The 55,069-nt window shown below is 60.8% G+C and carries 49 protein-coding genes, 4 tRNA genes and 1 riboswitch (1 of these 54 cut by a window edge); of the genes, 31 read left to right on the forward strand and 22 right to left on the reverse strand.

Going from position 1 to position 55,069, the window contains the following annotated elements; all coding sequences use genetic code 11:
* The 3 genes in view from astB to astE are tightly spaced (at most 56 nt apart) and all read left to right on the forward strand, a layout consistent with a single transcriptional unit that may run on beyond the window.
* A protein-coding gene (gene astB / locus AC1RL5_RS22190) for an N-succinylarginine dihydrolase (protein ID WP_011062767.1) crosses the window boundary here: on the forward strand, positions 1-914 show its 3' portion. 433 nt of this gene lie to the left of the window's left edge; 914 of the gene's 1,347 nt are visible here — the last part of the coding sequence; its start codon lies beyond the left edge, outside the window; its stop codon occupies positions 912-914.
* A 56-nt stretch (positions 915-970) separates the two neighbouring features.
* Positions 971-1,258, forward strand: coding sequence for a hypothetical protein (locus AC1RL5_RS22195; protein ID WP_011062766.1), 288 nt, complete (start codon positions 971-973; stop codon positions 1,256-1,258).
* Positions 1,259-1,271: 13 nt separating this feature from the next.
* Positions 1,272-2,282 carry a succinylglutamate desuccinylase gene (gene astE / locus AC1RL5_RS22200; protein WP_011062765.1) on the forward strand — a complete coding sequence of 337 codons (1,011 nt, stop codon included), beginning with the start codon at positions 1,272-1,274 and terminating at the stop codon, positions 2,280-2,282.
* A gap of 58 nt (positions 2,283-2,340) precedes the next feature.
* Here the strand turns inward: astE and AC1RL5_RS22205 are convergent, their stop codons facing one another.
* The gene (locus tag AC1RL5_RS22205; protein ID WP_011062764.1) at positions 2,341-2,850 is read right to left on the reverse strand and encodes a 6,7-dimethyl-8-ribityllumazine synthase; all 510 of its coding nucleotides are present in this window, start codon (positions 2,848-2,850) and stop codon (positions 2,341-2,343) included.
* A gap of 121 nt (positions 2,851-2,971) precedes the next feature.
* A riboswitch (FMN riboswitch) is annotated at positions 2,972-3,142 on the reverse strand.
* Between the two features lie 218 nt (positions 3,143-3,360).
* On the opposite strand from AC1RL5_RS22205, the gene ltaE reads away from it, so the two are divergent.
* The 8 genes from ltaE to mgtE all read left to right on the forward strand — a co-directional run bounded on the left by ltaE (position 3,361) and on the right by mgtE (position 11,203).
* Positions 3,361-4,365 (forward strand): low-specificity L-threonine aldolase, encoded by a 1,005-nt coding sequence (ltaE, locus tag AC1RL5_RS22210; RefSeq protein ID WP_072450986.1) that lies wholly within the window; start codon positions 3,361-3,363, stop codon positions 4,363-4,365.
* Between the two features lie 146 nt (positions 4,366-4,511).
* Entirely contained in the window at positions 4,512-7,136 is a 2,625-nt protein-coding gene (gene alaS / locus AC1RL5_RS22215) for an alanine--tRNA ligase (protein ID WP_072450713.1), read from the forward strand.
* Between the two features lie 97 nt (positions 7,137-7,233).
* Positions 7,234-8,475, forward strand: a complete 1,242-nt coding sequence (locus AC1RL5_RS22220) for an aspartate kinase (protein WP_011062761.1) — start codon at positions 7,234-7,236, stop codon at positions 8,473-8,475.
* Positions 8,476-8,662: 187 nt separating this feature from the next.
* The gene (gene csrA, locus AC1RL5_RS22225) at positions 8,663-8,851 is read left to right on the forward strand and encodes a carbon storage regulator CsrA (protein WP_002554426.1); all 189 of its coding nucleotides are present in this window, start codon (positions 8,663-8,665) and stop codon (positions 8,849-8,851) included.
* A gap of 62 nt (positions 8,852-8,913) precedes the next feature.
* Positions 8,914-9,004 (forward strand) — tRNA-Ser (locus AC1RL5_RS22230).
* 107 nt (positions 9,005-9,111) lie between these two features.
* Positions 9,112-9,188: transfer RNA gene (locus AC1RL5_RS22235), tRNA-Arg, on the forward strand.
* Positions 9,189-9,260: 72 nt separating this feature from the next.
* Positions 9,261-9,334: transfer RNA gene (locus AC1RL5_RS22240), tRNA-Arg, on the forward strand.
* Positions 9,335-9,760: 426 nt separating this feature from the next.
* Positions 9,761-11,203 (forward strand): magnesium transporter, encoded by a 1,443-nt coding sequence (gene mgtE / locus AC1RL5_RS22245; RefSeq protein WP_011062760.1) that lies wholly within the window; start codon positions 9,761-9,763, stop codon positions 11,201-11,203.
* A 109-nt stretch (positions 11,204-11,312) separates the two neighbouring features.
* Here mgtE and AC1RL5_RS22250 read toward each other — a convergent pair whose 3' ends face one another.
* Positions 11,313-11,639: an Arc family DNA-binding protein gene (locus AC1RL5_RS22250; protein ID WP_003204761.1), complete on the reverse strand. Its 327-nt coding sequence runs from the start codon at positions 11,637-11,639 to the stop codon at positions 11,313-11,315.
* 379 nt (positions 11,640-12,018) lie between these two features.
* On the opposite strand from AC1RL5_RS22250, the gene phnN reads away from it, so the two are divergent.
* Entirely contained in the window at positions 12,019-12,600 is a 582-nt protein-coding gene (gene phnN / locus AC1RL5_RS22255) for a phosphonate metabolism protein/1,5-bisphosphokinase (PRPP-forming) PhnN (RefSeq protein WP_072450711.1), read from the forward strand.
* On the opposite strand, the gene AC1RL5_RS22260 is transcribed toward phnN, so the two are convergent.
* Together AC1RL5_RS22260 and AC1RL5_RS22265 are read right to left on the reverse strand one after the other, a co-directional pair.
* The gene (locus AC1RL5_RS22260) at positions 12,575-12,754 is read right to left on the reverse strand and encodes a PA3371 family protein (RefSeq protein WP_041119533.1); all 180 of its coding nucleotides are present in this window, start codon (positions 12,752-12,754) and stop codon (positions 12,575-12,577) included. The two genes, phnN and AC1RL5_RS22260, sit on opposite strands and share 26 nt — an antisense overlap.
* 23 nt (positions 12,755-12,777) lie before the next feature.
* Positions 12,778-13,017, reverse strand: coding sequence for a hypothetical protein (locus AC1RL5_RS22265; RefSeq protein ID WP_065365406.1), 240 nt, complete (start codon positions 13,015-13,017; stop codon positions 12,778-12,780).
* A 293-nt stretch (positions 13,018-13,310) separates the two neighbouring features.
* Between AC1RL5_RS22265 and AC1RL5_RS22270 the strand changes: the two genes are divergently transcribed.
* Positions 13,311-13,387 (forward strand) — tRNA-Arg (locus tag AC1RL5_RS22270).
* A 216-nt stretch (positions 13,388-13,603) separates the two neighbouring features.
* Here AC1RL5_RS22270 and AC1RL5_RS22275 read toward each other — a convergent pair.
* Genes AC1RL5_RS22275 through AC1RL5_RS22285 form a run of 3 tightly spaced genes read right to left on the reverse strand, consistent with a single transcriptional unit; the run spans position 13,604 to position 17,830 of the window.
* Positions 13,604-14,263, reverse strand: a complete 660-nt coding sequence (locus AC1RL5_RS22275) for a DUF1266 domain-containing protein (RefSeq protein ID WP_093407601.1) — start codon at positions 14,261-14,263, stop codon at positions 13,604-13,606.
* Positions 14,264-14,270: 7 nt separating this feature from the next.
* The gene (locus AC1RL5_RS22280) at positions 14,271-15,512 is read right to left on the reverse strand and encodes a hypothetical protein (RefSeq protein WP_093407606.1); all 1,242 of its coding nucleotides are present in this window, start codon (positions 15,510-15,512) and stop codon (positions 14,271-14,273) included.
* On the reverse strand, positions 15,503-17,830 hold the full coding sequence (locus AC1RL5_RS22285; protein WP_093407611.1) for a hypothetical protein: 2,328 nt from the start codon (positions 17,828-17,830) through the stop codon (positions 15,503-15,505). The genes AC1RL5_RS22280 and AC1RL5_RS22285 overlap by 10 nt, the downstream gene beginning before the upstream one ends.
* Before the next feature lie 538 nt (positions 17,831-18,368).
* Here AC1RL5_RS22285 and AC1RL5_RS22290 point away from each other — a divergent pair.
* Together AC1RL5_RS22290 and AC1RL5_RS22295 are read left to right on the forward strand one after the other, a co-directional pair.
* Positions 18,369-19,973 carry a tetratricopeptide repeat-containing response regulator gene (locus AC1RL5_RS22290; protein ID WP_011062754.1) on the forward strand — a complete coding sequence of 535 codons (1,605 nt, stop codon included), beginning with the start codon at positions 18,369-18,371 and terminating at the stop codon, positions 19,971-19,973.
* Positions 19,970-20,659, forward strand: a complete 690-nt coding sequence (locus AC1RL5_RS22295; RefSeq protein WP_093407615.1) for a sensor histidine kinase — start codon at positions 19,970-19,972, stop codon at positions 20,657-20,659. Before AC1RL5_RS22290 ends, AC1RL5_RS22295 begins: the two co-directional genes overlap by 4 nt.
* On the opposite strand, the gene AC1RL5_RS22300 is transcribed toward AC1RL5_RS22295, so the two are convergent.
* The gene (locus AC1RL5_RS22300) at positions 20,647-21,591 is read right to left on the reverse strand and encodes a LysR family transcriptional regulator (RefSeq protein ID WP_072450707.1); all 945 of its coding nucleotides are present in this window, start codon (positions 21,589-21,591) and stop codon (positions 20,647-20,649) included. The two genes, AC1RL5_RS22295 and AC1RL5_RS22300, sit on opposite strands and share 13 nt — an antisense overlap.
* A 319-nt stretch (positions 21,592-21,910) precedes the next feature.
* Here AC1RL5_RS22300 and AC1RL5_RS22305 point away from each other — a divergent pair, with 319 nt between their 5' ends.
* Entirely contained in the window at positions 21,911-23,152 is a 1,242-nt protein-coding gene (locus AC1RL5_RS22305) for a glutamine synthetase family protein (RefSeq protein WP_169892267.1), read from the forward strand.
* Positions 23,153-23,224: 72 nt separating this feature from the next.
* A complete protein-coding gene (locus AC1RL5_RS22310) occupies positions 23,225-24,598 on the forward strand; it encodes an MFS transporter (RefSeq protein ID WP_093407625.1) in 1,374 nt (457 codons plus the stop codon).
* A gap of 59 nt (positions 24,599-24,657) precedes the next feature.
* On the opposite strand, the gene AC1RL5_RS22315 is transcribed toward AC1RL5_RS22310, so the two are convergent.
* The 4 genes from AC1RL5_RS22315 to flgA all read right to left on the reverse strand — a co-directional run bounded on the left by AC1RL5_RS22315 (position 24,658) and on the right by flgA (position 27,247).
* Positions 24,658-25,404, reverse strand: a complete 747-nt coding sequence (locus AC1RL5_RS22315; protein ID WP_492589424.1) for a flagellar brake protein — start codon at positions 25,402-25,404, stop codon at positions 24,658-24,660.
* Positions 25,405-25,500: 96 nt separating this feature from the next.
* Entirely contained in the window at positions 25,501-25,968 is a 468-nt protein-coding gene (locus AC1RL5_RS22320; protein WP_011062748.1) for a flagella synthesis protein FlgN, read from the reverse strand.
* A gap of 48 nt (positions 25,969-26,016) precedes the next feature.
* Complete coding sequence (gene flgM, locus AC1RL5_RS22325) at positions 26,017-26,334, reverse strand: flagellar biosynthesis anti-sigma factor FlgM (protein ID WP_011062747.1); 318 nt, start codon at positions 26,332-26,334, stop codon at positions 26,017-26,019.
* Positions 26,335-26,485: 151 nt separating this feature from the next.
* Positions 26,486-27,247, reverse strand: coding sequence for a flagellar basal body P-ring formation chaperone FlgA (gene flgA, locus AC1RL5_RS22330; protein WP_492589422.1), 762 nt, complete (start codon positions 27,245-27,247; stop codon positions 26,486-26,488).
* 75 nt (positions 27,248-27,322) lie between these two features.
* Between flgA and AC1RL5_RS22335 the strand changes: the two genes are divergently transcribed.
* From AC1RL5_RS22335 to flgE, 6 genes are all read left to right on the forward strand, one after another.
* A complete protein-coding gene (locus AC1RL5_RS22335; protein WP_492589420.1) occupies positions 27,323-28,255 on the forward strand; it encodes a chemotaxis protein CheV in 933 nt (310 codons plus the stop codon).
* A gap of 43 nt (positions 28,256-28,298) precedes the next feature.
* Complete coding sequence (gene cheR, locus AC1RL5_RS22340) at positions 28,299-29,126, forward strand: protein-glutamate O-methyltransferase CheR (protein WP_011062744.1); 828 nt, start codon at positions 28,299-28,301, stop codon at positions 29,124-29,126.
* A gap of 252 nt (positions 29,127-29,378) precedes the next feature.
* Positions 29,379-29,786, forward strand: coding sequence for a flagellar basal body rod protein FlgB (gene flgB / locus AC1RL5_RS22345; RefSeq protein ID WP_011062743.1), 408 nt, complete (start codon positions 29,379-29,381; stop codon positions 29,784-29,786).
* A 3-nt stretch (positions 29,787-29,789) separates the two neighbouring features.
* Entirely contained in the window at positions 29,790-30,233 is a 444-nt protein-coding gene (gene flgC, locus AC1RL5_RS22350) for a flagellar basal body rod protein FlgC (protein WP_011062742.1), read from the forward strand.
* Between the two features lie 15 nt (positions 30,234-30,248).
* Positions 30,249-30,977 (forward strand): flagellar hook assembly protein FlgD, encoded by a 729-nt coding sequence (gene flgD, locus AC1RL5_RS22355; RefSeq protein ID WP_011062741.1) that lies wholly within the window; start codon positions 30,249-30,251, stop codon positions 30,975-30,977.
* Positions 30,978-31,006: 29 nt separating this feature from the next.
* A complete protein-coding gene (gene flgE, locus AC1RL5_RS22360; protein ID WP_072450703.1) occupies positions 31,007-32,350 on the forward strand; it encodes a flagellar hook protein FlgE in 1,344 nt (447 codons plus the stop codon).
* Positions 32,351-32,614: 264 nt separating this feature from the next.
* Here flgE and AC1RL5_RS22365 read toward each other — a convergent pair whose 3' ends face one another.
* Positions 32,615-35,506, reverse strand: a complete 2,892-nt coding sequence (locus AC1RL5_RS22365; RefSeq protein ID WP_072450702.1) for a ribonucleoside-diphosphate reductase subunit alpha — start codon at positions 35,504-35,506, stop codon at positions 32,615-32,617.
* A gap of 786 nt (positions 35,507-36,292) precedes the next feature.
* Between AC1RL5_RS22365 and AC1RL5_RS22370 the strand changes: the two genes are divergently transcribed.
* Entirely contained in the window at positions 36,293-37,015 is a 723-nt protein-coding gene (locus AC1RL5_RS22370; RefSeq protein WP_011062738.1) for a response regulator, read from the forward strand.
* Positions 37,012-38,622, forward strand: coding sequence for an ATP-binding protein (locus AC1RL5_RS22375; RefSeq protein WP_019094599.1), 1,611 nt, complete (start codon positions 37,012-37,014; stop codon positions 38,620-38,622). The genes AC1RL5_RS22370 and AC1RL5_RS22375 overlap by 4 nt, the downstream gene beginning before the upstream one ends.
* A gap of 13 nt (positions 38,623-38,635) precedes the next feature.
* Here the strand turns inward: AC1RL5_RS22375 and AC1RL5_RS22380 are convergent, their stop codons facing one another.
* The gene (locus tag AC1RL5_RS22380; RefSeq protein WP_053153285.1) at positions 38,636-39,361 is read right to left on the reverse strand and encodes a 4'-phosphopantetheinyl transferase family protein; all 726 of its coding nucleotides are present in this window, start codon (positions 39,359-39,361) and stop codon (positions 38,636-38,638) included.
* 93 nt (positions 39,362-39,454) lie between these two features.
* Entirely contained in the window at positions 39,455-40,246 is a 792-nt protein-coding gene (locus AC1RL5_RS22385) for a dienelactone hydrolase family protein (protein WP_492589418.1), read from the reverse strand.
* A gap of 145 nt (positions 40,247-40,391) precedes the next feature.
* Between AC1RL5_RS22385 and AC1RL5_RS22390 the strand changes: the two genes are divergently transcribed.
* The 3 genes from AC1RL5_RS22390 to AC1RL5_RS22400 all read left to right on the forward strand — a co-directional run bounded on the left by AC1RL5_RS22390 (position 40,392) and on the right by AC1RL5_RS22400 (position 43,134).
* A complete protein-coding gene (locus tag AC1RL5_RS22390) occupies positions 40,392-40,994 on the forward strand; it encodes an outer membrane beta-barrel protein (RefSeq protein ID WP_011062734.1) in 603 nt (200 codons plus the stop codon).
* Positions 40,995-41,113: 119 nt separating this feature from the next.
* Positions 41,114-41,791, forward strand: coding sequence for a response regulator (locus tag AC1RL5_RS22395; RefSeq protein WP_011062733.1), 678 nt, complete (start codon positions 41,114-41,116; stop codon positions 41,789-41,791).
* Positions 41,788-43,134, forward strand: a complete 1,347-nt coding sequence (locus AC1RL5_RS22400) for an ATP-binding protein (RefSeq protein WP_011062732.1) — start codon at positions 41,788-41,790, stop codon at positions 43,132-43,134. Before AC1RL5_RS22395 ends, AC1RL5_RS22400 begins: the two co-directional genes overlap by 4 nt.
* 5 nt (positions 43,135-43,139) lie before the next feature.
* Here AC1RL5_RS22400 and AC1RL5_RS22405 read toward each other — a convergent pair whose 3' ends face one another.
* Positions 43,140-44,138 (reverse strand): AraC family transcriptional regulator, encoded by a 999-nt coding sequence (locus AC1RL5_RS22405; protein ID WP_041752486.1) that lies wholly within the window; start codon positions 44,136-44,138, stop codon positions 43,140-43,142.
* Between the two features lie 333 nt (positions 44,139-44,471).
* On the opposite strand from AC1RL5_RS22405, the gene AC1RL5_RS22410 reads away from it, so the two are divergent.
* Entirely contained in the window at positions 44,472-45,803 is a 1,332-nt protein-coding gene (locus AC1RL5_RS22410) for a dicarboxylate/amino acid:cation symporter (RefSeq protein ID WP_011062730.1), read from the forward strand.
* Between the two features lie 147 nt (positions 45,804-45,950).
* Positions 45,951-47,132 carry a CaiB/BaiF CoA transferase family protein gene (locus tag AC1RL5_RS22415; protein WP_019094596.1) on the forward strand — a complete coding sequence of 394 codons (1,182 nt, stop codon included), beginning with the start codon at positions 45,951-45,953 and terminating at the stop codon, positions 47,130-47,132.
* Between the two features lie 33 nt (positions 47,133-47,165).
* Here the strand turns inward: AC1RL5_RS22415 and AC1RL5_RS22420 are convergent, their stop codons facing one another.
* Complete coding sequence (locus tag AC1RL5_RS22420) at positions 47,166-47,660, reverse strand: SprT family zinc-dependent metalloprotease (RefSeq protein WP_492589417.1); 495 nt, start codon at positions 47,658-47,660, stop codon at positions 47,166-47,168.
* Positions 47,661-47,811: 151 nt separating this feature from the next.
* On the reverse strand, positions 47,812-48,414 hold the full coding sequence (locus AC1RL5_RS22425; RefSeq protein ID WP_011062727.1) for a Yip1 family protein: 603 nt from the start codon (positions 48,412-48,414) through the stop codon (positions 47,812-47,814).
* Positions 48,415-48,705: 291 nt separating this feature from the next.
* On the opposite strand from AC1RL5_RS22425, the gene ttcA reads away from it, so the two are divergent.
* Positions 48,706-49,530 carry a tRNA 2-thiocytidine(32) synthetase TtcA gene (gene ttcA, locus AC1RL5_RS22430; RefSeq protein WP_072450699.1) on the forward strand — a complete coding sequence of 275 codons (825 nt, stop codon included), beginning with the start codon at positions 48,706-48,708 and terminating at the stop codon, positions 49,528-49,530.
* 44 nt (positions 49,531-49,574) lie between these two features.
* Here ttcA and AC1RL5_RS22435 read toward each other — a convergent pair whose 3' ends face one another.
* The 4 genes from AC1RL5_RS22435 to AC1RL5_RS22450 all read right to left on the reverse strand — a co-directional run bounded on the left by AC1RL5_RS22435 (position 49,575) and on the right by AC1RL5_RS22450 (position 55,008).
* Complete coding sequence (locus AC1RL5_RS22435) at positions 49,575-51,110, reverse strand: ArnT family glycosyltransferase (protein ID WP_072450698.1); 1,536 nt, start codon at positions 51,108-51,110, stop codon at positions 49,575-49,577.
* A 113-nt stretch (positions 51,111-51,223) separates the two neighbouring features.
* Complete coding sequence (gene arnT / locus AC1RL5_RS22440) at positions 51,224-52,975, reverse strand: lipid IV(A) 4-amino-4-deoxy-L-arabinosyltransferase (protein WP_072450697.1); 1,752 nt, start codon at positions 52,973-52,975, stop codon at positions 51,224-51,226.
* Between the two features lie 243 nt (positions 52,976-53,218).
* Positions 53,219-53,884 carry a lipopolysaccharide core heptose(II)-phosphate phosphatase PmrG gene (gene pmrG, locus AC1RL5_RS22445; RefSeq protein WP_072450696.1) on the reverse strand — a complete coding sequence of 222 codons (666 nt, stop codon included), beginning with the start codon at positions 53,882-53,884 and terminating at the stop codon, positions 53,219-53,221.
* 452 nt (positions 53,885-54,336) lie between these two features.
* Entirely contained in the window at positions 54,337-55,008 is a 672-nt protein-coding gene (locus tag AC1RL5_RS22450) for a DNA-3-methyladenine glycosylase I (protein ID WP_072450695.1), read from the reverse strand.
* Positions 55,009-55,069: the final 61 nt, after the last annotated feature.

Genomic DNA, 55,069 nt, shown 5'->3' on the forward strand with positions numbered 1-55,069 from the left:
CCAGCCGCGTGCTGGGGGCCATGTTCGCCGACCAGAAGCATTTCGCCCATCACGCGGCCCTGCCGGCGGTAGCGCAGTTCGGCGACGAAGGGGCCGCCAACCACACGCGCTTCTGCCGTGACTATGGGCAGGCCGGCGTGGAGTTCTTCGTCTTCGGTCGCAGTGCTTTCGATACTCGCTACCCGGCACCGCAGAAGTACCCGGCGCGCCAGACCCTGGAAGCTTCCCAGGCCGTCGCCAGGTTGCATGGCCTGAGCGAGGAAGGGGTGGTCTATGCCCAGCAGAACCCTTCGGTGATCGACCAGGGCGTGTTCCACAACGACGTGATCGCGGTGGGCAATGGCGAGGTGTTGTTCTATCACGAGGACGCCTTCCTCGAGACCGATAAGATGCTCGCCGAGTTGCAGGGCAAGCTGGGCAAGCGCGGGGGCAACTTCCAGTCGATCTGCGTGCCGCGTTCGCAGGTGACGGTGGAAGATGCCGTGCGCTCCTACCTGTTCAACAGCCAGTTGCTGTCACGCGCCGACGGCTCGATGCTGCTGATCGTGCCCGAGGAATGCCGCGGCAACGAGCGGGTCTGGCAGTACCTGCAAAGCCTCACCAGCTCTGGCGGGCTGATTCGTGAAGTGAAGGTCTTCGACCTCAAGCAGAGCATGCAGAACGGCGGTGGCCCGGCGTGCCTGCGCTTGCGCGTGGCGCTCAAGGAAACCGAGCTGGCGGCGGTCAATCCTGGGGTTATCATGACCGCGCCGTTGTACGACACCCTGACCCAATGGGTCGGCAAGCACTATCGCGACCGCCTGAGCGAAAGCGACCTGGCGGACCCGCAACTGCTGCTTGAGTGCCGGACGGCACTGGATGAACTGACGCAAATCCTTAAACTGGGCGCGGTTTATCCCTTCCAGATCAATTGAAAGCCAGCGCCCGGCGATCCCGGGCGCGCAGCTTTACCCCAGATGAGAACCGACCCATGAGCGATACCCTGCAGCTGATCCTTGAAGACACCGACGGCACTCAGCTGGAAACGTCCTGCACCCGCTTCGCCGTGCTGTGGCAGGGCAAGGAAGTGTGGATCCAGCAGGACGGCCGCGGCCAGCTGCTGATCGGCGTGGATGTGGAAGAAGGCGATGCGGAATACGCCAGCCTGCTGCTGCGCCCACTGGCGACCAACCTGGTCAGCCTGCAACTGGAAATGGAGCCGGCCGATGCCGGTGACGATGATCACGTGCACGGCCCTGACTGCGGCCACGCCCACTAAGGAAGTCCGCTCTATGCTCGCCCTCGGCAAACTGCTTGAACTGACCCTCGCCGGCCGTGAACCGGCGGAGAAGACTCAACTGACTGTCGACGGCGTGCGCATGCGCTGGCTGAGCGAGGGGGCGCTGGAAGTGCGGCCGCCCGAGGCTCGCGATAACGGCCTGGACCTGCTGCTGTCAGCGGGAATCCATGGCAACGAGACGGCTCCCATCGAGCTGCTCGACCGCTTGTTGCATGACATCGCCCGGGGCGATCTGAAGCCCCGCGCACGTATCCTGTTCCTGTTCGGCAACCCCGAGGCCATGCGCCGCGGCGAGCGTTTTGTCGAACAGGACGTCAACCGGCTATTCAATGGCCGGCATGAATCGAGCAGTGGTTTCGAAGCCCTGCGCGCTTGTGAATTGGAGCGACTGGCGGCGAGCTTCTTCAGCCAGCCCGATCGCCAGCGCCTGCACTACGACCTGCACACGGCAATCCGCGGCTCGAAGATCGAGCAGTTTGCCCTGTACCCATGGAAGGACGGGCGTCAGCATTCACGTCGCGAGCTGGCCCGCCTGCGGGCTGCCGGTATGGAAGCGGTGCTGTTGCAGAACAAGCCCTCCATCGTCTTCAGTGCCTACACCTACGATCAGCTGGGGGCCGAGTCCTTCACCCTGGAGTTGGGCAAGGCACGGCCATTCGGGCAGAACCAGGGGGTCAATGTCGAACGCCTGGAAACCCGGCTCAAGCAGATCATCGACGGTAGCGAACCACCTGCGGAGCAGGACAGCCTCGACGGGTTGCAGTTGTTCAGCGTGGCTCGGGAAGTCATCAAGCACAGCGACAGCTTCCACCTGCATCTGCCGGCAGACATCGAGAACTTTTCCGAACTGGAAGTGGGTTACCTGCTGGCCGAGGATATCGCCCAGACCCGCTGGGTCATCGAGGAGACGGGGGCACGGATCATTTTCCCCAATCCCAAGGTGAAGAACGGCTTGCGCGCAGGGATTCTGATTGTGCCGGCCACGGCCGACGGCCTGGCCTGAGGTTCGCCGGCAAGCCGGGCCCCCGCAGGAGCCGGCCTGCCGGCGATACCGCTAACGCTTAAACCGCTACCGCACGCTGCTCGTTACGGCGCAGGGCGCGGACCTTCTGCAGGGTGTCGGCACAGGTTCTTGCCGCTTCCTGGCCTTTGTGCACGAAGTGCTCGAAGAAGAACTTCTGATGCTCTTCACCCGCATGGAAATGATGCGGGGTCAGCACCACCGAGAAGACCGGCACTTCGGTTTCCAGTTGCACTTGCATCAGGCCGCTGATGACCGACTGGGCGACGAACTCGTGACGGTAGATGCCACCGTCCACCACCAGGCCGGCAGCAACGATCCCGGTATAACGACCGGATTTGGCCAGCAGTTTGGCGTGCAGCGGGATTTCGAAGGCGCCGCCGACTTCGAAGAAGTCGATATCGGATTCCTGATAGCCCTGGGCGAGCATTTCAGTGACGAAGCCCTGACGGCTCTGATCGACGATTTCCTTGTGCCAGCAGGCCTGGATAAAGGCGACGCGCTCGTTGGGGTGGTGTTTGCTTTTGCTATCGATTGCAGTGGGTTGCATCTGTTCTGACTCCTGTTTGTGTGAAAAACAGGGCATATATGAATCGAATGGGATTTAAGGGTGCGCGCAGAACGGTCGTGGATTTCCCACGAACTGCCCGGCAACGGCCCTTTGGCGCCAATCCCGTTCTCTCTTCATCCGGACTATGACCGTCGGCCCCGGAATCACACCGGGTCTGCTGACCTTGTCGTCACCTGTGGCCAAGCCACCGGTCTCGCCAAGCGCTCGCGGGCTATGCGCATTGCACGCAATTACCGCCGGTGGGGAATTGCACCCCGCCCTGAGAACGTTTGCCCGCAATTTTTCGCGGGCGGTGAGTTTTTAACACAGATCCTCGCGAGACGCATCGCACCTTTTGGATAATTCTCATCGGATTTTTCAACGCCAGACTCAGGCTTTTCTACAGTTGTTGCTTGATTATTGCCGGCCATGGCCGCAGTTTCGTTTCGAAAGGGAGTTCCCCCTGTTCAAGAGCGGACCTTGCAGGTCCCACAGCCGAGGCCAGATGTGATGAGCGTGATCGATCTTCGTAGTGACACCGTGACCCAGCCGACCCCTGGCATGCTCGATGCCATGGCCAGTGCGCCCACCGGGGATGATGTGTACGGCGAAGATCCGACAGTCAATCGGTTGGAAGGTGAATTGGCGCGGCGCCTGGGTTTTGCTGCGGCGCTGTTCGTGCCCTCGGGCACCATGAGCAACCTGCTGGCTTTGATGGCTCACTGTGAGCGGGGCGACGAGTACATCGTCGGGCAGCAGGCCCATACCTATAAATATGAAGGCGGGGGCGCGGCGGTACTCGGCTCTATCCAGCCCCAGCCACTGGAATTGCAGGCTGACGGTTCGCTGGACCTTGTCCAGGTGGCTGCGGCCATCAAGCCCGATGACTTTCATTTTGCCCGCACCCGCCTGCTGGCCCTGGAAAACACCATGCAGGGCAAGGTGCTGCCCTTGGCCTACCTGGCCCAGGCGCGGGCCTTTACCCGGGAACACGGGCTGGCCCTGCATCTGGATGGCGCGCGGCTGTACAACGCAGCGGTCAAGCTGGGGGTGGATGCACGGGTGATTGCCGAGCATTTCGACTCGGTGTCGGTGTGCCTGTCCAAAGGTCTTGGTGCGCCGGTGGGCTCGGTGCTGTGTGGCTCGGTGGAACTGATCGCCAAGGCCCGGCGCCTGCGCAAGATGGTCGGTGGCGGCATGCGCCAGGCAGGCGGTTTGGCGGCAGCGGGGCTGTATGCCCTGGACCATCAGGTACAGCGTCTGGCTGACGACCACGCCCATGCACAATTGCTGGCCGATGGCCTGCGGCGGTTGGGCTACAGTGTCGAGCCGGTGCAGACCAACATGGTGTATGTAGAGATGGGGGACCGGGCCGAGGCGCTCAAGGCGTTCGCCGCCGAGCGCGGGATCAAGCTCAGCGCCGCATCACGGTTGCGTCTGGTCACTCATCTGGACGTCAGCGCCGGGCAAATCGAGCACGTGCTGAGCACTTTTGCCGAGTTTTCCCGTAACTGACAGTGTTCTCCGTCCAATTGACTGTTTGTATCGTACAAACACGCTGTACCTAGTGATTAACGCCGATATAATGCGGCCCTTTGCCGTCGTTTCGTCTGTTGACGTTGCGCACAGGCCTTTGGCCGCAGTCTCCGTGGAAGAACCTAATGAAAAGCGCAGAAATCCGTGAAGCCTTCCTCCGCTTCTTCGAAGAGCAAGGCCACACCCGTGTAGCCTCCAGCTCCTTGATCCCAGGCAACGACCCCACCCTGCTGTTCACCAACGCGGGGATGAACCAGTTCAAGGATTGCTTTCTGGGGCAGGAAAAGCGCGCCTATACCCGCGCTGTCAGCAGCCAGAAGTGCGTCCGCGCCGGCGGCAAGCACAACGACCTGGAAAACGTCGGTTACACCGCTCGTCACCACACCTTCTTCGAAATGCTGGGTAACTTCAGCTTCGGTGACTACTTCAAGCGTGATGCGATCACCTTCGCCTGGACCTTCCTGACCTCCGACAAGTGGCTCAACCTGCCCAAGGAAAAGCTCTGGGTCACGGTGTATGCCACCGACGACGAGGCCTACGACATCTGGACCAAGGAAGTCGGTGTACCCGCCGAGCGCATGGTGCGTATCGGCGACAACAAGGGTGCGCCTTACGCGTCCGACAACTTCTGGACCATGGGCGATACCGGCCCGTGCGGCCCTTGCACCGAGATTTTCTACGATCACGGCGCCGATATCTGGGGCGGCCCGCCCGGCTCGCCGGAAGAGGACGGCGACCGTTACATCGAAATCTGGAACAACGTGTTCATGCAGTTCAACCGCACCGCCGATGGTGTGTTGCACCCGCTGCCCGCGCCGTCGGTGGACACCGGCATGGGCCTGGAGCGGATCAGCGCGGTGCTGCAGCACGTGCACTCGAACTATGAGATCGACCTGTTCCAGAGCTTGCTGGATGCGGCAGCCAAGGCCATCGGCTGCACCAACGATGCCCAGGCTTCGCTGAAAGTGGTGGCGGACCATATTCGTTCCTGCGGCTTCCTGATTGCCGACGGCGTACTGCCGTCCAACGAAGGCCGTGGCTATGTGCTGCGCCGGATCATTCGCCGCGCTTGCCGTCACGGCAACAAACTGGGCGCCAAGGGCAGCTTCTTCTATCAGATCGTTGCCGCCCTGGTTGCCGAGATGGGCGAAGCCTTCCCGGAGCTGAAGTCCCAGCAGGCGCACATCGAGCGTGTGCTTAAAGCCGAAGAAGAGCAGTTCGCCAAGACCTTGGAGCAGGGCTTGAAGATCCTCGAGCAGGACCTGGCCGAGCTCAAGGGCACGGTGGTGCCGGGCGACGTGGTGTTCAAGCTGTACGACACCTACGGTTTCCCGATGGACCTGACTGGCGATATCGCCCGCGAGCGCAACCTGACTCTCGACGAGGAAGGCTTCGAGCGCGAAATGGAAGCCCAGCGTGTGCGTGCCCGCTCCGCCAGTTCTTTCGGCATGGACTACAACAGCCTGGTCAAGGTCGACGTGGCTACCGAGTTCACCGGTTACCACGCCACCAGCGGTTCGGCGAAAGTGGTTGCTCTTTATAAGGAAGGACAATCGGTCGACGTGCTGAGCGAAGGCGAAGAGGGTGTGGTGGTTCTTGACCAGACCCCGTTCTATGCCGAATCCGGCGGCCAGATCGGTGACTGCGGTTATCTTCAGGCTGGCAACGCGCGTTTCGACGTGCGCGACACCACCAAGACCGGCGGTGCCTTCCTGCACCATGGCGTGCTGGCCAAGGGTAGCCTGACTGTTGGTGCGCCGGTTGAAACCCAGGTCGACGCGCAAGTGCGCCACGCGACCTCGCTGAACCACTCGGCCACCCACTTGCTGCACGCTGCGCTGCGTCAGGTATTGGGCGAGCACGTACAGCAGAAGGGCTCGCTGGTGGACAGCCAGCGCCTGCGTTTCGACTTCAGCCACTTCGAGGCGATCAAGCCCGAGCAGATCAAGGCGCTGGAAGACATCGTCAACGCCGAGATTCGCAAGAACACCCCGGTGGAAACCGAAGAAACGGATATCGATACCGCCAAGAAGAAGGGCGCCATGGCGCTGTTCGGCGAGAAGTACGGCGACAGCGTGCGCGTACTGAGCATGGGCGGCGACTTCTCGGTAGAACTGTGTGGCGGTATCCACGCCAACCGTACCGGCGATATCGGCTTGCTGAAAATTACCAGCGAAGGCGGTGTGGCTTCCGGCGTGCGTCGTATCGAGGCAGTGACTGGTGCTGCGGCCCTGGCGTACCTGAATGCGGCGGAAGAACAACTCAAGGAAGCGGCGACCCTGGTCAAGGGTAGCCGCGACAACCTGATCGACAAGCTGTCGGCAGTGCTGGAACGCAACCGCTTGCTGGAGAAGCAACTCGAGCAGTTGCAGGCCAAGGCTGCAAGCGCCGCGGGCGATGATCTGTCCGCTCAGGCGGCAGACGTCAAGGGCGTGAAAGTGCTGGCTGCGCGTCTCGACGGCCAGGACGGCAAGGCGCTGCTGGCGCTGGTGGATCAGTTGAAAAACAAACTCGGCCGCGCAGTGATCCTGCTCGGCAGTGTCCATGAGGAAAAGGTCGTACTGGTTGCCGGTGTAACCAAGGACCTGACTGGCCAACTCAAAGCCGGTGATTTGATGAAGCAAGCCGCTGCGGCAGTGGGCGGGAAGGGCGGTGGTCGTCCAGACATGGCGCAGGGCGGCGGTGTTGATGCCGCTGCACTGGATGCCGCGCTGGCCCTGACCGTGCCATTTGTCGAGCAGGGTATTTAAGGCGCCGAGCCGGGCCCGTCGTCTAGTGGCGGGTCCTTGCGCTGTGCAGTTTGATTGTTTAACGGGCGCCCCTTTACGGGCTGAGGCGGCTTAGAAAATGGCTTTGATCGTACAGAAATTTGGAGGCACCTCGGTCGGCTCTGTCGAGCGGATCGAGCAGGTCGCCGACAAGGTGAAGAAGTTCCGCGAAGCCGGCGATGACCTGGTGATCGTGCTGTCGGCGATGAGTGGCGAAACCAACCGCCTGATCGATCTGGCCAAGCAGATCAGTGGCGAAGCCAAACCGGTTCCCCGTGAGCTGGATGTGATCGTCTCCACCGGCGAGCAAGTGACTATCGCGTTGCTGGCCATGGCGTTGATCAAGCGCGGTGTTCCGGCGGTGTCCTATACCGGTAACCAGGTGCGCATCCTAACCGACAGCGCTCACAATAAAGCGCGAATCCTGCAGATTGATGATCAGAAGATTCGTGGCGATCTGAAAGCCGGTCGTGTGGTAGTGGTTGCTGGTTTCCAGGGCGTTGACGAGCACGGCAACATCACCACCCTGGGGCGTGGTGGTTCCGACACCACCGGTGTGGCGCTGGCGGCGGCTCTGAAGGCCGATGAGTGCCAGATCTATACCGATGTCGACGGCGTCTACACCACCGATCCACGGGTTGTGCCCAAGGCTCAGCGCCTGGACAAGATCACCTTTGAAGAGATGCTGGAAATGGCCAGTCTCGGTTCCAAGGTGCTGCAGATCCGTGCGGTCGAGTTTGCTGGCAAGTACAACGTTCCGCTGCGCGTTCTGCACAGCTTTCAGGAGGGTCCGGGCACCCTCATTACTATTGATGAAGAGGAATCCATGGAACAGCCGATCATTTCCGGCATCGCTTTCAACCGCGATGAAGCCAAGCTGACTATCCGTGGCGTGCCAGACAATCCTGGCGTGGCCTTCAAGATCCTTGGCCCGATCAGCGCGGCGAACATTGAAGTCGACATGATCGTGCAGAACGTTTCGCACGATAACACCACCGACTTCACCTTCACCGTGCACCGCAATGACTACCTGGCGGCCCAGACCGTGCTGGAGAACACCGCACGTGAAATCGGTGCCCGCGAAGTGGTAGGCGACACGGACATTGCCAAGGTATCGATCGTTGGTGTCGGCATGCGCTCCCACGCGGGCGTTGCCAGCCGCATGTTCGAGGCCCTGGCTAAAGAGAGCATCAACATCCAGATGATCTCCACTTCTGAAATCAAGGTTTCGGTGGTGATCGAGGAGAAGTACCTGGAGTTGGCGGTACGTGCGCTGCACACCGCTTTCGAGCTCGACGCTCCGGCCCGACAGGGCGAGTGATGCGTGTTTGAAAGGGCGCGGTCTGACCGCGCCCTTTGTGTTTTTGATCGGCACGGGAGAAAACTGTTCTTTTGCCCGTGCTAGTCAATACTTAGGCGTGTAGGACTGCAGCCGACCCGGTTGTAGGCCAACACCCTTTTTTTTGCAGACTGTAGTCCCTGAAAATGTAATGCGTGAGGAGAAAGGTATGCTGATTCTGACTCGTCGGTGCGCAGAAAGCCTGATCATTGGTGATGGCGAGATCACTGTGACCGTGCTCGGCGTCAAAGGTAATCAAGTGCGTATTGGTGTCAACGCCCCCAAAGAAGTGGCGGTTCACCGTGAGGAAATTTACCTGCGGATTAAGAAAGAGAAGGACGAAGAACCAAGCCATTAATTTTTATCGTTTTTTTTGTTTGCAAACGGGGAGAAAGCTGGTTAATATACGCCCCGTGTTGCGGAGAGCTGGCCGAGTGGCCGAAGGCGCTCCCCTGCTAAGGGAGTACACCTCAAAAGGGTGTCGGGGGTTCGAATCCCCCGTTCTCCGCCATTATTTGCTTAGTACGTTGTAATCTGGCTTCTTCTGTAAGTTGTTGAAATTACTAGAAAAAGTGCTTTACAAAAAGATTTAACGGCCTATAATGCGCGGCAACAAATGCACTCGTAGCTCAGCTGGATAGAGTACTCGGCTACGAACCGAGCGGTCACAGGTTCGAATCCTGTCGAGTGCACCATTTAAGAGTTAGTTACAGTTATGTAGTTAACTTGGCTTCAACCAGTTGTGGTCTGGTCTAAAAACACAAAATGCACTCGTAGCTCAGCTGGATAGAGTACTCGGCTACGAACCGAGCGGTCACAGGTTCGAATCCTGTCGAGTGCGCACCATACACCAGGAAGCCCGCATCGAAAGATGCGGGCTTTTTGCTTTCTGCCTTTTTTATCCTCCTTTATCTCTTTTGCCCTCCTGGGCTGGAACGGCTTTGCCCGGCGGAAGTCGAATGCAATGCCTGTGAGCCTGTCTCTCCGACTTTTTTCCTGTGCTGTGTGTTTTCTTTTTCTGTCGAGGCGTCGCAGTCTCATAGATTCGGACGTTGCTCAGCTTTATGCCGCAAGCGCTTGTTCTTGCCGCGATTTTTTAACGTTTAAAACCGTCAAGCGGTGTATGATTGCGCCCGTCAGCCCCGCCGGGGCTTGTGGAATACCTCCATGGACTTACCCAGTAGTTACTCAGTATCCCGTTTTAACAATCATGAATTGACTGATTGATCCTTCCGGCGTGCTCCTCTGCTGGGAGTGGAGTTCGCCTATGACCGAAGTAGAAGTAAAGAAAACGCAGGAAAGCCTGCAAGACCGCCTGGCTCAAGTCGTTGAACTGCTGCAGCGCCAGCGAGTAGTTGAAGACCTGACGCACCGTCAGGAAGGCCATCATCATGACCGGGTCGAGAACCTGGTCCATCGGCAGAACCTCGTCGAGTTGCAACGCAAGCTCGATGATCTGCACTCTGCTGACGTCGCCTACATCCTTGAAGCCTTGCCTCTGGAAGAGCGTCTGACCGTCTGGCAGTTGGTCAAGGCTGAGCGTGACGGCGACATCCTCCTCGAAGTATCCGATTCCGTACGTGAAACCCTGATCGCCGACATGGACGATCACGAGCTCCTGGCTGCCGCCAAGGAGATGGACGCTGACGAACTTGCTGACCTGGCCCCCGAGCTGCCGCGAGACGTCGTCCATGAGCTGATGGAGGCTCTCGACGGTCAGCAGCGTGAGCGCGTTCGCTCCGCGCTGTCCTATGACGAGGAGCAGGTCGGTGCGCTGATGGACTTCGAGATGGTGACCATCCGCGAGGATGTCAGCCTGGAAGTGGTCCTGCGTTATTTGCGTCGCCTGAAAGAATTGCCAAGCCACACCGACAAACTGTTCGTGGTGGACTACGACGGCGTGCTCAAAGGGGTGTTGCCGATCAAACGTCTGCTGGTCAATGACCCGGACAAGCAGGTCGCTGAGGTCATGGCCAGTGATCCGGTGAGTTTTCACCCGGATGAAGACGCCTACGACGCGGCTCAGGCGTTTGAGCGTTATGACCTGATTTCGGCCCCTGTGGTCGACAAGAACGACAAGTTGATCGGCCGTTTGACCATCGACGAAATGGTCGACCTGATTCGTGAGGAAAGTGAGACCGAAGTCCTCAACATGGCCGGTCTGCGGGAAGAGGAAGACATCTTCGCCTCGGTCTGGAAATCCCTGCGCAACCGTTGGGCCTGGCTGGCGATCAATCTGATTACCGCGTTTGTCGCGTCCCGGGTGATTGGCCTGTTCGAGGGCTCGATTGAAAAGCTGGTGGCGTTGGCGGCCCTGATGCCCATCGTTGCGGGTATCGGTGGCAACTCGGGTAATCAGACCATCACTATGATTGTCCGGGCAATGGCCCTGGACCAGGTGAGCACTGGCAATACCTCGCGCTTGATGCGTAAAGAGCTGGCAGTAGCCCTGATCAATGGCCTGGTCTGGGGTGGGGTGATCGGTGTCGTGGCGTACATGCTCTACGGGAGCTGGTCGCTGGGGGTGGTCATGACCGCTGCCATGACCTTGAACCTGCTGCTGGCGGCGCTGATGGGGGTTCTGATCCCCATGACCCTGGCGCGCCTGGGGCGTGATCCGGCGATGGGCGCTAGCGTGATGATCACCGCCATGACTGACAGCGGCGGCTTTTTCATCTTTCTCGGCCTGGCGACCATTTTCCTGCTTTGAGCCGTTTTTCCCTGTTGGTTACCGACGAAGCGCCTAAATGGCGCTTCGCTGCTTTTGGCGGGGCAAAAAAAAGCCAGCGACTAGGCTGGCTTGAGCTTGCGAGATGCAATCAGGTGGCGTCTGCGGCCATTTCGGCGTCATGGGCGATCAGCGAAACCAAAGCGTTTTGCTGGCGATGTGAGAGTTGGCGGAAACGTTGAAGCAGTTCGCGCTCATGCAAGGACAGTTCGGGGCTGTCCAGGCGCATGCTCAGCTCTTCACCCAAGGCGCCTTCCTGAATAAGACTCTGTTCCAGGCGCGCGATGATTTCGGAGTTCATGCTGCGGTGATGATTGCGAGCCACCTCGGCAATGCGTTCACGCATCCCGTCGGGTAGACGTACGACGAACTTGTCAGCCGTACGGCTGGAATAAATTGCCTGTTTCAATGGGCGCATATATTTAACCGGTTAGTTCAGGGGGAGCGGTTCTCGGAATTGGCCGCGGGCTGTCTTTTAGGACAAGCCTGAATGCCAAATGTTCAACCTGAATTGTTAAGAGGCCCGCATCATGCCTCAAAATTGCCAGATCCTTGGCGTCAATTCTGTGACAAATATTGAACTGGATAAAGGCGTTATGCCAGCACCAATTATCAGAAATGCGGACTGGTTTGAAAAGTTCGTCGGGTCCGCGTTAGTGGCCGCACTCTCCCATCCTGCGGGAGTGTCAGTGCACCGACGAAGGTGCATGCTATGCGGATGAAAGTGTAATCCCTACCTGTCAGAGGATAGTGGCAAATGGCCGATTTACTAGTTGTGCTCTGCGGAGCAGCCACCCATGCCGGGTAGGTTGATCTACTTGATGGGGCCTTCAGGGGCCGGCAAGGATAGCCTGATTGATGCGGCCCGGCAGCCTTTAAGTGCGTTGGGCTGTGAAGTGGCAAGAAGGGTGATCACGCGCTCTGCCGAGTCGGTGGGAGAGGAGGCGATTGAGGTCACCGCCGAGGAGTTCGCGGGACGAGTAGGCCGGGGGGATTTCGCTTTGTTCTGGCAGGCCAATGGCCTGGGTTATGGGATTCCCGTGGTGATCGATAGCTGGTTGGCGCAGGGGCGCAATGTCCTGGTCAACGGGTCCAGAGGCTATCTGTCCAGGGCGCGAGCTCGGTATCCCGATCTGATTCCGATAGTTCTGACGGTTGATAACGAAGTATTACGCCGTCGCTTGCTGCGTCGGGCCAGGGAAAGCCTGCCGGAGATAGAAGAGCGCCTGCAGCGTAATGAACAGTTTGCCCATGCCGGCTGGCTGGATGAGGAGGGAGTGGTTCGCCTGGATAATTCTGCCGAATTACAGGTTACCTTGAGGCGCCTCTTAGACATATTGCAAGAGCACGGTATCAGCGCAATACAGGGTCGAACTTGATCTTGCGGCCAGCCAGCAGTGCCAGCAGAAACAGGCCGAACAGTGAGCCGCTGATGATCAGTGGCGCGCTGCCCAGAGGTTCTTCAGGCAGGAACACAGCGGCAATGGCGCTGAGTAGCGTCAGAACAAGCAGGCTTTTGGCAGCGGTGGACATAAATGGCTCCTGTAGTCTCGGTCTCAAAATACCCAGCGTTCAGTGGGTGCGGCGCCTGGCTGTTGCGAGGCTTTTCCCTGGGTAACCCGGGTCACTGAGCCAGGCTCAATCTGGGTGTTCATGACTGCCAGCTGGGGTGCCAGGCGTTGCTGGTAATGGGCGAAGGATGACCCGCCAGGGGCAGCGTCATCTGCAGGTTGAAAGTGAAAGGCCGCCAATACGGCAATGGCAATCGCATTCAAGAGCAACAGAGCGCTATTCATGGGCGGCATCTCCTCAGTGTTTATCCACTGAATAAGCAGCCTGCGTGCCAAGAGTTTACCTGGCGATAAAGTCTTTAAAAACAATATGTTGAGCTGATTTTTAAAGTCTCTTTAATTGCATTTTGCAATGATGGCTTTTTGCGGTGATGCAATTTGCACGACGCGGCATCGAAGCCGCGGGGCGAGCCTGATGCTTCCTGCAAAAAGCCCTATGGATCACATGACAAATGCAGCCTTGGCCGTTAACATGCACGCCGTCCTCCGCGCCGTGCCGCAATGGCGCTCGCTGTTTTGTCTCAGTAGCTCAATTGGATAGAGCATCCCCCTCCTAAGGGGAAGGTTGGCAGTTCGAACCTGCCCTGGGACACCATATAATTCGTATCTTTCTGGGCTGATCCCTGCGCGGTTGATCTGTTCTTGGACCCCGGAGCGAAAGAATAAAGAAAAGCCCCACCGGGCGATCCTCGGGCGGGGCTTTTTTGTTTTCGTCTATCCGAGGGGCACGTTAAACAACGGGCTCTTTTTCTTGTATTGGTGACAGCCTGACCAGCGTGGGGCTACGTGCTTGTGAATAGGGCCAGAAATATCAATCCGCTACCGGACAGAGCGCCGGCAATCCCTTCCAGTCGACCCTTGCCCACACTCCGCTGCCGGGTGCCAGCAACTGGTTCAGCTTCGTTTCATTGAATGAAGCTCCCAGGGAATCGGCCCTGAATGCGGCTATCCATTGCTGGCGGCCCAGCATGAAGGCCTTACCGAAGTCTTCCCAGTCGTTGAAGCAGTCCTGGGCCCGCTGGGCGTTGAGCAGCATGATGCGCCACCCTGTTGCAGGTTCGAGCCAGCTCATCAACATGGCGCAACGGACAAAAAATGCGCTGCGCACGCAGGCGAAGGCCATGGCTGCTCGCGGGTCGTCACTGGGATTCAGGCCATGCAGGTCAATACGAAACCACTGGCGCTCCAGGGTGCCATTGAGGTGGGCGCAGACTTCGTCGTCGGTGGCGTTGCTGCGAAAACCGATCTGGTGCAGCAACGAGGCCCGCAGGGTGCTTTTCGCCTGATCCATGAAGTGGGTGGTATCGGGGTCGTAGAAACCGGTCATTCCGGTGGCATCGACCATGGGTTGTGCCAGTGTCAGTGCCCAACGCTTACGTGGTGTGAATACCACCAGGGATGTTCCCGACGGGCGGCGAAAGTGACGCCAGCCCAGCCAGGCGCCCAATAGCACGACAATTACCGTCATCATCTGCGTATTACCTGCTTCTGTTTTGCCATGTGCTGATTTCTTCGGCCAGGGATGGGGGCATATCCGACCAGGCTACGCCTTCGGTCCGATACTGCGGGTCTTCGGCCTGACGGGGTAGCCAGGGGCTTTTCTTGAAGATGTGACGGGTGGCGTACTTGACAGTCGGCGCCTGAGGCGCGACCTCCAGCAGCAGGTCGGACTGGCGTGCCGCGACCAGCCACTCGACCATGGCCGAAGGGGCTTCCAGCCGTCGGAACAACTGTGGGTAACGGGCCACCAGACGGGTCTGGGTTTGAGGGTCGCTGACTTCTTCGATACGCAGCCAACCCGCCTCGGTACGCACTATGCCGATGGCAATGCAGTCGGCCGGGGTCTGTTGGTCGGTGCCCAGGGTGTTGAGAAAGCGCAGCAGGTCGTGGAAATAACGTTCGACGGGCGGGCGGTTCTGCTTGCCTTTGACCTGCTCCACCGTCAGTGCACCGTCGTCCTGGATGATCAGGCTGACGGTGATGTGGGGTTGGCCTTGAGCATCGCGCAGGCTGAACACGCGTATGCCCTGCTGTTCCATCGCTTCGGCGTAACGCTCTCCGTAGCCGCCGGTCAGGGCCCGACGGTCGGCGAACTGCCCGAGACAATGGCGCATCACGTAGCTTTCAAAGGCCATCTCGGCCCGCAACAGCGGGCTGTGCGGGCGCAGTTCGACCCAGGTGTGCTCGGCACAGGTGAGGATCACGTTGAGGGCTTCGGCAGAGCTCTGGCGCCACCCCTGGTCGACCCGGGCCGCCATTTGTGCATGCTCCCTTTCCCACAATGCCAGCGCTTGTAGGCAGGTGATGCGATCCAGCTTGCCCTCAAGAGCTGTGCCTTTGCGTGAGGTCAGGAACTCCACCAGTTGGGCTTCCTGCTGCAGCAGCTGCGGGTCCTGCGGGTTGACCCAGACCAGAGGCGCCAGGGCTTTGGCGCAATCTTCGGATTGCGCCTTGGCGGCGTGCTCGAAATAGCCGCTCACCCACGTCGGCAGAGAGTCGCTACCCAGGGCCGTACAGGCGTCATCCAGTGACTGGATGCGCCGTGCCGGTTCGAAGTTGCCCGCCAGGTGGCGATAGAAGTGGTTCAACAGCCAGCCCTGCACTGCTTGCTCGTCCTTGCGCTGCTGGCTGCGCTGGGTGATGCCGCGTTTCAGTTCATCGGCATTGAGCAGGTTGCGCGGGGCGTAGCTGGGGCTGCGCTTGTCGGCGCTTACTTCCATATCTGCCACCAGTTTTTCTTGCCGGCCGGTTGAGCCGGGGCTTGCAGCTCGCTCAGGATTTGCTCGATCCGGGCACGGCACCGGATGTCGTAGTCATCGTCCGGGGTGCACAGGGCCAGGGTGCGTGCGCAGTAGTCAATGGCTTCGGCGGCCCGCCCCCGGGCCTTGAGGAAGTCCACCGAGGCGGACATGACCGAGACTTCGTTCAAGGACAGTACCGCCGGCTGGTAACGCTGCCAGAGGCTGTCGGCGTTGTCCGGATGGGCATGGGCCAGGTAGCGTGCGACCTGGATCCGGGCAAACAGCGCCGAGCTGTCCAGTTGCTGATCGCTGACGCCTTGCTCTTCCTGCCACTTGAGCAGGCGTTCGAGCCAGATGAGGATCTCATTGTCGCGATCGAGCTTGTACAGGGCGTACGCCACCGAGGCTACGTATTCATCCGGGTTGTGGCGGCTGTAGCCGAACTCGGCCGAGTAATGCCAAAGCTGTTCCGCGGCATCGATAATGCCGGGCAGATCCTCCAGACTGATACGCGCACTGAGCAGCCCGTTGTAGTGTTCGGCGAACGGGCTGGCGACGATGCCCCGTGTATGCAGTTCGATGGCGTCTTCGTAGCGAATCGGGTTGTAGTAGCGGTAGTTGATCGCCAGGTTGTTGCAGAGCATGGAATACAGGTGCGCGCAGGCATCGTAGGGGTGGCCGCTGCCGCTGGCGAAATAGCGCTCCATATGGGCCTGGCCCTGCTCGTAGGCATCTCTCTGGGCTTCGCGCAGCAACGAATAGGCCTGGTCCCGGGCGTCCGGGGGCAGTTTGTCGGCTTCTGCTTCGGCCAGGTCTTCAATGCCCAGTGCGTAGTTGTAGGCGTGCTTGCCGCAGGACAGGACGGGCTTGGGCGCTTTGAGTGCCTCGATAATCCCCTGGCTGTTGATCCGAGCGGCAAACAGCGAAAACGCACTGCGGTTGTCTTGCATGCGGCCCGCCTGGATGGCGGTTTGCAGCAGGCTGGCTTCAGTGGCCGCATCGATCAGGCCGTGCTCAGCGTCATGCACCGCTGCCAGGCGGGTGATCCAGGGGTGATCGGGCGCGCGACGTACGGCTTCTGCACGAGCTTCGGTATACAGCGCTTCGCCAGCTTGCAGGTCCTCCATGGCCAGGGAGAGTGCGGCCAGCAGTGGCGTGGTGGCAGACTCGCTGGTTTCGATACTTGGCAGTGCTTGCAGGAAGCTCTGCAGCACTTCCTCGGTGATACAGGCACGCATCACGCAAATCGGCCACCAGGCACTGCGCTCATCAGGGTCTTGCAGGCGATCGAGTACCAGGCGGGCGGTGGCTGGCCATAGCTCGGTTTGCCTGTCATAGACATCGATGAATGCGCGAAATCCGGCTTCGTCGATGCGGCCAGCTTCCATCAGCCAGGGCAATTCGTATTCGATAAAGTTGTTGCCCCCGTCGGAATCCAGGCTCAGGGCTGCGGCATTGCAGATCTTCAGGGCGCCGGCCAGGTCGCCCTGGGCGTGCAGGGCGCGGGCCGCCAAGCGTGCGGTGCGCACTTCCCATTCGCGGCGCTGGGGCAGGGAGCGGCCAGCGGTCAGTTGCGCGATGGGTTGCTCGAACAGTGCCAGGCGCAGCGGAATGATCTCGATCAGCGAGTTGCCCAACCACAGCCAGTCGCCTTCATCGATATCCTGGTCCGGGCCGGCGGTACGTACGGCGTTGACCGCCTCCAGGGCTGCACTACGGGCCTCTTCATTGCGGTCGTGGTAGGCCAGGACTCGGGCGCGGCGCTGATACTGATCGGCGGCATCCCAGGCACGCAGGGCCGCGCGGGCAGGGTTGCCCAAGGTCAGGGCGTAGCGCACTTCGATGGTTTTCAGTGCTATTTCACAACTAGCGCGTTCCAGATCGTCGAAGATCCGATAGCGGCGGTAATGCTCGACATTGAAATCCAGGGTTTGCGTGGCCATCTGTTCGAGCTGTCCGAGCACTTCGATCAGGGTTGGCTCGTCATCGAGGTAGTTGGCGACCCGCAGGCGCAGGATAGCCAGGTTCATCATCAGCTCGGCGCGGGCCGGCTCTGGGGCGGCTTGTACAAGAGCGTCGCCATCCTGATCGATGACGGCCCGGGCTGCCGCTGAATCACCGGCCTGCATCCACAGGGTGTGCAGGCGGTCGATGGACGCCAGGGAGTCGGCCTGCAGCGGTTGTGCCTGCAACTGAGCCAGCAGGGCATCGGATTCCTGTTCTTGCTGTTGCGCCTCCAGGCGGTCCATGAACTGTTCCAGTTCAATGCCGGTTATCGCACTGCTGTTATGCGCCATCGTTAACTCCATTTGATAATGACCTGCGCATCACGTGATGCACTGCCTGGCAGACCGGTACTTCCTCGTCGTTGGTACCGCCGTGGGGTGTCATGCCGATCCTTCGACACCCGGGTCGCAAGCCTGCGACGCTTGCGACTGATGGACCCTTTATTGCGCGGCAGACCCTCTGCAATGCAGGGGTATTTCCGGCCAGAAACGATCGAGGCTGTGAGGCGCAGCACGCTATCAGGTGATGTTTCAGAATCCAAGGTTTCAGCGTGCAAACGGGCCTCTTTTACGGCCGAGTACACGGGCTGGTCGAGACTTGTGCAATCCGCGGTGAAATGCCGCCTGTCGGCTATAAGGGAATGCGTAATCCGGCCGATAACCTCAGTGGACAATTGTGTTCCCAAGTGACGGCCTGGATCACAGGCCGACCGGAAAGTGCTTGATAGCCCGTGGCCAGCAGCTATTATCTGCGCGCCAAAAACAGGCTGCGAAGCCGGGTGGGTCCTGCTGTCTTTGGATTGATCTTCTTACTTGCCTGGAATCTTCGATGCTGGCGTACCACCAAAAGAGCTTTTTGATCGTCGATGATTTCTCGGACTTCCGCAGTTCGGTGCGTTCGATGCTGCGTGAGCTGGGCGTCAAGGATGTAGACACCGCCGACACTGGCGAGCAGGCCCTGCGCATGTGCGCGCAGAAGCGCTACGACTTCATCCTCCAGGACTATCACCTGGGCGACGGCAAGAAAAACGGCCAGCAGGTGCTCGAAGACCTGATGCTGGAAAAGCTCATCAGCCATGAGAGCGTGTTCCTCATGGTCACCGCCGAGAGCAGCCAGGCCATGGTGCTCAGTGCCCTGGAGCATGAGCCCGATGCCTACCTGACCAAGCCTTTCAACCGCTCCGGTCTGGCCCAGCGCCTGGAGCGCCTGCAGCAGCGCAAGACGTTGCTCAAACCCATTCTCCAGGCCCTTGACCGGGGCAAGCCGGTGGAGGTGCTCAACGCCTGCATCGCCCTGTGCAAGCAGGACCCGCGTTATGCGCCGTTATGCTTGCGCTACCGCGCCGATGCCCTGCGCGACATGCATCAGAACGAGGCCCTGGAGCGCCTGTACAACAGCATCCTGGCGGACCGGCCGCTGCCCTGGGCCTACGTCGGGCTGGGGCGCCTGCTGTTCAAGCGCGGGCAGGTTGGCGAGGCCAAGGCGGTTTATGAAAAGGCCTTGAAGGCCTTTCCGATGATGCCGGGCCTCTACGACGGGCTGGCAGAGGTGCTGGTAGCCGAAGGCGATACCCAGCGGGCCCAGAACGTGCTGGAAGAGGCGGTGCGCCTTTCTCCCCTGGCCGTGCGGCGCCAGGCATTGCTGGGCAAGCTGGCCATGGCCAACGAAGACTTTGACAGCGCCTCCCGGGCTTATCGCCAGGCGGTGTCCCAGGGCGCGCAGTCGCGTTTCAAGGACCCGGAAAGCAACCTCGGGCTGGCCCATGCCCTGATCAGCAAGGGCAGCGAGAGGGGCCTGGACACGCGCACCCGACTGGAAATCAACCAGACCCTGAGTGCCGTGGCCAAGGAGAATCCCACTGACCCGGGCCTGCAGATTCGCGCGCGGCTGATGAAGGCCACGAGCCTGTTGCTCAATGATGCCGAGACCGCGGAAAAACTCACCGAGCAGGCGTTGCTGCGCCTGGACGGCATGGAGCAGTTCATGAGCCCCGAAGCGGCGCTGCTGGTGGCCAAGCAACTGCAGATGCTGGGGCAGGCCAGTGCCGGTGCTTCGATGCTCAAGAACTGTGCGGAGATCTATGGTGATGATCCGAAGGTCATGCAGAACATCGCCAAGCTGACCGACGACCCGACTATCCTCAGTTCTTCCAATGCCGCCGCCGATATCAACCGTCAGGGCGTGCGCAGCTACAAGGGCGGCAACCTCGTGGAAGCGCGGGAGTTGTTCCGCAAGGCCCTGGCCATGCAACCGAAGAACATCAGTATTGCCCTGAACATGGCCCAGTCGCTGCTGCACGGCGCCGACGCCAATCCGGACGCGGCACTCCTGGAAGAATGCCGGGCGTGCCTTAAATTGGTGGGCATGATGCCCGATACCGACGCGCGTTATCCGCGCTATCAGAAGCTGCGAAGCAAGGCGTTTGGCCAATGATCGAAAAGCAACAGGCGCTCGACTTTTCCACGGTGATCGCCTCCACCGTACATGACATGAAGAACTCCCTGGCCATGCTGATGCAGGCGCACGCCCAGTGGCTGGCGCGCTTGCCCGAGCAGCAGAGTGCGCCAGAGCAGGGGGTGATCGACTATCAGTTCGCCCACCTCAACGGCATGCTGGTGCAACTGCTGGGGCTGTACAAGCTGGGGATCAACCAGCTGCCGTTGCAGCCGGCCTACCACGAACTGGATGACTTCATCGAAGCGCAACTGGTGAGCCACCAGGACGTGTTCAAGAGCCGTGGCATTTCCGCCGCCTATGAAGTCGATCCGCTGAGCCCCCTGGGGTTCTTCGATCGTGAGCTGATCGCCTCGGTATTGGCCAATTGCATCAACAATTCCATTCGCCATGCACGTCATGCCCTGCTGATCAGCGTCAGTGATGAGGAAGGGCAGGTGGTGCTGTCCATCAACGACGATGGCGAAGGCTATCCCCAAGGGATGATCGAGCGTCAGGCCGACTATGTGCAGGGCATCAATCAAAGCAGCGGCAGCACCGGGCTGGGCCTGTACTTTGCCGGGCGCATTGCCGAATTGCATCAGCGCAATGGCGTGTGCGGCCACACTCGGATCAGCAATGGCGGCCCATTGGGCGGCGGGTTGTTCAAGCTCTACTTGCCCTGAGCCACGAGTGGTTGAAGGTGTGCCTCGCCCAGTTGCCGCCCGGCCAGGGCCAGGCATTCCAGAAAGGTTGCCAGTGCGACCTTGGGTTCCTGGCCCTGGCGGGTGATGCAGTGAAAGTGCGAGCGGTAGGCCAGGCGCTCGGGTAGCAAGGCGCGCAGTTGGCCCTTGGCCACCCAGGCCGCTGCATAGTGGCTGGGCAGGTAACCCAGGTAGGTGCCGGAGAAAATCAGCGTGGCGATGGCCTCCATGGCGTAGGCGCTGACGCTCTGGTTGAAGTGCAGGTCATGGGGACGCTGGTGTTCCGCCATGTAGCCCCGGCTCACATAGTCGGCGGCGCAGATTTCTTCCAGGGTCAGTGTTTCGTCGGTGCGCAGGAACAGCGGATGGCCGTTGGCGCAGTAGAGGTTCTGTTCCTCCTCGAACAGGTGCTGATAGTGCAACCCCGACAGTTGATGGTGGAAAGCGCCGATGGCCAGGTGCAGGCGTTCGTCGAGCACGGCCTGTTCCAGTTCGTCGGGGCGCATCAGGTGCAGGTTCGGCCGTACCTGGGGCAGGCGCCGGCGCAGATGGCCCAGGGCCAGGGACAGGGGGGCATAGGGCAGGCTGATCAGGCTGTCGACACTGCCGATCTGCAACTGCTCGCGGGTGATGGGGCCGAGGCGGTTGGCGTGCTGGCGAAAGCGCTCGATGTCGGCGAACAGCAACTGTGCTGCCTCGAACAGCTCCTGGCCCTGATCGGTCAGCTGAAATCCGCTGCTACCGCGCCTGCACAGGGAGTAGCCCAGGCGCTCCTCAAGGTCCCGGACCACCACGCTCAGTCGCGACAGGCTGGTGTTGAGCCGTGCCTGGGCTGCGGTGAACCCGCCGGCATCAACGATGGCGCAGAACACCCGCAGCATCCGCAAATCAATATCGGCAAGGCTTCCCAGCATGGGCGCTCCCTCAAGTTGGCGTAGGCGACGTGCCGAGCCTACTCCCTTGTCCTGATTGATGGACACCATGGACCTGTAACAAGGCTGGCGGCCTGCTTGCCCCGCCAGTGGGGGCAGGGCCGGGGATTTTACTCGCGCCTGCTTGAAATCCTGAACGGGTGGTGCGTATTTTGTACGGGTCGCCGTTCGCGGCTCGTATAACAACAAGGATTGAGTCATGACAACCGATGGCCACAGTTCACTCGCCGAGCGATTGACGGGCATTGATGAGATCGAATGTGTCACCGCGGATCTGAATGGCGTGCCGCGGGGCAAGGTAATGACCGCCGAGGGGTTCCTCGAAGGGCGGCGCTTGCAGATGGCGCGGGGGGTGCTGCTGCAATGCATCATGGGCGGTTATCCGCCAGCACGTTTCTACGGCAGCGACGACGGCGACCTGGCGCTCAATGCCGACCCCCGGCAGATCCACCGCCTGCCCTGGAGTGAAACGCCCAGAGCGCTGGCCATCTGTGACGCCGATGAGCTCAGCGGCGAGAGTTCGCGGCTCTCCACTCGTGGGCAGCTCAAACAGGTAATCGCCCGTTATGCCGCCCTGGGTCTGGCGCCGGTGGTGGCCACCGAGCTCGAGTTCTTCGTGTTTGCGGCCAATGACGATCCAGCGCAGCCCTTCCGGCCGCCTGTCGGCCTGGATGGGCGCCGGGAGGAAGGCTATTCGGCGTTCAGCGTGAGTTCCAACAATGGTCTGCGGCCATTCTTCAAGGAGGTCTACGAAGGCATGGCCGCCTTGGGCCTGCCCCGCGATACCTTCATGCACGAGATGGGCGTCAGCCAGTTCGAAATCAACCTGTTGCACGGTGACCCGCTGTTGTTGGCGGACCAGACCTTCCTGTTCAAGCACCTGCTCAAGGAGGTGGCGCTCAAGCACGGCCTGATCGTGGTCTGCATGGCCAAGCCCTTGGCTCACACGCCGGGCAGCTCGATGCATATACACCAGAGCCTGGTGGAGATGGGTAACGGCCGTAACGTTTTCAGTGACGACGCCGGGCAACCTACGGCGATGTTCCGGCATTTCATTGGCGGCCTGCAGGCCGGCCTCGCCGACTTCACCGCCTTGTTCGCCCCCAATGTGAACTCCTATCAGCGCTTGTGTCATCCTTACGCTTCGCCGAACAATGCGTGCTGGTCCCACGACAACCGGGCCGCTGGCCTGCGGATTCCGGCCAGTTCACCGGTGGCGCGACGGGTGGAAAATCGTCTGCCGGGGGCGGACGCCAATCCTTATCTGGCGATCGCCGCGAGCCTGGCAGCAGGTTTGCATGGCATCGAGAACGAGTTGGAGCCAACCGCTGCCATCCAGGGTGAGTTCGAAGTGCCGGACAATCTTTCGTTGCCCTGTACCTTGCATGCGGCCCTAGAGCGTCTGAAACGTAGCCAGTTGGCCAGGGAACTGTTCGGCAACGAGTTCATCGAAGGCTACATTGCTTCGAAGACCATGGAGTTGACCAGTTTCTTTGATGAAATTACTCCCTGGGAGCGGCGTGTGTTAGCGGCCCAGGCATAACCGAACCGTCGCTGGTCGGGCCCTGGTTTGCCGGGGCTCGATACCTCATTCAAGGAGCCGCTCGGAACGCCGATGCGCCAAATCTGGAAATCCTTTCGAGCGCTTTATTTCGCGTCGCTGATGATGCTGATCGGTTCTGGCCTGCTCAGCACTTATCTGGCCCTGCGCCTGGCCGCCGATCATGTCGACGGGCTATGGGTGGGGGCCTTGATGGCAGCCAACTATTTCGGCCTGGTTTTGGGGGGCAAGCTGGGGCACCGACTGATTGCCCGGGTCGGGCATATCCGTGCCTACGCCACCTGTGCCGGGATTGTCGGCGCGGCAGTGCTGGGCCACGGCCTGGTGGACTGGTTGCCGGCCTGGCTAGTGCTGCGGATGATCGTGGGCCTGGGGATGATGTGCCAGTACATGGTCATCGAAAGCTGGCTCAATGAGCAGGCCGACGCCAAGCAGCGCGGGCTGGTGTTCAGCGGCTACATGATTGCCTCTTACCTGGGCCTGGTGCTGGGGCAGTTGATACTGGTCATGCACCCGGCCCTGGGCCTGGAGCTGTTGATGTTGGTGGCGCTGTGCTTTGCCCTGTGCCTGGTGCCGGTGGCCATGACGCGGCGCATTCACCCGGCACCCTTGCGCCCTGCACCCATGGAGCCGCGCTTCTTTATCAAGCGTGTACCGCAATCGCTGAGCACGGTACTGGGTTCGGGGCTGATCGTCGGTTCGTTCTACGGTCTGGCGCCGCTCTATGCCTCGCAGCAGGGCTTGAGCACCGAGCAGGTGGGTCTGTTCATGGGTAGCTGCATTTTCGCCGGGCTGGTGGTGCAATGGCCGCTGGGCTGGCTGTCCGACCGCTATGACCGGGCGCTGCTGATCCGCTGTTTTGCCTTGTTCCTGGCGGTGGTGGCCCTGCCCCTGGCGATCCTGCCTTCGGTGCCGCTGGAGGTCCTGTTTGTTCTGGGCTTCCTGTGTTCCCTGGTGCAGTTCTGTCTCTATCCGCTGGCGGTGGCGTTCTCCAATGACCATGTGGAAGGGGACCGGCGGGTCTCGCTGACGGCGATGCTGCTGGTGACCTATGGCGTGGGTGCGAGTATTGGCCCATTGGCGGCAGGGGTGCTGATGAAGTTGTTCGGTAGCCAAATGCTCTACGCCTTCTTCAGTTTTTTTGCCCTGGTGCTGGTCTGGCGGATTCGGCCGAAGGCCGTGACCAATCTGCATCAGGTCGACGATGCGCCACTGCATCACGTGGCGATGCCGGACAGCATGTCCAGTTCACCGTTGGTGGCGGCTCTGGATCCGCGGGTGGACGAACAGGTGGTTCAGGATCAGATGCAGAGCGCGCCCGTGCCGGAAGCTGCGCCTGATGAGCCTGCACCAGATACCCCGCAGGCTGCGGACGAAACGCCTGCAGAGGAATGCGCCCGGGAACACCTCAGCGGGGCCAGGCCTTAGGCGCAAAAAAAACGGGCAGTTGCCGCAAGGCACTGCCCGTTTTCATTGATGCCTTTGAATCAGAGGTCGTCTTTATCGAAGCGCCGCGCTTCACGCTGCAGTTGATAGACGAAGCGTTCGACCTGGCGCTGTACCAGGCCGCTCATGTTGTGGAAGCGTACGCCGGCAAAGGTGGTGTCGATGCGTTCTTCGTGGTGCAGGTAGCGCAGTTCCACCGGGGCCGTCATGCTGCCGAAGGGCAGGGCGGCGATAAAGCGCTCGTAAACCTGGCCCAGTTGCAGGCGTGAGGAAATATCGCCGTCGAAACGCAATTTGCAGCCGGTGGCGGAAATGTCCAGTAGCTTGCCGCTGAGGGGCGATTTGAGTTTTTCGCCGCTCAGTTCGATGTCTACCAGTTGTGCCAGCTTCAGGGCGGCACGAAAGGCGTTGCGGCGCTGGTGGTATACCACTTCGTCCGGCAGGGTGGCGCGGTAGCAGCGACCGCCGTTGGATTCGTCGAGGGTGGGCAAGCCGTTGCTTTCCCAGGCGATGCGTACGCCTTCATGAAAGCCTTCTACGCGAAACGGCTCGCCTGCGAGCAGGAAGCGTTCACCGTCGCGGGGAATCATTTCGTCGAGGGCGATCATGTTGCTATCGCGGTCCACTTCCACCAGATAGCTTTGGAAGCGCTGGCTACGCTCGTGGAAAGTGATGATCAGCGGGTCATGGCTCTCTTGCAGCAACCGCAGGTTGGAAGAGATCTCCAACGCAGTGGTGAGCACCTTGGGTGGCTGCGGAGTATCTTCCGCATTTGAGGCGTTGAACACGGTTCATCAATCTCCAGACAAAATACAACTACACGCAGGAGCCAGCATTTTGCCAGCATGTTTCACGGCTTGGTAGCGCGCGCTCATTTTTTGGGATTAAGCCTGACTGAGTGGGCGTGGCTTCGCAAGCATTGAGGTAGAGCCGCGGGCGTCGTATAGGGCAGGAGGTTCGCCACCATTGAGGATTTTCAGCTGGTTGGCGGTGGTGGCCTGTTGGATCTGGATCGAGCGACCATTGAGCTCGTTGGCAGCTTGGCACTCGGCAAGCAATTGGGTCAGGACATTGCTCTGTTCGAGCAACTGCGCGCCCAGGCTGGAGTGGCTGGCCAGTTGCTCGAGCCCCTCGCGGTTGGTCGGTAGGTTCAGGCTGGCAAGAATTTGCGTGCGCTTACGGCCATGCTGTTCCAGCAAAATGACCAAGGCTTGCTTCTGCGCCAGGATATCTTCCAGCAGCGGCATGTCGCGGCCGTGGAGGGCGATAGACTCGGCGCGTAGCAGCTCCAGCAAGTGTTGCGCTGGAGCAAGGTCATCGTTGATCAATTGCAGTAGGTTGGTGTCGTGCATGGCTGGCCTTGGGGATTAAGCGTCCAAAAGCCTGGCGCAAGCCTGGGGCTAGCGCTGGGCTTCGAAGTTAAGCAGTTTGCTGGCTACGCGGTTGCTGTCGACCTTATAGCTGCCATCGGCAATCGCTTGCTTCAACTCGGCCACCCGGGCTTTGTCGACGGCAGGCTGATCGCGCAGCTTGTCAGTGACTTTCTGCAACTGTTGAGCCTCATTGCTCAGGTGTACCGATTCCCCGCTTTTGCTGGTTTCGGCGGCGGTTGTCAGCGGCGTGGATTTGCCGGCATCACCGGTTTCCTTGCTGGTGCTGGTACGCGTACTGCCTGTCAGTGAAGGGGAGCTGTTTAAACGGCTGAAGTCGATGACCATGATGAAGTAAACCTCTGGGTATTTGGACGCTTGCCATGTTTTCGGCCATACCCTGAAAAACTTTAGGCTCGATTGTCGACAAACCAGGTCAGGTATCTGCGACCCTTTATCGACCACAGTTTAGGGAACGCACGGGTTGAGCGCCAGCTATCTACATGGCCACTTCCACTTGCCCTGGCGCCGTGATGCGGGCCTTGATCACCCGTTGCGAATTGAGGTTCTTGACCCGGATCTGTTCGCTCATGCCGCCGTTGGACAGCGCCTCGCCCGGCATCCGCACATTCAGCGTGCCGCTGCGTGCCGAAATCACCACTTGATCGCCCTTGCGCACGACTTCCGCCTGCTCCAGATGGGCCAGGGTAACGAGCTGGTCGGCGACCATTGGTCGGACAAGTTTCTGACCAATGGCTTGGTCCACTGAGGTGAGATAGCCCTGATTGTTCTGGCTGATGTCCCGTTCGCGCAGCACCACGTCTTCCGGTTCGATGATGCCGGCGCGCTTGAGCGGGCGCGCAGTGGTGACCACCTCGCGAAACAGCTTGACCTGCGCCGGCACGAATACCGTCCATGGCGAGGCGCCTTCGCAGCGCACTTTGACGGTGACCCGCCCCAGCGGTTGAGCCGGGCTTTCCAGGTTGGCTGTCAATTCCTTGTCGCAATTGGGCATGCGCATGCGCGGGTCCAGTTGGTTGACCTGGATTTCATAGCGACCGTCCGTTTGACTGGTGGCCAGGTAGTCTTCTACCGTGAATTCAAGAAACCCTTGAGTGACGCCGATAAGAAGATCAGGCAGGGTGACCGAATCAGCAACGGCAGGGTTGCCGGGGTTTAAAATGTACAGAGCCGACAGCCCGTACAGCAAAGTGCGGTAGCGGGATGTCAGGCGTCGGAAAAATGTCGTTTTGGCGTTCATAACAGTTAAAAAGCAAGCGCCGTGCCGTTTAGCAATGAGCGTGCGTCGGATCTTAAAGCTTTGGGGAGTCTGGGCATGGCTGGTGTAATGGATTCGGTGAACCAGCGCACGCAATTGGTTGGGCAGAATCGACTAGAGTTGTTGCTGTTCCGTCTGGACGGTGGGCAGCTCTACGGGATCAACGTATTCAAGGTTCGCGAGGTGCTGCAATGCCCTAAGCTGACCCTGATGCCCAAATCCAGTCCTGTGGTGTGCGGTGTCGCGAATATACGAGGGGCGACCATTCCGATCCTGGATCTGGCAATGGCTACGGGTTCTGGTGGCCTGCAGGACCAGAGCAATCCGTTCGTCATCATCACTGAGTACAACACCAAGACCCAGGGTTTCCTGGTGCGCTCGGTGGAGCGCATCGTCAACATGAACTGGGAAGAGATCCATCCGCCGCCCAAGGGGACCGGACGCGATCACTACCTGACGGCGGTCACTCGGGTGGACAACCAGTTGGTGGAAATCATCGACGTGGAGAAGATCCTGGCGGAAGTCGCGCCGACCTCGGAGGCGATCTCGGTAGGAGTGGTGGATGTCGAAACCCAGCACAAGGCTGTTTCCCTGCGGGTGCTGACCGTCGATGACTCGTCGGTGGCACGCAAGCAGGTCACCCGTTGCCTGCAAACCGTAGGTGTCGAGGTAGTGGCATTGAATGATGGTCGGCAAGCGCTGGATTACTTGCGCAAGCTAGTGGACGAGGGCAAGAAGCCGGAAGAGGAATTCCTCATGATGATTTCCGACATCGAGATGCCCGAAATGGACGGTTACACCCTCACGGCCGAGATACGTAATGATCCACGCATGCAAAAGCTGCATATCATCCTGCATACTTCGTTGTCAGGGGTGTTCAATCAGGCGATGGTGAAGAAGGTCGGTGCCGATGACTTCCTTGCCAAGTTCCGCCCTGATGACCTGGCATCCCGGGTAGTCGACCGGATCAAAGCAGCAGATCACAGCTAAGGGCACTCGCCCTGGCGGACATAAGATTTAAGAGGCGGCAGCATTGTCTACGGGTAATTTGGATTTTGAACAGTTCCGGGTCTTCCTGGAAAAAGCCTGTGGTATTTTGCTCGGGGAAAATAAGCAATATCTAGTCTCGAGCCGTCTCAACAAACTGATGGAGCAGCAAGGGATAAAAACCTTGGGTGAGCTGGTCCAGCGGATTCAGACCCAGCCCCGCAGTGGTTTGCGCGAGATGGTCGTGGATGCCATGACGACCAACGAAACCTTGTGGTTTCGCGACACCTACCCATTCGAGGTGTTGAAGAACAAGGTGCTTCCCGAAGCCATCAAGGCCAGCCCCAACCAACGCTTGCGCATCTGGTCGGCGGCCTGTTCGTCGGGGCAGGAGCCCTACTCGCTGTCGATGTCCATCGATGAGTTCGAGCGTAGCAACATGGGGCAGTTGAAGATGGGGGTGCAGATCGTTGCCACTGATCTGTCCGGGACCATGCTCAACAACTGCAAGACCGGTGAATATGACAGCCTGGCAATTGGGCGTGGCCTGTCGGCCGAGCGCCTGCAGCGTTACTTCGACCCCAAGGGGCCGGGGCGTTGGGTGGTCAAGGCGCCGATCAAGAGCCGCGTGGAGTTCCGCTCGTTCAACCTGCTGGACAGTTACGCCAGTCTCGGCAAGTTCGACATCGTGTTCTGTCGCAATGTGTTGATCTACTTCTCGGCGGAGGTCAAGAAGGACATCCTGATGCGCATTCACAGCACCCTGAAGCCTGGCGGCTACCTGTTCCTGGGGGCTTCTGAAGCCCTCAATGGGCTGCCGGATCATTATCAGATGGTGCAATGCAGTCCGGGCATCATCTACCAGGCCAAGTAGCCAGCAGATCGTCGTACCTAAAAAGGAGGCCATTGGGCCTCCTTTTTTGTGCCTGCGATTATCTGGCGCGCCTGGCTGAAAGCGGCAGGGTGGTTGCCGCTTTGCCGGTGTTTCGCGGAAATCCGTTGCCGCTTTTCTGGCATTGCCGCCTTGCCGTCGCCGGCAAACCCTTGAAATACGGGGTTTGATGACTTGGCACGCAGCTTGCTATATCCGAGTTACGAAAAATCAGGTCACCCAAAGGTTTCCGCCATGAGCATCAGCTTCGATAAAGCGCTCGGTATCCATGAACAGGCCCTTGGCTTTCGCGCCAAGCGTGCCGAAGTTCTGGCCAACAACATCGCCAACGCCGATACCCCGAACTACAAGGCTCGGGACCTGGACTTCTCTGCCGTGCTTGCCGAGCAGAATCAGAAGGCCCAGAACGGTACCTTCGCGTTGAACATGACCAACAACCGGCATATCGAAGCCCAGGGCTTGAGCAGTGGTGATGAATCGCTGCTGTATCGCACCCCGATGCAACCTTCGATCGACCAGAACACCGTGGACGCCCAGCTGGAGCAATCGAGCTACGCGCAGAACTCGGTGGATTTCCAGGCCAGCTTCACGCTGCTCAACAGCAAATTCAAAGGGCTGGTAGCAGCCCTGCGCGGAGAGTAATCCATGTCCCTCGCCAGTGTTTTCAATATTGCCGGTAGTGGCATGAGCGCCCAGACCACCCGTCTGAACACCGTCGCCAGTAACATCGCCAACGCCGAGAGCGTCTCGTCGAGCATCGACCAGACCTACCGCGCTCGTCACCCGGTGTTTGCCACCATGTTCCAGGGTGCGCAAAGCGGCGGCAGCGACTCGCTGTTCCAGAACCAGGACGCTGCCGGCCAGGGCGTGCAGGTGCTGGGTGTGGTCGAAGACCAGAGCAACCTCGAAGCTCGTTACGAGCCGAACCATCCCGCCGCTGATGCCAAGGGTTATGTCTACTACCCCAACGTCAACGTGGTGGAAGAAATGGCCGACATGATTTCTGCCAGTCGTTCGTTCCAGACCAATGCTGAAATGATGAACACCGCCAAAACCATGATGCAGAAGGTCCTGACCCTGGGTCAGTGATAAGGGGCGAAGACCATGAGCGTTACTGATACCACCAACGCCCCATCCCTCAAGGATATCCTGGCGAATTCGTCGAAAACGACGAGCAATACCAGCGCCGACGGCCTGGCCGCGGCGACCAACAGCGCCACCGGCAAACAGAGCCTGGGCAAGGACGCATTCCTCAAGCTGCTGGTAACCCAGCTGAACAACCAGAACCCGCTGGATCCGCAGGACAACAGTGCGTTCGTTGCGCAGTTGGCGCAGTTCTCCACCCTGGAAGGCATCACCACCCTCAACTCCTCGGTGAATGCGATCACGGGTAACTACAAGTCTTCCCAGGCCTTGCAGGCTTCGTCCCTGGTGGGGCGCTCGGTCATCGTGCAGACCGGCACTACCCAAGTCGACACCAGCAAGAGCATGACCGGCTCGGTCACCGTGCCATCGAGCGTGAACTCGGTCACCGTGACCGTCACCGACAAGGACGGCAATACCGTCAAGACCATCGACATGGGCAGCCAGAAGGCCGGCAACGCCAGCTTTGTCTGGGACGGCACCAAGACCGACGGCACCAAGGCGGATCCGGGCAACTACACCTTCAAGGCCAGCACCACCATCGATGGCAAGGGCACTGATCTGATCACCTACCTGCCGGCCACGGTCAATAGCGTGACCATCAGCCAGACCGGCGGCGAGTTGATGTTGAACCTCGCCGGCATGAGCAGCCCAATTGCCCTGTCCAAAGTACAAACCATTGGTATCTAGAGCCGACTAACCGGCACAAGGAGTGGAATATGTCTTTCAATATCGGCCTTAGCGGTCTCTACGCTGCCAACAAACAGCTGGACGTTACCGGCAACAACATCGCCAACGTCGCTACCACCGGCTTCAAATCCTCCCGTGCGGAGTTCGCCGACGTCTATTCGGCCACCAAGCTGGGCAGCGGCACCCAGGTGATTGGTAACGGTGTGCGCCTGGCCAACGTTTCCCAGCAGTTCACCAACGGTGATATCAACAACACCGGTAATGTGCTGGACATGGGCATCCAGGGCCAGGGCTTCTTCGTGCTGAGCACCAACGGCTCCCTGACCTACACCCGTGCCGGTACCTTCAAGACCGACAAGGAAGGCTACATCACCAACAGTGACGGCACTGCCCGCCTGCAAGGTTATGCGGTCGATGCCAACGGCAAGATCATCAACGGTGTGCTGACCGACCTGCGGATCGATACTTCGAACCTGGCGCCAAAGCCAACCGACTCGATCTCCTCGACGATCAACCTGAACTCCGATTCGACGCCGATCGATGTGGGTGCGACCACTCCGGCCTATGTGTTCAATCCGACCGACAACACCACCTACACCAAGCAGTTCAGCACGCCTGTGTATGACACCCAGGGCAACAAGCACGTCATGGATCAGTACATGATCAAGACGCCGAACGCCAATGAGTGGCAAACCTACACGCTGATTGATGGTCGCAACCCGGACGGTACTGCATTCACCATGGCCAACCAGTCGCCGATCACCATGAAGTTCGACTCGTCGGGCAAGCTCAGCAGCATGACCCCGCCAGCTGCGCCTGGGACCACGCCGTATACCATTACCGGTAACAGCATTGTCATGTCGGCTGCGGCCTGGACCCCGGGTACCGTCACTAACGGCGTGTTCACTCCCAATGGCGCCAAGGCTGCACCTAACGGTGTCAGCATCGACATGACCAAAACCGGTTCGGTGTTTGGCGAAAGCACCCGCTCGGTGATCGCGCAGAACGGCTACTCCACTGGCCAGATCAGCAGCCTGACCATCGACGGCACTGGCGTGATGCTGGCCAACTTCAGCAACGAGCAGACCAAGCCGATCGGTCAGATCTCCCTGGCCAGCTTCACCAACGAGCAGGGCCTGCAGCCGGTAGGCGGCACTCAGTGGAAAGAGACCTATTCGTCCGGTATTCCAGGTTATGACGCACCGAAGACTGGCACCCTGGGGGCGATTCAGTCCAACTCCCTGGAAGAGTCCAACGTCAACCTGACCAACGAACTGGTAAACCTGATCAAGGCCCAGAGCAACTATCAGGCGAACGCCAAGACCATCTCCACCCAGAGCACCATCATGCAGACCATCATCCAGATGACCTGATGCTGGTTGGCTGAAACGCTTTACGAAAAGCCCCTCCTCGAGGGGCTTTTTTGTGCCTGTTCGATAGTGCTGTTCGCTCTGCAAGAACCGCTGCCGCAGGGGCTGGCTTGTCAGCGAGGGTGCTCTCGGTGCAGTGCAAGGCTTCGGGGCTCTTCGCTGGCAAGCAGGCTTCTGCAGCTTTGTTGCGGGCAAAAGAAAACCCCCGATAAACCGGAGGTCTATCGAGGGTTTGGGCAGGTGCCCGCAGGCACCTGTCGGCTCAGCTTATTGGCAAGCTTCGCAATCCGGCTCGTCGATGGCGCAAGCCTTAGGTACAGGAGCTGGACCGGCTGGAGCCGCGAGGACCGAGTCGTCACCGTGGTTGCCGCCGCTGGAAACAGCGTTCAGCTTGCCGGTGTTGATGGTGGACTTCTCGGTGCTGGTGGCGGCCAGGGCGCGGAGGTAGTAGGTGGTTTTCAGGCCACGGTACCAAGCCATGCGGTAGGTCACGTCCAGCTTCTTGCCCGAAGCGCCGGCGATGTACAGGTTCAGCGACTGAGCCTGGTCGATCCACTTCTGGCGACGGCTGGCGGCGTCGACGATCCACTTGGTTTCCACTTCGAAGGCAGTTGCGTAGAGCTCCTTGAGCTCCTGCGGGATGCGCTCGATCTGCTGTACCGAACCGTCGTAGTACTTCAGGTCGTTGATCATGACCGAGTCCCACAGGCCGCGAGCCTTCAGGTCGCGAACCAGGTACGGGTTGATCACGGTGAATTCGCCCGACAGGTTGGATTTCACATAGAGGTTCTGATAGGTCGGTTCGATCGACTGCGACACGCCGGTGATGTTGGCGATGGTGGCGGTCGGTGCGATGGCCATGATGTTGGAGTTACGAATGCCTTTCTGTACACGGGCGCGAACCGGTGCCCAGTCCAGGGATTCGTTGAGGTCCACATCGATGTACTTCTGGCCGCGGGCTTCGATCAGGATCTGTTGCGAATCCAGCGGCAGGATGCCCTTGGACCACAGCGAACCCTGGAAGGTCTCGTAGGCGCCGCGCTCGTCGGCCAGGTCGCAGGAAGCCTGGATTGCGTAGTAGCTGACCGCTTCCATGGACTTGTCGGCGAACTCGACGGCTGCATCGGAGCCGTAGGCGATGTGCTGCAGGTACAGCGCATCCTGGAAGCCCATGATGCCCAGGCCGACCGGACGGTGCTTGAAGTTGGAGTTCTTCGCCTGTGGCACCGAGTAGTAGTTGATGTCGATCACGTTGTCGAGCATGCGCACGGCAGTGTTCACGGTGCGTTGCAGCTTGGCGGTATCCAGCTTGCCGTCGACGATGTGGTTCGGCAGGTTGATCGAGCCCAGGTTGCAAACTGCGATCTCGTCCTTGTTGGTGTTCAGGGTGATCTCGGTGCACAGGTTCGAGCTGTGGACCACGCCCACGTGCTGCTGCGGGCTGCGCAGGTTGCACGGGTCCTTGAAGGTCAGCCATGGGTGGCCGGTCTCGAAGAGCATGGACAGCATCTTGCGCCACAGGTCTTTGGCCTGGACGGTCTTGAACAGCTTGATCTTGTTGTACTCGGTCAGGGCTTCGTAGTACTCGTAGCGCTCTTCGAAGGCCTTGCCGGTCAGGTCGTGCAGATCAGGCACTTCCGATGGCGAGAACAGGGTCCACTTGCCGTCGTCGAAGACGCGCTTCATGAACAGGTCGGGGATCCAGTTGGCGGTGTTCATGTCGTGGGTACGACGGCGGTCATCACCGGTGTTCTTGCGCAGCTCGATGAACTCCTCGATGTCCATGTGCCAGGTTTCCAGGTAGGCACAGACAGCGCCCTTGCGCTTGCCACCCTGGTTCACGGCTACCGCGGTGTCGTTGACCACTTTCAGGAAAGGCACGACGCCCTGGGACTTGCCGTTGGTGCCCTTGATGTAGGAGCCCAGTGCACGTACCGGAGTCCAGTCGTTGCCCAGGCCGCCGGCGAATTTCGACAGCATGGCGTTGTCGTGGATGGCGCCGTAGATGCCCGACAGATCGTCCGGAACGGTGGTCAGGTAGCAGCTCGACAGCTGTGGACGCAGGGTGCCGGCGTTGAACAGGGTCGGGGTCGAAGCCATGTAGTCGAAGGACGACAACAGGTTGTAGAACTCGATGGCGCGGTCTTCACGCTGTTTCTCTTCGATTGCCAGGCCCATGGCCACGCGCATGAAGAAGATCTGTGGCAGTTCGAAACGCACGCCATCCTTGTGGATGAAGTAGCGGTCGTACAGGGTCTGCAGGCCCAGGTAGGTGAACTGCTGGTCGCGCTCGTGGTTGATCGCCTTGCCGAGTTTTTCCAGATCGAACTCAGCCAGTACCGGGTTCAGCAATTCGAACTCGATACCCTTGGCGACGTAGGCCGGCAGCGCCTTGGCGTACAGCTCGGCCATTTCGTGGTGGGTGGCGCTTTCGGCTACTTCGAGGAAGCCCAGGCCTTCGGCACGCAGGGTGTCCATCAGCAGGCGGGCAGTCACGAACGAGTAGTTCGGCTCGCGCTCGACCAGGGTGCGGGCAGTCATCACCAGAGCGGTGTTGACGTCTTTGAGTGCCACGCCGTCGTAGAGGTTCTTCAGGGTTTCGCGCTGGATCAGGTCGCCGTCGACTTCTTCCAGGCCTTCGCAGGCTTCGCTGACGATGGTGTTCAGGCGGCCCATGTCCAGGGGCGCGAAGCTGCCATCGGTGCGGGTGATGCGGATCGAAGGGTGGGCTTGTACCGGCTCTTCGCTGGTGGAGCGGGTGGCCCGTTCCTTGGCGCGGGAGTCACGGTAGATCACGTAGTCGCGGGCGACTTTCTGCTCGCCGGCGCGCATCAGGGCCAGTTCGACCTGGTCCTGGATCTCTTCGATGTGGATGGTGCCGCCCGAAGGCATGCGACGCTTGAAGGTTGCGGTGACCTGTTCGGTCAGGCGCGCCACGGTGTCGTGGATTCGCGACGAGGCAGCGGCGGTGCCGCCTTCAACTGCGAGGAACGCTTTGGTGATCGCGACGGTGATCTTGTCATCGGTATAAGGAACGACAGTGCCGTTACGCTTGATCACGCGCAATTGGCCGGGTGCGGTAGCAGACAGATCCTGAGTGGAATCGGCGGCCTGCGGCGCATTGGCCTGCGGGTTCTCGCGAGTTGTGTCGGTTTGCATGGGTGTCTCCACGTTCTCTATGTTTGTTTGGGCACCGTTTGGGTGCCCACCGTTCCGTCCTGAAGCACTACAGCCGGCAGAGGCCGGGCATAACGACTTCGGGACAGTTCAGGAAGGGGGCTATAGGCGCCGCTTCCATGCCGAAGTCATGGGTGCCGAGCCGGGGCTCGGCACCTTATTCCTGGTGGGTGACAGTCTTGTTGCTGCAACACCCGTACCGCTTTCTCCTGGACAGGGTGGAAAACGATGCCATCCGCACGCGCGGTCTTGGTCTTCTGAAACAGCGATTGGTTCCACCAAACGGGGCAAGAAAAGGGCTTGAGTTTCTTGGCTGAATTGTGTTTGGTTTTTTGCGCAAAACCCTAGATATAGGGATTTTTAGCCGCCGGGCTACAAGATAATGCGTTTGGGGGGCTGATTGCAACGTACTGCCTGTGGATAAGGTTGTGCGTAAATTGTGTATGGACTGGGTAAAACTCACGCAGCCCGCAGTCCCAGTGGATGGAACCGTTTGTCACTGTTTTTTACCGTCGAAAATTGCCTTGGGCGGATTTTTGCGGGCGCGAACCCTATCACAAAAAAACGCCCTGACCGAGTCGTTTTAGCCGCTTGTGTCGGCGCCTGTGCCGGTTGCTACAATCGGCAGCGATCGACCGGGGTTTCCCGGCCTTTCCCATGGCAAACCAGCCACCTTTCCCAGAGCGTGTTATCCGCCTTTTTCATGACAGAAAGACGGGGGCTTTACTGCTCAAGGTGGACTGGCAATAGAACAAGAAGAGGTCGTGCGTGGAACAGGAAGCCTGGCAGGTACTGATTGTCGAGGATGACCAGCGTCTGGCTGAGTTGACCCGTGAATATCTCGAAAGCAATGGCCTGCAGGTGGCGATCGAGGGCAACGGTGCCCGGGCCGCGGCCAGGATCATTGCCGAGCAGCCGGATCTGGTGATCCTCGACCTGATGCTGCCCGGTGAAGACGGCCTGAGCATCTGCCGCAAGGTTCGGGATCGTTATGACGGAGTGATCCTCATGCTCACCGCCCGTACCGATGACATGGACCAGATCATGGGCCTGGACCTGGGTGCCGACGACTATGTCTGCAAGCCGGTGCGCCCGCGGTTGCTGCTGGCGCGCATCCAGGCCCTGCTGCGCCGTAGCGAAGCGCCGGAGCCGGCGGTGGAGAAAACCCGCCGCCTGCAGTTCGGCCCGCTGGTGGTGGACAATGCCCTGCGCGAGGCCTGGCTGAGCGATGCCGGGATCGAATTGACCAGTGCCGAGTTCGACCTGCTGTGGCTGCTGGTGGCCAATGCCGGGCGGATCCTGTCCCGGGAAGAAATCTTCACCGCCCTGCGCGGCATCGGCTATGACGGCCAGGACCGCTCCATCGATGTGCGGATCTCGCGCATCCGCCCGAAGATCGGTGACGATCCGGAGCACCCGCGGCTGATCAAGACCATTCGCAGCAAGGGTTACCTGTTCGTCCCCGAAGCCGCCGCCGACATGCGCTCGTGAACTCGATCTTCCTGCGGATCTACGGCGGTATGTGCGCCGCGCTGATCCTCGTGGCGTTGCTTGGGGTCCTGGCCCTGCATCTGTTGAACCAGGTGCGCAGCGAGCAGTACCGCGAGCGGCTGGCCCACGGCACTTTTTCGCTGATGGCGGACAACCTGCAGCCGATGAGCGAGATCGAGCGTCGCCGGGCGCTGGCGGTGTGGGAGCGCTTGCTGGGCATTCCCCTGAGTCTCAAGACCTTCAGCCAGACCGACCTGGACAGTAGCCAGCGCGGTCGGGTGCTGCGCGGCCAGGCGCTGGTGGAGCAGACCGGCCCCTTCGCCGCCCGGGTCTATCGCCTGGTCAGCGAGAAGGAACAGCTGCTGCTCAGTGCCGAGGTCCAGCAGATCAGCGAGCAGTTGGCCCGGGCCACTATCTACCTGCTGGCGGATGAGCTGGTGCGTTATCCGGTGGCAGAGCAACCCCAGCGCCTGGCTGCACTCAAGGAAGCCAAGGGGTTCGGCTTCGATATGCAGTTGTCGACTCTGGACGCCGCCGACATGGACGAGGATCAGCGGCGCCGGGTGGCGGAGGGCGACACGGTGATGGCCCTGGGCAAGGGTGGCGATTCGATCCGGGTCTTCGCCGGCCTGGTGGGCACGCCCTGGGTGCTGGAGATCGGCCCGCTGTATCAGATGAATCCCTATCCGCCGCAATGGCTGGTGCTGATTGCCGTGCTGGGCCTGAGCCTGATCGGCCTGATCGTCTATCTATTGGTGCGCCAGCTGGAGCGGCGCCTCAGCGGCCTGGAGTCGGCGGCCACGCGGATCGCCAAGGGCAGCCTGGAAACCCGCGTGCCGGCCCGGGGCGCGGACTCGGTGGGGCGCCTGGCGGCGGCCTTCAATGGCATGGCCGAGCACTTGCAGCGCCTGCTGGCGATTCAGCGCGAGCTGGTACGTGCGGTGTCCCATGAGTTGCGCACACCCGTGGCGCGGCTGCGTTTCGGCCTGGAGATGATTGCTTCGGCGAGCACCGATCAGGCCCGGCAGAAGTACCTGGACGGCATGGACAACGACATTCAGGACCTCGACCGGCTGGTGGACGAAATGCTGACCTACGCCCGTCTGGAGCAGGGCTCGCCGGCCCTGAATTTCCAGCGTATCGACCTGGATGCGCTGATCAACCAGGTGATCAGCGAACTGGCGCCACTGCGGGCCAATCTCAAGGTCCGGCGTGGCCTGTGCCTGTCTGCCGCCGAGTGTGACGGTGCGTGGGTCGAGGCCGAGCCGCGCTACCTGCACCGGGCCTTGCAGAACCTGGTGGGCAACGCCATGCGTCATGCCGAGTCCCAGGTGACGGTCAGCTATCAGGTAGGGCAGTTGCGCTGCCGGGTGGATGTGGAAGATGACGGTCCCGGCGTGCCGGAACATGCCTGGGAAAAGATCTTCACCCCATTCCTGCGTCTGGATGACAGCCGCACCCGGGCTTCCGGCGGGCATGGGCTGGGGCTGTCGATTGTGCGGCGGATCATCCATTGGCACGAGGGCCGTGCCCTGATCAGCAAGAGCAAGCACCTGGGCGGTGCCTGCTTCAGCCTGAGCTGGCCACGGCATCAGGAACCCCGCTGAGGGCGGCCCCGGTTCAGGCCTTGATGGCCACCAGGCTCAGCAGGTGATCGTCTTGCACGGCGAACTGCCCTTGCAGTTCGCGGCCGTGCTGCCATTCCCCGGACAGATCGGTCAGCAGGCGCATCCGCACCGGCCCTTCGGCAGACCATTCCAGGACTTCGGCGTGTTCGAAATAGAAGCGTTTGTGCACCAGCGGGTACAGGGCCTTGAACAGGCTTTCCTTGATCGAGAAGGTCAGGGTTACCGCCAGTGCATGCAGCTCGGCCGGCAACTGGTCGCGGCGCTGCAGTTCGGCCGGGGTCAGGATCTGCTCCGCCAGTTTGGCCGCACGTTCTGCACTGAGCAGGTGTTCCAGGTCCATTCCCAGGCCACGCCAGTGTTGCTTGTCGGCGACGATGGCCGCGGCGCGTCCGCTGCTGTGGGTGATCGAACCGCAGATGTGTTCGGGCCAGATTGGCGCTCGGTCATCGCCAATGGGCGGTACCCAGTCCAGTCGTTGCAGTTGCTGCAAGGCGGCCCGGGCACACAGGCGTCCAGCGAGAAATTCGGCCTGACGCTTGGCCACCGAACGCTGGATACTCGGCGGTGCTTCGATGCCGCTGCGCTGAAAATCATCCGCGGCAAGTTGCCCGGGATCGAACCGGGTACTTAGCCAGAGGGCTTGGGGCAGGACGTTCGGCAGCGGCCAGGCAGCGTCCAGAGGGGTGCAGCAAGCGGGGAGGGGGGGAAGAGCATTCATGGCCGCTAGTGTGCCGGGTTGCTGCGTTTGAGGGTAGTCGGGTGAAGCGCAAAGGGTTGCCGCAGCGCACTGACGGCAACCCAGGTACGGCGGCTAGCCAAACAGTTTTTTGAAGAATGCCTGCATGTCGGCCCAGGAACGCTCATCGGCGGCCTTGTTGTAGCCGATGTCCGGCCCGCCGTGTTCGCCATGGCTCAGGCGGTCGGCATCGGGATTGCTGAAGCCATGCTTGGCTCCCTCCAGGCTGACGAAGCGGTAGTCGGCGCCGGCCTTGTCCATTTCCGCTTTGAAGGTGGTGACGTTGTCCGCCGTCACCATGCTGTCCTGGGCCCCATGTTCCACCAGGATCTTGGCCTTGACGCTGCCGGGGGTAGCCGGTGTGGCGGTGGCCAGGGCACCGTGGAAACTCACCACGCCGGCCAGGGGCAGGCCCTGGCGCGCGGCGTCCAGGACAATCTTGCCGCCAAAGCAGTAGCCGATGGCGGCGAGTTTCTGCGGATCGGTCTGCGGTTGCTGTCTCAACAGCTCAAGGCCGGCGTTGAAACGTGCACTGGCAGCGGCACTGTCCTTCAGCGCGGCCTGCATGAAGGCCATGGCGTCCGCCGGGTGTTCGGTGTGCTTGCCCTGGCCGTACATGTCGATGGCCAGGGCACTGTAGCCAAGGGCGGCAAGGTCCCGGGCCCGGCGCTTGGCGTAGTCGTTGAGGCCCCACCATTCATGCACCACCACGATGCCCGGGCGCGGGCCCTGTAGGGCGTCGTCGTAGGCGTAGTAGCCGATCAACTGAGTGCCGTCGGTACTGCGATAGGGAATTTCCTGAGTCTTGATGGCGGCCTGGCTGAGGCCGCCGAGGGTTAACAGGACCAATGCGACGAACATGCGCATGAGGGGAACTCCGGTTGAAAAGATGTCAGCACAGCCTAGTCGATCTGGTTCAGGCGAGGTTAAGGGTGTGTTCAGGGGGAGTTCAGGGCGGGCTGTTTACTCTAGCCCCGTACCCAAAAAGCCAATAGCGCAAAGGAAACTTCCTATGACTTCATTGAAAAAACTGTTCCTGGCCTTTACCGTCTTCGGCGCCAGCGCCGCCGCCCAAGCCGCTGACAGCAACTTCGTTGGGTTGTCCTTCGGCCAGACCAGCGACAAGATCAACAAGTCCAGCCAGCTCAACAGCAACCTGGGCCATCCGAACGCCGATGGCGTGATCGGCAAGGACAACACCTGGGGTGTACGCGCCGGTCAACAGAATGACCAGGGTCGCTACTACGCTACCTATGATTATGTGTCTGGCTCCCACAACGGCATTAAACTGCGCCAGCAGAATCTGCTGGGCAGCTACGATATGTTCCTGCCGGTGACCAGCAGCACCAAACTCTTTGGCGGCGGCACGGCCGGCCTGACCAAGCTGACTCAGGAGTCTCCGGGCTTCAGCCGTGACAGCGACATTGGTTACGCGGTGGGCGTACAGGCCGGCGTCCTGCAACAGGTTTCACAGAACACCTCGGTGGAGCTCGGCTACCGTTACCTGCGCAGCAATGCCGGGACCGAGATGAGCGAGCGCGGTGGCAGCAAGCAGGGTTCGCTGAGCCTTACCAGCAGCGCCCAGACCTACCTGTCGGCCAACTACGCTTTCTGATAAGCGGCCTGGCCTGGACCGCGCCGGATCGTGCCTTGGGCACGGTCCGGCGTTGGCGCATTAATCATCAGGGCGCAGGGGCGCCCCTGGAGATGTCGAATTTTGCCTGGGAGAGCGTTATGAAGTTGCTGGTCGTCGAAGATGAGGCGCTGTTGCGTCATCATTTGCAAACCCGCCTCACCGACAGCGGTCATGTCGTCGAGTCCGTGGCCAACGCCGAGGAGGCGCTGTATCAGACCGAGCAGTTCAACCACGATCTGGCGGTGATCGACCTGGGCCTGCCCGGCATGGGCGGGCTGGACCTGATCCGCCAGTTGCGCAACCGTGGCAAGACGTTCCCGATCCTCATCCTCACGGCCCGTGGCAACTGGCAGGACAAGGTCGAGGGCCTGGCGGCCGGTGCGGACGACTATGTGGTCAAGCCATTCCAGTTCGAAGAGCTGGATGCGCGCCTGAATGCGCTGCTGCGGCGCTCCAGTGGCTTCACCCAGTCCACCATCATTGCCGGGCCGCTGCTGCTGGACCTGAATCGCAAGCAGGCCTCCCTGGATGAGCAGCCCCTGGCCCTGACGGCCTATGAGTACCGGATTCTCGAATACCTGATGCGTCACCATCAGCAAGTGGTGGCCAAGGACCGGCTCATGGAGCAGTTGTACCCGGACGACGACGAGCGCGATCCGAATGTCATCGAAGTGCTGGTGGGCCGCTTGCGGCGCAAGCTTGAGGGGCCGTCGGGCTTCAAGCCGATCGATACGGTGCGTGGCCTGGGCTACCTGTTCAACGAGCGTTGCCGATGATTCGATCGCTGCGCCTGCGCCTGATGCTGGCCGCCACGACCCTGGCGGTGCTGTTCATGCTGGCCCTGCTGCCAGCCATGCAGGGGGCGTTCAGCCTGGCGTTGCAGGATTCTATCGAGCAGCGCCTGGCTTCCGATGTCACCACCCTGATCAGTGCGGCGCGGATCGAGAACAACCGCCTGCAGATGCCGGCGCAATTGCCCGACGAGCGCTTCAACCTCGCCGACAGCCGCCTGCTGGGCTACATCTACGATCGCGAAGGGCACCTGGTCTGGCGCTCGCGGGCGACCCAGGAAGAGAACATCAACTACCGGCCGCGGTACGACGGGCGTGGCAATGAGTTTGCCAGGATCCGCGAAGCCAACGGCCAGGAGTTCTTCGTCTACGACGTCGAGATCAAGCTGCTGGGGGGCAAGAGCGCGGCCTTCAGTATCGTCGCGCTGCAGCCGGTGCGTGAGTACCAGCAAACCCTGGAAGGCGTTCGGGAAAACCTCTACCTGGGGTTCGGCGCGGCCTTGCTGGTGCTCCTGGCACTGCTCTGGCTCGGCCTGACCTGGGGTTTGCAAGCCTTGCGACGCTTGAGCCAGGAGCTGGACCAGATCGAAAGCGGCACCCGCCAGAGCCTCAGTGAGGAGCACCCGCGCGAGCTGTTGCGCCTGACGGGCTCGTTGAACCGCCTGCTGCAAAGCGAGCGTGAGCAGCGTAGCCGCTATCGTGACTCCCTGGATGACCTGGCCCACAGCCTGAAAACCCCGTTGACGGTGTTGCAGGGCGTGAGCGAGGACATGGCGCAACGGCCCCAGGATCGTGAGCAGGCCTGGGTGCTGCAGGCGCAGATCGAGCGCATGAGCCAGCAGATCAGTTACCAGTTGCAGCGCGCCAGCCTGCGCAAGAGCGGCCTGGTGCGCCACCAGGTGCGGCTGCGGCCGGTGCTGCAAAGCCTCTGCGACACCCTGGACAAGGTCTATCGCGACAAGCAGGTACGGGTGTCCTTCGACTTGCCGGAACGCTGCTACCTGCCGATCGAGCACGGCGCGTTGCTGGAGTTGCTCGGCAACCTGCTGGAGAACGCTTATCGCCTGTGCCTGAGCTCAGTGCGCATCAGCGTGCGCGAGACCCTGGAAGGCTCCGAGTTGTGTGTGGAAGACGACGGCCCCGGCGTGCCACCCGATCAGCGGGCGCGGATTCTGCAGCGCGGTGAGCGCCTGGATCGCCAGCACCCGGGGCAGGGCATCGGCCTGGCGGTGGTCAAGGACATCATCGAGAGCTACGGCGCGCAACTGACCCTGGGGGATTCGGCCCTGGGGGGGGCGGCCTTCCGGATTCACTTTCCGGCCCTGTAGGGGGGCTACTGTTCCCGGGCGCGGTAGGCGCCCGGGGTCAGGCCGGTCCATTTCTTGAACGCCCGGTGAAAGGCCGAGGGCTCGGAAAAGCCCAGTTGTTCGGCGATCTGTTGCAATGACAGGTCGGCCCGGCCGAGGTGGTAGATGGCAATGTCGCGGCGCAGCTCATCCTTCAGCTCCTGAAAGCTCGAACCTTCTTCGCGTAGATGCCGGCGCAGGGTCTGCGGGCTGACGTGCAGGTGCTGGGCGACGCTTTCCAGGTCGGGCCAGTGCTCGCGGTCGCGACTGAGCAGGCGGCGCAGCTGGCTGCTGAGGCTGTCGCCTTCATCCGGGCGCGACAACAGGTCGGCGGGAGAGCGTTCGAGAAAGTGCTTGAGGGTGCGTTCGTCCTGCAGCAGCGGCATGCCCAGGTAGCGACTGTGGAACAGCAGGCTGCTGCGCTCCTGGGTGAATTGCAGCGGGCAAGGGAAAAGCAGGTCGTATTCCGCGCCGTGATCGGGCTTGGGGTAGCTGAAGCAGGCCTGCTCCAGGCGGATGCGCTGGCCGATCAACCAACTGCCGAGGCGATGCCAGATCACCAGCAGGCTCTCGCTGAGAAAGTGCTCGGGATCCCATAGCTCGGAATCATCCAGGCTCAGCCGGGCCATTTCTCCTTCACGCGTCAGACTCAGACGCGGGGCTTCCGGAAACAGGCTATAAAATAATAAGCCGCGATTGAGTGCTTTTTCCAAGGTACGGCAGTGGATCAGCGCGTGGCACATCATGGCGAAGGTCCCGCGCTTGCTGGGGCCATGGCCGAACCCGAGGTACTCGTCATCCAGCTCCAGCCACAGTTGCTGCAATAGACGGGTGAATTGCTCGGGGGCGATACGGGCCTTGGGTTGGTTCAGCAGTTCGGGGCTGATGCCCAACTGATGCAGCAGGGGCGCGTAGTCATAGCCGTGCCGGCGTGCTCCGCCCAGGGCGGCACGGGCAAAGTGGCTGGCGATGGTGCGTTCGCGCATGCAGGCAGGTCCGTCCATTGAGTGGCGGATCTTAGCCAGCCCCCAGGAAGGGAACAAGGCGGATATCCGCCAAATTGTAGGACGAGAGAGGGTGAGTGGGCGGAAATCCGCCAGCTTCTACCTGCGCAACGGATGCAAGGATCAGCTCGCACCCCTGATGTCTAAAGGCCTGCAAGGCTTTTTCACAAGGTGGCACGGGCTTTGCGATAGAGCCGGAAGATCTGCCAGCACGCAGCTCGACACAACAAATCCCTCCAGCGCAGGAGGGTTCGCACTTTAGGCACCGCATGCATCGACGGAAAGTGCATGCCGGGGCTCTTGAGGAAACTTGCAATGACGACTCGTCAGCCACTGTACAAATCCCTGTATTTCCAGGTGATCGTTGCCATCGCCATCGGCATCCTGCTCGGCCACTTCTACCCTCAGACCGGCGTGGCTCTCAAGCCCCTGGGTGACGGCTTCATCAAACTGATCAAGATGGTCATCGCTCCGATCATTTTCTGTACCGTGGTGAGTGGTATCGCCGGCATGCAGAACATGAAGTCGGTGGGCAAGACCGGCGGCTATGCGCTGCTGTACTTCGAAATCGTCTCCACCATCGCCCTGCTGATCGGCCTGATCGTGGTCAACGTGGTGCAGCCGGGGGCCGGCATGCACATCGACGCTTCGACCCTGGACGCCTCGAAAGTTGCAGCCTACGTGACTGCCGGTAATGACCAGAGCATCGTCGGCTTCATCCTCAACATCATCCCGGCCACCATCGTCGGCGCCTTCGCCAATGGCGATATCCTGCAGGTGCTGATGTTCTCCGTGGTGTTCGGTTTCGCCCTGCATCGCCTGGGTGCCTACGGCAAGCCGGTGCTGGATTTCATCGACCGTTTCGCCCATGTGATGTTCAACATCATCAACATGATCATGAAGCTCGCGCCCCTGGGTGCGCTGGGCGCCATGGCGTTCACCATCGGTGCCTACGGTGTGGGTTCGCTGGTGCAACTGGGCCAACTGATGATCTGCTTCTACATCACCTGCGTGGTGTTCGTACTGGTGGTCCTGGGGGCAATCTGCCGCGCCCACGGCTTCAGCGTGATCAAGCTGATCCGCTACATCCGTGAAGAACTGCTGATCGTGCTGGGGACTTCCTCCTCGGAATCGGCCCTGCCGCGCATGCTGATCAAGATGGAACGCCTGGGCGCCAAGAAGTCGGTGGTCGGCCTGGTGATCCCTACCGGTTATTCGTTCAACCTCGACGGTACTTCGATCTACCTGACCATGGCTGCGGTGTTCATCGCCCAGGCCACTGATACCCACATGGACATCACTCACCAGATCACCCTGCTGCTGGTGCTGCTGCTGTCTTCCAAAGGCGCTGCCGGTGTGACGGGCAGTGGCTTCATCGTCCTGGCCGCGACCCTGTCGGCCGTGGGGCACCTGCCGGTGGCCGGCCTGGCGCTGATCCTGGGTATCGACCGCTTCATGTCCGAAGCTCGCGCCCTGACCAACCTGGTGGGCAACGCCGTGGCTACCGTAGTGGTTGCCAAGTGGGTCAAGGAGCTGGACGAAGACAAGCTGCAATCCGAGCTGGCTTCCGGTGGCCGGCCGATTACCGACACCCGTGAAACCGATGACCTGGGTGTGGCCGAAGGCCCGGCACCGAGCATCAAGTAAGCCTTGAGCTATATAAAGAACCCGCTTCGGCGGGTTTTTTATTGCCTGGCGATTGAGCGCAACGGTCAGCCCGGCTGACTGTTGCGGTGATTGTTGCGGGCGTCGCGGCTGCCTACTCTATGGGCTGCCGATCAAGAGGAGAGGGCTATGCAAGGGCCGTTGGCGTCACTCAAGGTACTGGATTTCTCCACCCTGCTGCCGGGGCCCTTCGCCTCGTTGCTGCTGGCGGACATGGGCGCCGAGGTCCTGCGCATCGAGTCGCCGACCCGCATGGATCTGTTGCGGGTGTTGCCGCCCCACGATGCCGGGGTTTCCGCCAGCCATGCCTATCTCAACCGCAACAAGCGCAGCCTGGCCCTGGACCTCAAGCGTCCCGAAGCGCTGGAGGTGGTGCGGCAACTGGTGCAGGACTACGACATTGTTCTCGAACAGTTCCGCCCGGGCGTGATGGAGCGCCTGGGGCTGGGTTACCAGGCCTTGAAGGCGATCAACCCGCGGCTGATCTACGTCTCCATTACCGGCTATGGCCAGACCGGCCCCTACCGGGATCGCGCCGGGCATGACATCAACTACCTGGCCCTGGCCGGGCTGGCCAGCCAGACCGGCCGCCGCGATCAGGGGCCATTACCCCTGGGCATCCAGGCCGCGGATATCGCCGGGGGCTCGCTACATGGGGTGATCGGCCTGTTGGCGGCGGTGATCGCGCGCCAGCATAGCGGCCAGGGACAGTACCTGGACGTGAGCATGACCGACTGCGTGTTCAGTCTGAACGCCATGGCCGGTGCCGGCTACCTGGCCTGTGGGGTCGAGCCCGGAATGGAGCAGCAGGTGCTCAATGGTGGCAGCTTTTATGACTACTACCGCAGCCGGGACGGGCGCTGGCTGTCGGTGGGCAGTCTGGAGCCGGTATTCATGCAGCAGTTGTGTCAGGCCCTGGGCCGCCCGGAACTGGCGGCCCAAGGGCTGTCTCCCTTGCCCGAACAGCAACAGGCACTGAAGCAGGCCTTGCAGGTCGAATTCGAGAAACACGATTTCGCCGAGTTGTGCCAGCTGTTCGCTGGTTTCGATGCCTGCGTCGAGCCGGTGCTGAGCCTGGGCGAGGCCCTGGAACATCCGCAGTTGCAGGCCAGGCAACTGGTCAGCCAGGTGCCCCGTGAAGACGGCAGCCGGCAGGCGCAGATGGCCTGCCCGTTGAAGTTTTCCGAGGGGCTGCCAGAGCCGCGGCATATTGGCGCCAGGTTGGGGGCGCATTCCGATCAGGTGCTGGAGGAACTGGGCTACAGCGCCGAGCGCATCGAGGCACTGCGGCGCGAGCGGGTCATCGCGTAGCTGCGGGTTTGCCGAGGCAGTGCTTTAAAACTGTCACTCGACCCTGGTTTCCCCGCTGTAGACCAGGGTTTGCCGACAACGCCGGCACAGATAGCGACGCCCCTGGGCCACCAGTTTGTGGCGTTGGGCGGAGAACGGGAAATCGCTCTCGGCGCAGGGGCAGCGGTAGATATAGCGGGTCACGCTGCGACGCTGGACGTCGTAGGTATGACAACGATTGGGCGGCAGTTCGTACACCCCGCGCATGATCAGTTGCCACTCTTCACCGTGGGGCTGGATACGTTCGCCAAACAGTTGGTGGGCGATCAGGTGTGCCACTTCGTGGGCCACGGTCTGCTTGAGGAAGTCCTCGGTGTTTTCCCGGTACAGCTGCGGGTTGAAGCGCAGCAGGTTCTCGTGCAAATGGGCGACACCGGCTTTCTGGCCACGCAACTTGAGGCTGACCACCGGGCGTTTGAAAGGACGTTTGAAAAAGGATTCAGCGAGTTGGAAACAATCTTCGACGCGGGTATTGAGTTGCTCGGGCATGCTTAACGGCTCTCCAGAGGGAGTGAGTATGCCGCAAACAGGGGGGATTCCGAATCGCCCAGGCGCCGAATGGTCATCCACCCCGCGCCCATAAGAAGGCCGCCTTGCGGCGGCCTGTGCTGGCAGACAGAGGATTATTATTGGTGCGGCGTCAGTTGGTGTACACGGGGCCGACGCCCAGGCCCCAGACAATCACGGTGAAGGCCATGATCGCGACCAGTACCACCAGGCCTACTGCCAGCACTGAGCTGGAAAACAGGAACCCCTCGTCCGACGGGATATTCATGAAGGTCGGCAGCCCGACATACAGCAGGTAGACCGTGTAGCAGATGGCGGCAGTGCCGACGATCATGCCCAGCCACATGTGCGGGTACAGCGCCGCCAGGCCACCGACGAACAGCGGTGTGGCGGTGTAGGTGGCAAAGGCCACGCAGCGTGCCAGGCTCGGGCTGGCGTCATAGGTCCGGGCCATCCAGTGGATGAACGCGCCCATCACCGCCACGCCGCCGAGCATGGCCAGGTACGACATGATGGTCATCCACAGGGCGCTTTCCATGGTCAGCATCACCGGCGCGCGATTGCCGATGACCCAGCCGACCTGGGTGGTGCCGATAAAAGCCGAAATGGCGGGGATTGCCGCGAGGATCAGCGTATGGGTGAGGTACATGTGGCTGATGCTTTCCTCGGCATCGCCACGGATGTCTCGCCATTCCTGATCGGGGTGGGTGAAGAGTCCTACGACATGATGAATCATGGTCAGTCACTCCTTTATTGTTGCCATCGCCCCCCAACGGAGCGCTTACAGCCAAGTGGCACAGTCAGTATAGGTCTATATGTGCGTGCGACCTTATGTCGCAGTATAGGGAGGAGTTTTCCGCAGATGTGCGCACCTTTAGAGCAAATTGCGCTGTAAACCCCCGGGCTAATCGCTGCTGCATCTGTCATTGCAGCACCGGCACCGCTGCTCTGCGGCGCTTTCACGGGGCTGGGGTTTTTGCGTAAAATGTCCGGCTTTTCGTCACATACCTCGCGGATTTCAAGCGCCATGGGCACTCTTACGGTCAACCAGAACAAACTGCAGAAACGTCTTCGCCGCCAGGCGGGCGAGGCGGTCGCCGATTTCAACATGATCGAAGAGGGCGACAAGGTCATGGTCTGCCTGTCCGGCGGCAAGGACAGCTACACCATGCTCGACGTGCTGCTGCACCTGCAGAAGGTGGCGCCGATCAAGTTCGAGATCGTCGCGGTGAACATGGACCAGAAACAGCCAGGCTTTCCCGAGCACGTGCTGCCGGCCTACCTCAAGGAACTGGGGATCGAGTACCACATTGTCGAGAAGGATACCTATTCGGTGGTCAAGGAGCTGATCCCGGAAGGCAAGACCACCTGCTCGCTGTGCTCGCGCCTGCGTCGCGGCACCCTGTATACCTTCGCCGACGAAATAGGCGCCACCAAGATGGCCTTGGGTCACCACCGCGACGATATCGTCGAGACCTTCTTCCTCAACATGTTCTACAACGGTTCGCTCAAGGCCATGCCGCCCAAGCTGCTGGCCGATGACGGGCGCAACGTGGTAATCCGGCCGCTGGCCTACTGCAGCGAGAAGGACATCCAGGCCTATTCCGACCTCAAGCAGTTCCCGATCATCCCGTGCAACCTCTGCGGTTCCCAGGAGAACCTGCAACGCCAGGTGGTCAAGGAGATGCTTCAGGAATGGGAGCGCAAGACTCCAGGGCGTACCGAAAGCATCTTCCGCGGCCTGCAGAACGTGATCCCCTCGCAACTGGCGGACCGCACTCTGTTCGACTTCACCAGCCTGCGCATCGACGACAGCGCCACGCCGCGTTTCGTCAATGTGGTGAACCTCTGATCCGATCCTGGTGAATCCGGGCTGCGCTTGCGCAGCCCGGTCATTCAGCTCCCCGGCATGCGGGGAATGAAGGCCACGCTGCCTTGCGCCGGTTTCTTGGCCAGGCGCTCACCGTTGGTCGGGATGGTGCGGAGCAGTTGATGATCTTCGCCCAGATACCCCAGCATCAGCGGTTCATCGTGCTTCTGCTGGACGAAGATCAGGGTGCGCTGCGGGTCCCAGTGCTGGCCACTGGTCTTGTCCAGCCAGGCCATGAAGTCCGCGCTGCTGCCGTTACGCGGGAAATCCGCAGTTTCTGCCACGTAGTAGAAGGGAGCGCCCTGGTTCTGCAGGTACATCGGCAGTTTGTTATCGATTTCCACCATGACCATCCGCCATTGATTCCAGGGAGCGATCCGGCTCGCGGCAGCGCGGGTATCGGCGCTGAACTGCATCACCCCCCCGCCGCTGTTGCTCCAGGGGTAGGCAACCCCCAGCGCCAGCAGCATGACCAGGGCCGCACAGGAGAAGCCGAGGGGCCAGCCACGGGAAACGGGTTTGCCGGCGGCCTGGCGTAGCTGCAGCCGACGGTTGAGCCACCAGGCACCGAGCAACTGAGCGAAAGGCACCAGGGGCAGAACGTAATAGCTGCGCCGGCTGCCACTGGCGGTGAAGAACAGGAACAGCAGCCCCAGGGCCCACACCAGCCAGCGTTCATTGGGTTGCAACTGGCGCCAGTGCCGGGCCGCCAGCCATAGGCCGAGGATCCAGCAGGGTGCCCAGGGCAAGGTATAGGCCGGCAGGTAGATCAGGTAGGTGTAGATCGGCCCGACATGGTCGAAGGGGTTGAAGAAACGCACCACATTCTCGCGAAACACCAGGCTCAGGCCGCTTTCCCCGTAGCTGGGAGCGCCGTACAGGTGCGAGAGAACGAAGGGCACCATGTAGAACAGCGCGGCGATGCTCAAGGCCAGCACCAGGCGCAGGTTCAGGTGGCGTTTCCAGCGCCCCTGGCTCAGCAGGTGTGGCAACAGGATCAGCCCCGGCAGGACGAAGCCGATCAGCCCCTTGAGCAGCGAGGTCGCCGCCAGTATCAGGAAGAACACCGTATAGCGGCCCAGGCGGGTATCTCCCGGGCCGCGCCAGTACCACCACACTGCAGCCAATACGCCACAGACGGTCAGGATGTCGGCCGTGGCCACCCGCGCCCAGAAGGCGAAATAGAAGGTGGTGGCCAGCATCCAGCCGGCGATCAGCCCAGTGCCTTTGTGGAACAGCCGTTCGCCGATCAGGTAAACCAGCCAGATGCTCAGCCATGCGGCGATCACCGAGGACAGGCGCAGCGACCAGTGCCCCAGGCCCCCCATCAGCCAGGCGCTAGCGGTAATCAGCCAGTAGGAGGGCAGGGGCTTGTCGTAGTAGGGAGCGCCCTTGAGGTAAGGGTCGAAATAGTTGCCACTCTGCAACATCTGCAAAGCGATGTTGGCCCAGCGGGTCTCCGGCCCCCAGAGTTCACGGGAGCCCAGGCCCAGCAGCAGGATCAAGGCAGACACGCCGAGCAGCAGGGCCAGGGCCCCGCGTTCGCTGCGAAACAGATTCATAGATGGATTTCCAGAGCGGCGGTGGGAAAAGTCGCAGCCATCCAGGGCATCGAAGCGTGAAGAAAAGCCAGCGCCAACCCTGGTCGGCGCTATCGTTACAAGGGTACCCAGGGTCAGGGTTGGCTTTGTGGCAGGATCAGGACCAGCATATTGCCTTCCTCATAGCGCTTGCCTCCGGGCGGCAGCAGCGCCACTTCCTCGCTTTCCACCACGTCCTTGACCCGCATCACCACACCCACCGAACCCTGTTTGCGGGCCTCGCTGACCCACTGCCCGACCTCGGCCATGCTTACCTTGCGCTGCGCCGAATCAGCATAAGCCAGGCCATATTTCAATTCGCCCTCAGTGTTGTACAGCGTCACCTCCGGGCGTTGCAGGCGCCAGGCCAGGGCCGAGGCGGTGCCCAGGTCATTGCTCAGCAGGCTCTTGGTCTGCCTGAGTTCTTCGATATGTTCCTTGATGAACTGGTCCGGCATCTGGTTATGCACGATGAACCCCGGCATGCCCGCCGGCAGCAGGGCCACCAGCAACCAGATGCCCAGGGCCGGGGCCGCCCAGTACTGCAGCGGACGGGCGGCCGGCAGCAGGTTGGCGATGATCCAGCCCATCAGCATGATGAACACCAGGGACAGGCCGAGCATCTCGTTGTGGCCGTAGACCGGCCGGGTGAGCTGGATGTACAGCAGGGCCACCATGGCCGCCACGCCGATCAGCAGGTTGAGCAGGCTGTTGATGCGGATGCTCCGGCCCTGGCTGGCGTTGATACGGTCGATCAGGGCGCTGCCCATGAGCACGGCCAGAGGCAGCAGGCACGGCATGATGTAGGTTGGCAGCTTGCCGCGGCTCAGGCTGAAGAACGCCAGGGGCAGCAGGAACCACAGCAGCAGGAAACCGGTCGGGGCCTGGCGCTTGTCTTTCCAGGCTTGCATGAATGTGCCCGGCAACAGGGCTGCCCAGGGCAGGCTGGAGGCCACTAGCAGCGGCAGGTAGAACCACCAGGGGCGGGTATGTTGGGCGTTGTCGGCGGCGAAGCGGCGAATGTGCTCGTGCCAGAAGAAGAAGCGCCAGAAGTCGGGCTCGTGGGCGTGAATGCTCAATACCCAGGGCAGGCTGATGCCGATCGCTACCAGCACGGCCACCAGTCCGTAGCGCAGCAGTTCACCCAGACGGCGTTGCCAGATCATGTAGGGCAGGGCGATGAGTACGGGCAACAGCCAGGCCAGGAAACCCTTGGTCATGAAGCCCATGCCACAGGCGACGCCCAGCCCGGCCCATGCCAGCAGGCGTTCGCGGGTGGTCCGGCCGTCCAGGGCGAACCACAGGGCTACCAGGCTCAGGTTGACCCACAAGGTGAACTGCGGATCAAGGTTGGAGTATCCGGCTTGCCCGGCAATCAGGCCGAAGCTCATATAAAGCAAGGCGGCGGCGAGGCTCTTTCGCGGGTCGTTCCACATGCGGCGGGTGATCAGGTAGGCCAGCAGTACGCTCAGGCCGGTGCTTAGGGCCGAGGCAATGCGCACGCCGAACAGGTTGTCGCCAAAGATCGCTTGGCCGATGGCGATCAACCAATAGCCGGCGATGGGCTTCTCGAAATAGCGGATGCCCATGAAGTGTGGCGCCACCCAGTCGCCACTGAGCAGCATTTCCTGGCTGATCTGGGCGTAGCGGGTCTCGTCGGGAATCCACAGGCCGTGGCTGGTCAGAGGTACCAGGTAGAACAGGCCGAAGGCCACGAGCAACAGAGGAAGTGCCCAGCGCTGGAGAGTGCTGGTTGTACTTGCGCCGAGGGTAAAGCCGGACGGCGGGGCGCTTGCTCCATAAGCAGGGGGCGGCGAAGTGCGGTGCATTTGTATCCTCGAAGTCATTGGCCGATAGCGATTTCGTTATTTGCTGGGGGTTGCTGACAAAGCGTCAATTTGGTCGAATTACTGGCTTTCCAAAGTTCGCGAAGTTTCAGCGGGCAGCATTCATTTGTTTGAGAGTTTTTTCATAAATGCGGCTTTCCGTTTCTTATTAGTACAGAAACTTGTTAAGTCAATTAATTAGCCGGCAAGTGTGTCGCTTCCCCTAATAAAGTCTGTTGGTATGTTGTTAAAAACAGTTACTAGTTACTCAAGGGGTTGATCAAGTACACGCTGCCAGCTGCCTGCATCCAGGGTTCCCAGTACTTGCATGTGGCCTTGCGGATCCAGGGTGATAAACAGCGAGCTGGTGTATTCGCTGGCCAGGGCGTGCGGGTAGCCCAGTTGGCGTTCCAGGCTGCTGATGCAGTCGCTGTGGGTTATCAGGATCAGATTGCGCCTGAGTGACTTGTGCGCCTTGATCGTCTGCTGGAAATGCTCGTCACAGGTGGCCAGCCAGTCCTGGGTCTGCGCCGCACCGCTGAACATGAATTCCGACGTTTGCCGGGTGCGGGTTGCGGGGCTGCTGATGACATCAGTGGCGGCCATGCCCAGGGTGCGAAAGGCTCGTCCCAGGTCGCTGGCGCTGTGGCTTCCGAATTGGGTAATACCATCGGCGGGCCCCAGGCAGGGGTTGGCGGAGCGGTCACAACGCTCGGCATGGCGGACCAGGACTATCACTTCACCCCCTTGCCAGTGACGGTAGATGTTGGCCTGCTGCATCTGGTTGCCGACCCCCAGGTCGCGAGGCGTGACGGGCCACAGGACAAAGCCGCTGACCAGGATTGCCAGGGTCGCCGCACAGACGCCACCGACGACTCGCCAGGTTCGGGGGGGCTTGTTGCCAGTGCCGGATTCAGCGGTGTTGAGCACGAGGTGTACCTGAGTAGGCTTTTGCCGAGTGTTGGTTATTCGGGTTGGAACTGGTGCGCTGAAGACGAACGACATGCAGTCACTGGAGCCCGCACTGCAACTGGGGCCAATTTAGGTCGGGCCAGGTGGGCGAAGAGTGAAAGCAATGTGAAAAAAACGAATGGTCGACGGCAGTTCTTTTAAAACCAGACAGCCTTTGTTCAGGTTGTTGGCCCGAACGCTGCTTTGTTATCCGGTTATGCACGTCAGATGGCTTCGAGAGGTTATTCCCGGAGTTTCGTTTTTATCGTTGAGGCAAGTGCGAGGCGAACTTTATCCGATAAAAAACAGCGGATGAAAAAACCTCGCGTTTAGTTCAGCTTATTGTCAGCTTGGGCTGGAGGACGGGCATGAGAAGGGAGGTTTTCCTGCCCGTTGTTTCGGGCAGGAAGTGATGCCGGGGAGCGGGCGGCTCAGTGATTGACGGTGTAGGCCAGCATTGCCGACAGCTGGCACAGTGGCCGGCCGCTCTCGTGCTGCCATTGGTTGAATACTTCCTGCACCAGGGCTTGGTCGCGTTTGCTGCTGGGCACCTTGTCGATGATGTTCTGGGCATTGAGGGCCGCGACCACGTCCCAGGTGGGGATAAAGGTGTCCTTGCCCACCATGCGCAGGAAGCGCGGGGCAGACAGCCCGCCCATCTGGTTGCCATGTTTGGCCAGGTACTGCCAGAGCCCGGTGATGTCATGCACCGGCCAGTCGGCGATGAAGGCGCCAAAGCTGCCGTGCTGCTTTTGCACATCGAGGATCATCTGCGCGTTGCGCGGCACGCTCTTGAGCTTGCCCAAGTGGCGGATGATCCGCGTGTCCTGCATCAGCCGCTCCAGGTGCTCGGCGCCCATCAGCACGACCTTCTCCGGATCGAAGCCAAAAAACACCTGCTCGAACGCCGGCCATTTGGCGTCCACCAGGCTGTGTTTGAGCCCGGCGCGGAAAACCCGCAGAGCCAGGGTCGAGAGGTAGCGATCGGCGCTCAATGCGCGCAGGTAGTCGTCGCTGGCCGGGGTGGGCAACTGGGCTTCCAGGGCCGCAGCGGAACCGAAGCGGTTGAGACAGTATTCATTCAGCCATTTGTAATCGTGCATGCCTGCTCCGGGACGGTCGGGAGGGTCGGAAAGTCTGTTGACCAAGGTTGGGGCCTTTGGC

The sequence above is a fragment of the Pseudomonas sp. GW822-FHT06D10 genome (assembly GCF_058799535.1).

Bases quoted from the DNA above. Each gene is read 5' to 3' on its own strand.
- AC1RL5_RS22260 (WP_041119533.1), bottom strand. From the start codon at position 12,754: ATGTCCACCGCTGCCAAAAGCCTGCTTGTTCTGACGCTACTCAGCGCC.
- AC1RL5_RS22220 (WP_011062761.1), top strand. From the start codon at position 7,234: ATGGCTTTGATCGTACAGAAATTTGGAGGCACCTCGGTCGGCTCTGTC.
- AC1RL5_RS22295 (WP_093407615.1), top strand. From the start codon at position 19,970: ATGATCGAAAAGCAACAGGCGCTCGACTTTTCCACGGTGATCGCCTCC.
- AC1RL5_RS22205 (WP_011062764.1), bottom strand. From the start codon at position 2,850: ATGCAACCCACTGCAATCGATAGCAAAAGCAAACACCACCCCAACGAG.
- AC1RL5_RS22410 (WP_011062730.1), top strand. From the start codon at position 44,472: ATGACGACTCGTCAGCCACTGTACAAATCCCTGTATTTCCAGGTGATC.
- flgA (WP_492589422.1), bottom strand. From the start codon at position 27,247: ATGAACGCCAAAACGACATTTTTCCGACGCCTGACATCCCGCTACCGC.
- AC1RL5_RS22390 (WP_011062734.1), top strand. From the start codon at position 40,392: ATGACTTCATTGAAAAAACTGTTCCTGGCCTTTACCGTCTTCGGCGCC.
- AC1RL5_RS22285 (WP_093407611.1), bottom strand. From the start codon at position 17,830: ATGGCGCATAACAGCAGTGCGATAACCGGCATTGAACTGGAACAGTTC.
- mgtE (WP_011062760.1), top strand. From the start codon at position 9,761: ATGACCGAAGTAGAAGTAAAGAAAACGCAGGAAAGCCTGCAAGACCGC.
- AC1RL5_RS22275 (WP_093407601.1), bottom strand. From the start codon at position 14,263: ATGATGACGGTAATTGTCGTGCTATTGGGCGCCTGGCTGGGCTGGCGT.
- AC1RL5_RS22435 (WP_072450698.1), bottom strand. From the start codon at position 51,110: ATGAATCTGTTTCGCAGCGAACGCGGGGCCCTGGCCCTGCTGCTCGGC.
- AC1RL5_RS22305 (WP_169892267.1), top strand. From the start codon at position 21,911: ATGACCGCCGAGGGGTTCCTCGAAGGGCGGCGCTTGCAGATGGCGCGG.
- ltaE (WP_072450986.1), top strand. From the start codon at position 3,361: ATGAGCGTGATCGATCTTCGTAGTGACACCGTGACCCAGCCGACCCCT.
- AC1RL5_RS22320 (WP_011062748.1), bottom strand. From the start codon at position 25,968: ATGCACGACACCAACCTACTGCAATTGATCAACGATGACCTTGCTCCA.
- ttcA (WP_072450699.1), top strand. From the start codon at position 48,706: ATGGGCACTCTTACGGTCAACCAGAACAAACTGCAGAAACGTCTTCGC.
- flgD (WP_011062741.1), top strand. From the start codon at position 30,249: ATGAGCGTTACTGATACCACCAACGCCCCATCCCTCAAGGATATCCTG.
- flgE (WP_072450703.1), top strand. From the start codon at position 31,007: ATGTCTTTCAATATCGGCCTTAGCGGTCTCTACGCTGCCAACAAACAG.
- astE (WP_011062765.1), top strand. From the start codon at position 1,272: ATGCTCGCCCTCGGCAAACTGCTTGAACTGACCCTCGCCGGCCGTGAA.
- AC1RL5_RS22420 (WP_492589417.1), bottom strand. From the start codon at position 47,660: ATGCCCGAGCAACTCAATACCCGCGTCGAAGATTGTTTCCAACTCGCT.
- AC1RL5_RS22400 (WP_011062732.1), top strand. From the start codon at position 41,788: ATGATTCGATCGCTGCGCCTGCGCCTGATGCTGGCCGCCACGACCCTG.
- AC1RL5_RS22280 (WP_093407606.1), bottom strand. From the start codon at position 15,512: ATGGAAGTAAGCGCCGACAAGCGCAGCCCCAGCTACGCCCCGCGCAAC.
- AC1RL5_RS22365 (WP_072450702.1), bottom strand. From the start codon at position 35,506: ATGCAAACCGACACAACTCGCGAGAACCCGCAGGCCAATGCGCCGCAG.
- AC1RL5_RS22415 (WP_019094596.1), top strand. From the start codon at position 45,951: ATGCAAGGGCCGTTGGCGTCACTCAAGGTACTGGATTTCTCCACCCTG.
- flgC (WP_011062742.1), top strand. From the start codon at position 29,790: ATGTCCCTCGCCAGTGTTTTCAATATTGCCGGTAGTGGCATGAGCGCC.
- AC1RL5_RS22265 (WP_065365406.1), bottom strand. From the start codon at position 13,017: ATGAATAGCGCTCTGTTGCTCTTGAATGCGATTGCCATTGCCGTATTG.
- phnN (WP_072450711.1), top strand. From the start codon at position 12,019: ATGCCGGGTAGGTTGATCTACTTGATGGGGCCTTCAGGGGCCGGCAAG.
- flgB (WP_011062743.1), top strand. From the start codon at position 29,379: ATGAGCATCAGCTTCGATAAAGCGCTCGGTATCCATGAACAGGCCCTT.
- AC1RL5_RS22395 (WP_011062733.1), top strand. From the start codon at position 41,114: ATGAAGTTGCTGGTCGTCGAAGATGAGGCGCTGTTGCGTCATCATTTG.
- flgM (WP_011062747.1), bottom strand. From the start codon at position 26,334: ATGGTCATCGACTTCAGCCGTTTAAACAGCTCCCCTTCACTGACAGGC.
- AC1RL5_RS22405 (WP_041752486.1), bottom strand. From the start codon at position 44,138: ATGCGCGAACGCACCATCGCCAGCCACTTTGCCCGTGCCGCCCTGGGC.
- AC1RL5_RS22250 (WP_003204761.1), bottom strand. From the start codon at position 11,639: ATGCGCCCATTGAAACAGGCAATTTATTCCAGCCGTACGGCTGACAAG.
- AC1RL5_RS22425 (WP_011062727.1), bottom strand. From the start codon at position 48,414: ATGATTCATCATGTCGTAGGACTCTTCACCCACCCCGATCAGGAATGG.
- AC1RL5_RS22300 (WP_072450707.1), bottom strand. From the start codon at position 21,591: ATGCTGGGAAGCCTTGCCGATATTGATTTGCGGATGCTGCGGGTGTTC.
- AC1RL5_RS22380 (WP_053153285.1), bottom strand. From the start codon at position 39,361: ATGAATGCTCTTCCCCCCCTCCCCGCTTGCTGCACCCCTCTGGACGCT.
- AC1RL5_RS22385 (WP_492589418.1), bottom strand. From the start codon at position 40,246: ATGCGCATGTTCGTCGCATTGGTCCTGTTAACCCTCGGCGGCCTCAGC.
- alaS (WP_072450713.1), top strand. From the start codon at position 4,512: ATGAAAAGCGCAGAAATCCGTGAAGCCTTCCTCCGCTTCTTCGAAGAG.
- csrA (WP_002554426.1), top strand. From the start codon at position 8,663: ATGCTGATTCTGACTCGTCGGTGCGCAGAAAGCCTGATCATTGGTGAT.
- AC1RL5_RS22195 (WP_011062766.1), top strand. From the start codon at position 971: ATGAGCGATACCCTGCAGCTGATCCTTGAAGACACCGACGGCACTCAG.
- AC1RL5_RS22290 (WP_011062754.1), top strand. From the start codon at position 18,369: ATGCTGGCGTACCACCAAAAGAGCTTTTTGATCGTCGATGATTTCTCG.
- AC1RL5_RS22310 (WP_093407625.1), top strand. From the start codon at position 23,225: ATGCGCCAAATCTGGAAATCCTTTCGAGCGCTTTATTTCGCGTCGCTG.
- arnT (WP_072450697.1), bottom strand. From the start codon at position 52,975: ATGACTTCGAGGATACAAATGCACCGCACTTCGCCGCCCCCTGCTTAT.
- AC1RL5_RS22335 (WP_492589420.1), top strand. From the start codon at position 27,323: ATGGCTGGTGTAATGGATTCGGTGAACCAGCGCACGCAATTGGTTGGG.
- AC1RL5_RS22450 (WP_072450695.1), bottom strand. From the start codon at position 55,008: ATGCACGATTACAAATGGCTGAATGAATACTGTCTCAACCGCTTCGGT.